This window comes from Shewanella sp. UCD-KL12 (assembly GCF_001957125.1).
In the GTDB taxonomy this organism is placed as follows: Bacteria; Pseudomonadota; Gammaproteobacteria; order Enterobacterales; family Shewanellaceae; genus Shewanella.
On sequence record NZ_MPHJ01000014.1, the window covers coordinates 1 to 57,671 of the forward strand.

Sequence of the window (57,671 nt, forward strand, 5' to 3'; positions counted from 1 at the left end):
AATTCTCTGGATGTCAAGAGTAGGTAAGGTTCTTCGCGTTGCATCGAATTAAACCACATGCTCCACCGCTTGTGCGGGCCCCCGTCAATTCATTTGAGTTTTAACCTTGCGGCCGTACTCCCCAGGCGGTCTACTTAATGCGTTAGCTTGGGAGCCCAGTAACTAAGTTACCAAACTCCGAGTAGACATCGTTTACGGCGTGGACTACCGGGGTATCTAATCCCGTTTGCTCCCCACGCTTTCGTACCTGAGCGTCAGTCTTTGTCCAGGGGGCCGCCTTCGCCACCGGTATTCCTTCAGATCTCTACGCATTTCACCGCTACACCTGAAATTCTACCCCCCTCTACAAGACTCTAGTTTGCCAGTTCAAAATGCAATTCCCAGGTTGAGCCCGGGGCTTTCACATCTTGCTTAACAAACCGCCTGCGTACGCTTTACGCCCAGTAATTCCGATTAACGCTTGCACCCCTCGTATTACCGCGGCTGCTGGCACGAAGTTAGCCGGTGCTTCTTCTGCGAGTAACGTCACAGATAGCAGTTATTAACTACTACCCTTTCCTCCTCGCTGAAAGTGCTTTACAACCCGAAGGCCTTCTTCACACACGCGGCATGGCTGCATCAGGGTTTCCCCCATTGTGCAATATTCCCCACTGCTGCCTCCCGTAGGAGTCTGGGCCGTGTCTCAGTCCCAGTGTGGCTGATCATCCTCTCAGAACAGCTAGGGATCGTCGCCTAGGTAAGCCATTACCTTACCTACTAGCTAATCCCACCTAGACTCATCTAATCGCGAAAGGCCCGAAGGTCCCCTCCTTTCCCCCGTAGGGCGTATGCGGTATTAGCAGTCGTTTCCAACTGTTATCCCCCACGACTAGGCAGATATCTAGGCATTACTCACCCGTCCGCCGCTCGACAGCAAAGGTGCAAGCACCTTTTTTGTTCTCACCCGATTAAGGATGAAGAACGGCTCAATGAATTCTGATTCGTTTAGAAGACTCGGAAGAATCTTAAAAACGTTTGTACATATTGCTATGAACATTCATCGTTACATTGAGTTAAATTTTTGATTGTCTCGTGAGAGACAATTTCGAATAACTCAACACCTGTGAATGTCCACACAGATTACTTGATAAATTGTTAAAGAGCGTTGCATCATCTTTCAGATGCAGCCATAAGACGCTAGGTCGTTGGCTTGAGGAGGCGTATTCTACACTTCCCGTTGTTGGCGTCAAGTGCTTTTTTAAAATGTTTTTAAAATCGCTTAACTCGTTGCCCTGACTGCTTTTCATCTTAGTAAGCTTATCGCTAAATAAGACTGCTTTGCCGTGTCAGTGGATGCGCATTATAGGGAACTCAGCTCTGATCGCAAGCGCTTTTTTCAAGAATAATGATCTTTTTATTCACTTGCACACTCTACGTACAGAACTAACTGGTTACCCCCAGCTTTATCCACAGATGGTTGAATATTGCTTAAGTAGCACACAGTTTAGCTTGCTATAGCGTTTATGCCATTTACTATGAAGATTATTAATCTTACGGATATAGATATAAAAAAGCCGCTCTAGTTAGAGCGGCTTTAAATTACATATCATGCACAGTTTAAGATAGCTTACCGTGGCATTGCTTGTACTTGCGACCTGAACCACAAGGACATGGGTCATTACGCCCAACTTTAGCTCCGTCACGGACTGTTGGTGTATGAGCAGCTAATGCTTCAGCTTCCTCAGCGCCAACTAAACTGTCTGCGGCTGCATGTTGGTAATCACGACGGATCTTAGCTTCCTCTTGACGACGACGCTCCTCCATCTCTTCAACATCTGACTGAGCTTGAACTTGAACCTTTGACATAACGCTAATAACGTCATGTTTTAAACTTTCTAGCATCTGCTGAAATAGCTCAAAAGACTCACGCTTGTACTCTTGCTTAGGATTCTTTTGTGCGTAGCCGCGTAAGTGGATCCCCTGACGTAAGTGATCCATCGCCGCTAAATGCTCTTTCCAAAGACCATCTAAGGTTTGTAGCATCACGGCTTTCTCGAATTGACGTAGTACTTGCGCACCAACCATCTCCTCTTTAGCTGCATATGCGTTAACCCAAGTTTCGACAATACGCTCACGAAGTGTTTCTTCGTGCAAATCATCTTCTTTGTCTAGCCACTCTTGAATAGGCATCTTAAGTGCGTACTCTTGCTCTAGTCGCTTCTCAAGCCCTGCAACATCCCATAACTCTTCAACTGACTGTGGCGGGATATACTGGTCGACTAAGCCATTAACAACATCTTCTTGGATGTTGACTATTGTGTCTTGGATACTTTCAGCATCCATCAACTCATTACGCTGAGCATAAACAACTTGACGTTGATCATTCGCAACATCATCAAACTCGAGCAGTTGCTTACGAATATCAAAGTTTCTAGCCTCAACCTTGCGCTGCGCATTTTCAATAGCACGAGAGACCCAAGGGTGCTCGATCGCTTCACCTTGTTCCATACCAAGCTTCTTCATCATTGAAGAAACACGATCTGAAGCAAAGATACGCATCAAGCTATCTTCCATAGATAGATAGAAACGTGATGAACCAGCATCACCTTGACGACCTGAACGACCACGAAGCTGATTATCGATACGACGTGACTCGTGACGCTCTGTACCTAGAATATGAAGGCCGCCCGCAGCCACAACTTCATCATGTCGAACTTGCCAATCCGCTTTTATCTTAGCTTTTTGCTCAACTGTTGGATTAGTTAAAGCATCAACTTCTATTGCCCAGTTACCGCCTAAGACGATATCCGTACCACGACCTGCCATATTGGTAGCAATAGTAACAGCGCCTTTACGACCTGCCTGTGCAACAATATCAGCCTCACGTTCGTGGAACTTCGCATTCAATACTTCATGTGGGATTTTTTGCTGTTTCATCAAACGAGCTAATAACTCAGATTGCTCAATTGACACTGTACCTACTAGTACTGGTTGACCACGCTCTCGACAGCCTTGAATATCTTCAATAATTGCTGCGTATTTTTCATCAGGTGTTAGGAATACCAAGTCTGCATGATCCTTACGAACCATAGGACGGTTAGTCGGTATAACAACAGTGTCTAGGTTATAGATATGTTGAAATTCGAATGCTTCGGTATCTGCAGTACCTGTCATACCAGCTAACTTCTCATACTGACGGAAGAAGTTCTGGAATGTAATTGATGCTAAAGTTTGGTTCTCATTTTGAATATTAACCGCTTCTTTAGCTTCAACGGCCTGATGTAAGCCTTCTGACCAACGACGACCAGGCATAGTACGGCCAGTGTGCTCATCGACAATAATAACTTCATTGTCTTGCACAATATAATCTACATCTTTTTCAAATAGAGTATGTGCACGTAAAGCTGCATTAACATGGTGCAGTAGTGAGATATTTGAAGCTGAATATAGTGAATCACCTTCAGCTAACATGCCGCGCTCAGTAAGAAGTACTTCGACCTTTTCCTGGCCACGCTCTGTCATATGAACTTGCTTGGCTTTTTCATCGATTGAGTAATCGCCATCACCAATCTCTTCTTCTGTATCCTCTTTCTCTTGGCGTACCAAGTGAGGGATAAGCGTATTGATCTTAGTGTAAAGCTCTGAGCTATCTTCTGCTGCACCTGAAATGATCAGTGGCGTTCGTGCTTCATCGATAAGAATCGAATCGACTTCATCAATCAATGCATAATGCAGTGGACGCTGTACTCGCTCTTGTGGCGAGAAAGCCATATTGTCACGTAAGTAATCGAAACCAAACTCGTTGTTAGTTCCGTAAGTAATATCAGAATTATAGGCGTCTTTCTTCTCTTGCTGACCAAGACCCGCGACATTAATACCGACTGTAAGACCTAAAAACTCAAAAAGTGGGCGGTTGTTCTCCGCATCACGAGCCGCAAGGTAGTCATTCACAGTAATGACGTGAACACCTTTACCGGTGAGTCCATTAAGATAAGCAGGCAGTGTCGCAGTAAGAGTTTTACCCTCACCCGTACGCATCTCAGCAATACGGTTACTATCTAGAACCATGCCACCTAACATTTGCACATCAAAGTGACGCATATCGAAGACACGCTTTGAAGCTTCGCGTACAACAGCGAAAGCCTCAGGCAGAACATCATCTAATGTTGCTCCACCATCAAGGCGGTCACGAAACTCTGACGTTTTTGCCTTAAGCTCATCATCAGTTAACTTTAGGTACTCATCTTCAAGTCCATTGATCTTTGTAACAACTTTACCTAAAGACTTAAGCGTACGATCGTTGCGACTACCAAATAATTTTGTCAGTATTTTACCAAACATCTGAACCACTTTTTATGTTGTTGGCCTAGTCCCTGTCGAGTCTGAGAGCCTATTTTTAAGTTAACCTGCTTTGCGGTAGACATACTTCTGCGGATCTATCTGTTGTCCACCCCGCAACACTTCATAATGCACATGGGGCCCAGTCGAACGACCAGTGCTTCCCATTTTAGCAATATTCTCGCCTTTGGCGACGACATCACCCACAGTTACTGACAGAGTTTTATTATGTCCATAGCGAGTTCTGAGACCATTACCATGATCGATCTCTATTAACTCACCATAACCAAACATTTTTCCTGACCAAGTGACTACACCAGCAGCTGTTGCAATCACATTTGAGCCCTCTTTACCGGCAAAGTCGATACCTTTATGTATCGTTCTGCGGCCATTAAAGGGATCATTACGTAAACCGTAGGGCGACGATAACCATCCTTTACGGATAGGACGCCCAGATATATAACGCTCTTCATCTATATGGAGATTAGATGAAACAGTTTCAAGTATTGAAAGTTGAACATTATTATTATCTATTCGTGAAACTAGCCTATCCATATCTAGGATAAGCTGATCAAGCTCGATGTCTGTACCTAACTCACTTAGGCCACCGACACCAACCTCGGAAGAGAAATCAAATTGATCTTCTAGTTGATTATTTTTGGCAACTTGCTGACCCATAGCTTCTAAGCGCGTCACTTTCGCCTGCATTCGAGCAACATGAGTCACTAGCGTTGCAAGCTGCGACTCTGTCGCCTCTTTAAGCTCGATAAGTTCGCTCTTATGCTCTTCACGAGCAAGGCGTTCATTATCAGCTTGAGTCTGCTGTTGTAGAAATTGTTTGGCATTATGCTGATATAAACTCGTGCCAGCTGCAATGAGCAACATGGGCAGTAGTAACCAACGCTTACCGGGCTGCCATCTTGTGGCGCCATTTCGACCTTGAATAAAAACTGTTACACTCATAGCCTAATTAAGCCATTTTATTATCATATGAAAAAGCCCCCTCAGGACCTAAGCCAACTACTGCATCAGAATGGGCAATTGCCAAACATTGCTGAAAAAGCAGAACTTCTTTTGCACTTGGATCATTACGTCAAGCAAGTGCTAACAGGCCCAGTCTCCAAGCAACTAAAAGTTGCCAATCTCCGCCAGGGTGTTCTTGTTATTGAAACGACTACTGCAGCTTGGGCAGCAAGAATAAACTTCCAAAAAGCCAAAATATTGCAGCAACTACAAGCTGAAACGCTACCTATGCTGTCCGCTATCGAAGTTAAAGTCAACCCGAGTCTCTTTCTCTATGCAACAAAGTCTAAACAGAATCACAATGAGATAAGTAAAACCGCTGCAGAGCATATCGAGGCACTAGCTGAACATACTGAGGGGTCTTTGGGACTTAAACTAAAACGGCTGGCTGCTTTAGCCAGCCGTTCGAGGCAATCATAATTCGCTACTTAAGCGAATACTGCTCCACTTGGGACTGAGAAACTCACTGGAGCTTCATCTTCCTTCTCGAAGCTAACCAACTCCCAAGCATCTTGTTGAGCCAACAAGGCACGAACTAATTGATTATTCAACGCGTGCCCAGTCTTATACGCACAGAACTCACCAACGATTGCATATCCAGCAACATATAGATCGCCAAAGGCATCTAAGATTTTATGCTTAACAAACTCATCATCATAACGCAGGCCATCGGGGTTAAGGACCTTATATTCGTCAAGCACAACTGCATTTTCCATACTTCCGCCTAGTGCTAAATTGTTAGCACGTAGATACTCAATATCACGCATAAAGCCAAACGTTCTAGCTCTACTAATATCTCGAATAAAAGCTGAAGATGAAAAATCCATCACCATATGTTGTTGACTACGGGCAATCTCTGGATGATCGAAGTCAATAGCAAAGTTTACTTTAAAACCTTTGAAAGGCTTTAACTCTACCCACTTGTCACCATCTTCTACACGTATTGTTTTAGTAATTTTTAAGTATTTCTTTGCAGCAGCCTGTTCCTGAATCCCTACTGATTGCAGTAAGAAAACAAATGGACTGGCACTGCCATCCATAATCGGAATCTCAGGGGCATCGACCTCAATAACGGCATTATCGATACCTAAACCTGCAAGCGCAGCAAAAAGATGCTCAATCGTCGAGATGCGTATGCCATCATCATTAACTAGTGCCGTACACATAGTGGTTTCACGGACAAGGTCAGCTTTAGCAGGGATAGACACTGCAGGCTCCAAGTCTGTGCGCACTAATACGATCCCTGAATTAACTGGCGCAGGCTTGATACTCAAAGTCACCTTATTACCGGAATGTAACCCTACACCGGTGGTTTTTACCATTTCTTTAACAGTTCTTTGAAAAATCATTGTCTTACCTGTTCAAATCAACAAAAAAGCACTCAACCTATGTCGATAAAAAATCGAAACACAGGCGTGGCTGGTCGGATATGCTAGCATACCTTTGCAAATTAACCAAAATTCACCTAACAAAACCTTGGTAAAGATTTAGTTAAACCACAGCAAAATACTTAAATTAATCTGCTTGTTTACGTAAAAAAGCAGGAATATCCAAATAGTCAGTTTCATTTTTTGGCGCTGGAGTTTGAGCAACTTGTACCGCTGGAGCAACATTACCAGTAACAACAGGTTGGATAAGCTCTTCGCTTTGCTGTGGCTCAACGCGCACTTCTGGTGCAACTACAGGCTCTGGACGTGGAGCAGGCTTAGATACCAATTGGATATCAGGCTTCTTCTCTGCACCAATACCGGTTGCAACAACAGTGACTCGCAGCTCATCGCTCATTTCTGGGTCGATAACAGCACCAACTACAACAGTAGCATTGTCTGAAGCGTAAGCTTTAACATGGTTACCCACTGTTTCAAACTCTTCAATGCTCATATCCATACCTGCTGTGATATTCACCAACACACCACGAGCACCAGCAAGGTCGATATCTTCCAATAATGGACTAGCTACTGCAGCCTCTGCAGCTTCTTCAGCTCGATCTTCACCACTAGCAACACCTGTGCCCATCATGGCATTACCCATTTCTGACATCACAGTTTTAACATCGGCGAAATCGACGTTTATTAGACCTGGGCGAGTAATCAACTCAGCAATACCTTGTACCGCACCAAGTAAGACGTTATTTGCAGCAGCAAATGCATCGAGTAGTGAAGTACCACGGCCTAATACTTTTAATAACTTCTCATTAGGAATAGTGATCAGCGAATCAACATGTTTTGCAAGATGCTCAATGCCTTGGTCAGCATATGACATGCGCTTCTTGCCCTCAAAAGGGAAAGGCTTAGTCACTACTGCAACAGTCAAAATACCTTCTTCTTTAGCAACTTCAGCCACGACAGGCGCAGCCCCAGTACCGGTCCCCCCCCCCATACCAGCAGCAATAAAGATCATGTCAGATCCCTTAAGGGCATTCCTGATATTTTCTCTATCTTCTTCTGCTGCCAAGCGGCCAATCTCAGGGTTTGCACCCGCACCTAGACCCTTAGTTACATCACGGCCCAATTGAATCGTTGAGCCTGCTGCTGATTTTCTTAATGCTTGTGCATCTGTATTGGTCGCAACAAATTCAACACCCTCGATATTGTGCTTTACCATATGCTCTACAGCATTACCGCCACCGCCACCGACACCGATGACCTTGATCACCGCTTCATCAGTATGACTGTCCATGATCTCAAACATGGTCTTCTCTCCGTTTTGCCTGCGTTATTTATGAAATACCAAATACTTTGATGATTAATAATTACCGTATTGGGTATTAAAACTCACCTTTAAACCAACTTTGAACCCGATTCCAAAGACTGGTTACCCCTTGTCGTTCTGGACGCTCAAACTGACGTTCAACCACCCTTCTTGCTCCATAATGTAACAAGCCAACTCCAGTTGAATATATGGGCTGATCCACATATTCAAATAAACCTTTAACCGGGAGTGGTGTTGCTACTCTCACAGGCATGCCAAATGTAGCTTCAGCTACATCTACCGCTCCTTCGATGGAAGATGTTCCACCTGTTAAGACGATGCCGGCAGCGACCTGATCTTCGAGACCTGAGTCTCTTAATTCTTTTAGCACTAATTCAAAAAGCTCTTGATACCTAGGTTCAACCACTTCGGCCAATGTATGCCTAGACATAGTTCTCGAAGGGCGCCCTCCAACAGAAGGAACCTCAATGCTATCTTCACGACTCACCATGGCGCTTCTTGCGCTAGCATATTGCACCTTTATCTGCTCAGCATGAGAAAGTGGTGTGCGGAATATCTTGGCAATATCATTAGTCACTTGGTTACCCGCTACAGGCACAACAGCACAATGTCTTAGCGCACCATTGGTATATATAGTGATGTCCGTAGTACCACCACCAATATCGACCAGACATACCCCAAGATCTTTTTCATCATTGGTTAGCACTGAATCTGCGGAGGCTATCGCTGAAAACACTAAATCATCAACCTTAAGACCACAGCGCTCTACACTCTTAGTGATGTTCTTAGCCATATCGTTAGCACAAGTAACGATATGAACCTTAGCTTCCATGCGCATACCCGACATACCTATAGGACTCTTAATTCCATCCTGAACGTCGATAGCATATTCCTGAGGTAAGACATGAAGAATTCTACGCTCTGTCGGTATCTTAACCGAGCGAGCCGTATGGATAACGTTATCAACATCATCCTGGGTCACCTCTTCGTCATTAATTGACACCATACCGTTCTCATTCTGACAGGCGATATGCTTTCCAGAGATCCCCAAGTAAACTGATGAAACTTGGCAATCGGCCATTAATTCAGCCTGATCTAATGCACGCTGAACACTACGAACGATTGAATCAAGATCGTTAACACCACCTTTATCCATACCTCTAGACTGATGAGTCCCTAAGCCAACGACACTTATCTCACCATCGGGCAGCACTTCACCTATGATCACAGCAACCTTTGAAGTTCCTATGTCCAATCCAACGATCAGATTTCTATCTTGATTCTTGGTCATTATTTACTGGCTCTCTTCTGTGCGTTTGCCCAACCTACGGCTAATCCGGTGTCGTAGCGTAAATCTACCTTTGCAACCTCTTTAGATTGCTTTTCAAGCGTGGGATACACATTAATAAATCTTTGTATCCTAGCCATTTTATCTTCTCGGCCTAACTCAAGCATGATTCCGTTTTGCAATGTCCCATGCCAAGCATGCCTTGGACTTAAACTTAAAGCTGTTAAATTAAAGCTGTTAATTTTCAGCAGTTCACTCACTTGCTTATAGGTCGTTAATACAGCTTTAGACTGACCTTCTGGGCCAGCGAGTTTTGGTAAAAGTCCAATGTCATCTTTATATGGCGCATCGAAGACTTCACCATAATTATTGAGCCAAGCATCGCCATTCCAATGAGCAACGGCCTGCTGCTCCACAAGAAAAATCTTTAACTTAGCTGGCCACTCTCGCCTTACCGAGGCTTGGTAAACCCAAGGCAGAGCCTCTAAGGCCTCTTGCACTTGATTTACATCAGCAGAAAAAAAACTTCTTTGCATCAAGTCCTGTAAAGCAATCTGTATCTCTTCATCAGAGGTATGTGTCCGCTCCCCTTTTATCGCTACCGCTTCAATGGGTAGAGCATCGGCATCATTAAGCACCAGATTGAGCTTCCAAGCTGCCATAGATAAACCTAAGACAACAAAGAGCAGGAAAAGTAAACCTGAGCAGAGGTACCAATCCACCTGCGACAGCCTTATCTTCCATCGAGTACCCATCTCAGCCCAAGACACTAAAAAAACCGTCCTATTTTACTATTTATCTGGGGAGTTCCCCCATAAATACGCCACAGAAAGTCGGTCATTATATAGACCTAAACCTGATGGTCAAAACCTCTATGTTCTTCAATGGCATACTGTTCAAAATTAAACCTTTTCTAAATCAATTCCTGACAATTCAAAACCCAATTTTGACTGTGCTAATAATTTAGATACTGCACCAATATTTCCAGCGCCTTGCGTTAAGAGCAGGTCACCTTCTTGTAGTACATCTGGTAGCAAGTTAACTAACTGCTCAACTCCAGCAGCAAAAATAGGATCTAGCTGCCCACGCTGTCTGATAGAACGGCATAATGCTCGACTATCTGCACCTGGCACTGGCGCCTCTCCCGCAGCATATACATCGAGTAAAATGAGGCAGTCAACTTGAGACAGCACCTCTACAAAATCTTCATATAGATCCCGTGTTCGGCTATAGCGATGGGGCTGATATATCATCACTAGTCGTTTATCAGGCCAGCCTAACTTCGCCGCTTTGATAGTCGCAGCAACTTCGCTAGGATGATGTCCATAATCATCAACTAACATCACTTCGCCTTTATCAGTCACAAAGCTACCTAGTTGCTGAAAGCGGCGCCCAATTCCTTGGAACTCAGCCAAGGCACGGACTATCGCTTCATCTTCAATCTCATCTTCTGTCGCGACTGCAATTGCAGCGAGCGCATTTAAAACGTTGTGCTCGCCAGGTAGGTTAACGACAACTTGAATATCTTCTACGCCTTCACGCCTAAGCGTAAACTGGCTGCTATAACCTTTCTGCTCAAAATTCAGAGCGCGAATATCGGCATCTTCACTGAAGCCGTAAGTCACAATTTTTCGGCCAACATTCGGCAGTAACTCACGGTTCACAGGATCATCAATGCACATCACTGCGACACCATAAAATGGCAAGTTGTGTAGAAAATCGATAAAAGTTGATTTTAACTTTTCAAAATCTCCACCATATGTATCCATATGGTCTGCTTCGATATTCGTAACCACACTAACCATTGGCTGCAGATGTAAGAAACTTGCATCACTCTCATCGGCTTCAGCAATTAAGTAACGGCTGTGCCCCAGTCTTGCGTTGGTTCCAGCGCTATTGAGTAAGCCACCAATGACAAAGGTAGGATCACGTTCTGCCTGACCATAAACACTAGCAATTAGGCTGGTAGTCGTTGTTTTTCCGTGAGTTCCAGCCACAGCAACGCCATGACGGTAACGCATTAACTCTGCGAGCATCTCAGCGCGTTGTACTATCGGGATCCGAAGCTCTTTGGCAGCGATTATCTCTGGGTTTTCTTGATTAATGGCAGTAGAAACAACCACGACATCTGCACCATGTATCTGTTCAGCTTTATGACCAATATGGATCTGAGCGCCTAACGATCTTAATCTTTCAGTTACTGTATTTTCAGCGATATCAGAGCCTGAAAGGCGATATCCCTCATTGACTAGAACCTCAGCAATCCCTCCCATACCAGCGCCGCCGATACCGATAAAATAGATATGCTTAACCCGCCTCATCTCGGGGATAATGCTTCTTAACTGTGAATATTTCTCTTTGTTCTTACTCATCTCAATCCTTCTGCGCTAATTCGATACAGACGTCAGCCACTTTCTCAGTCGCATCTATAACCGCTACATCTTTAGCTCTTTGCCCCATACGACAGAGCTCTGCTCTATCAGAGGCTAAAATTTGTAATTTTCCAATTAGCTTGTCGGCACTTAGAATGGTCTGCGGTAACAAAAATGCACCGCCCGCATTAACTAGTACTTGTGCATTCTTAGTTTGGTGATCATCTACCGCATGAGGGTAAGGCACTAAAAGGCTTGGCAGACCAACTGCAGCAACCTCAGATACCGTCAATGCACCTGCACGGCACAAGACCACGTCAGCCCAGTGGTAAGCCGCCTCCATGTCGTCAATAAACTCTGCAACCTTTACGCTGCCATCTTGACCCAAATGCTGATATTCGCCTTTAACAGATTGTAAGTTTCCCTTACCGACTTGATGCCATACCGTAATTGAATGTGTCTTGCTAACAACATCAGTGACTCCTGGCATAAGGTCATTAAAAACTTTTGCTCCTAAGCTGCCACCGACCACCAATACTTTCAGGGCCGTGTCATCGCACTCTTGCTTAGCTACATCGCCAAGCGCAACTAACTCTTTACGTATAGGGTTACCAACAACCTGAGCATCAACCTGATCAAACGTGCCTTCAAACGCACAAAGCACTCTGCTGGCTAAACGAGACAACAGCTTGTTTGTCATCCCTGGGATTGCATTTTGCTCATGTAACACTAGCGGTATGCCAGATAGCTTTGCAGCGACACCTCCCGGCCCACTCGCAAAACCGCCCATGCCAAGCACAACATCAGGCTTAAACTCATTGATCACTTCACGGGCTTGCATCACTGAGCGCATAATTTTAAAGGGAGCAGCTAGTTTGCGCACTATGCCATTGCCCCTTACACCTTTGATATCGATAAAATCGATATCAAAGCCATGCTGTGGAACTAGCCTCGCTTCCATTCTCTCAGCAGTTCCTAACCAACGTACCTTCCAGCCCTGCAGGCTTAGAAATTTAGCGACGGCTAACGCTGGGAAAACATGCCCGCCTGTACCGCCCGCCATAATCAAAATACGTTTTTCCACTGAGACACTTGTCATTTATTTTTGTTTCCTTGAATGGCCTGAATACAGCTCAATCGCCGCTCATGATCGATTCTAATCAAGATCATCGCCGCTGCAGTCATTACCCATAAACTACTACCACCATAACTAATAAAGGGTAATGTCAGCCCTTTAGTGGGAAGAATACCGATACTTGCCCCAACGTTGACAACGGTCTGAAAACAGATCCAAATTCCAATTGAGTAAGCCAAATAACCTTCAAAAGCTTTATCTATCTTAATGCACAAATTTCCTAGTTTTATCGCTCTTAAAGAGATAAAAAACAGTACAGATAAAACCAAAATGATACCGATAAAACCAAGCTCTTCACCAATAACAGCGAAGATGAAATCGGTATGAGCTTCAGGTAAATATTCCAATTTCTGAATACTATTACCTAGCCCTTGCCCGAACCAATCTCCTCTGCCATAAGCCATTAAAGACTGAGTTAACTGATAGCCACTGCCAAAAGGATCTTGCCAGGGGTCTAAAAATGAAGTCACACGCCGCATTCGATAGGGTTCTAATAGTACCAATGCAACAAATGCCCCCACACCAGTCAAAATCAAGGCAAAAAAATCAAACAAACGCGCACCGGCTAAAAATAGCAGGCCGACGGTGCCGACAAACAATACAACCACTGTGCCTAAATCTGGTTGCATCAAGATTAAGAACGCATAGACAGCGAATACGCCAATGGGTTTATAAAACCCTTTAGCATTATCTCTTATCTCTTCATGTCGCCGTACTAGATAACCAGCCATATAGATAGCAAATGCAAATTTAGCCACCTCGGCGACCTGTATTCTAATAGGCCCGATACTCAACCAGCGTGTCGCCCCGTTTACAGTTGTCCCAACGAGTAAAACTGCCACTAACATGATACCCACAACTAAGAGGAGGAGCGGGCTCAACTGTTGCCAACGACTCATCTCAATCTGCAGTACAACCGCGGCGATAATCACACAACCTATGATGTATGCAGCATGTCTAACTACAAAGTGAAATGGGTTCCCCGTTAAACTTTGCGCCTCAGGCATAGAGGCAGACATAACCATGACAAAACCAAAGGCTATCAGTGAGAGGATTGAAAACAATAAAGCACGGTCATACAGTTGCATACCTGGTGCTTCAGTTTCTTTAAACAAGTTAGGCCACCGCCAAGTAACGGCAGAGCCAAACAAGTTAAGTTGCCTCTCAGGGCTAGACATTGACTAATGCCTCTGCATCTTGCTCAACCCCTAAAGATTGAACACACAAGCGGAAGTCATCCCCTCTTGCCATAAAATTTTTGTACATGTCTAAGCTGGCACATGCTGGCGACAAAAGGACGATATCTCCATCAGTCGCAATCTTAGCCGCTTGATTTACAGCATCAACCATGGACTCGACGTTAATTGCCCCCTCTTTGAGTGACGCTATTTTATCGCCATCTTTACCAAGGGTAATAAGCGTACTAACCTCAGCAACCACTGAAGATAAAGGATTAAAGTCAGCCCCTTTCCCATCGCCCCCTGCGATCAAAATTATTTTTCCTTGATGCTCTCTTAACCCTTCAATCGCAGCGACTGTTGCACCAACATTGGTGGCTTTAGAATCATTGACATAGGAAACGCCACCTCTTACTGCTACCAACTCACAGCGATGAGCTAATCCAGTAAAGGTTTTAGCCACTTCAATCATCGCCTCCTTTCCTATACCAGCCTGATAAGCAAGCGCCATTGCAGCGATAAGGTTAGCGTGATTATGACTACCAACCAGTGCGACCTCCTGCAAAGCGATCACCTCAGTCAATCCATGAACGATAGCGCCATTGCTTACGCCCCACTCGTCATTAACAGGCGAAGTTAAACCAAAGCTGTTTTGGTTCATAGGATCGTTAGGCAAGGTAAGCAGATCTTCCCGATTAAACAGGGCCAACTTACTTTGGCTATATATGGCAAGCTTGGCTTGTCGATACGCCTCTAAATCGCTGTAGCGATCCATATGATCTTCGCTAATATTCAAACAAGTAGCAGCGATGCAATTAAGAGTATGTGTTGTCTCTAATTGGAAACTTGATAGCTCGAGAATAAATAGCTCAATATTCTGGTTAAGCAGTGTGAGTGCTGGAATACCAATATTGCCACCAACTGCATAGCTAATGCCTGCAGCTTTCGCCATCTCTCCCACCAGAGTTGTCACTGTCGATTTACCATTAGACCCAGTGATACCAATTACGCATGGCTCTCTATCTTTCATCGCTCGAGCAAACAACTCGACATCGCCAATGACATCAATTTCCATATCAATTGCAGCACGGATCTCAGGTGTATCGACAGCAATACCTGGGCTCACAATGATTTGGCTAGCTTGCACTAAATATCGACAATCGAACCCGCCTGTGATCAAGTTAACCTGCGGAAACTCTTCAGCTAACTGTTGGGCACCTGGCGGGTTATCACGACTATCCATAACAAGCGGCGTGATACCTTGGCCACACAAATAACGCACAACAGAGAGCCCAGTGGCTCCCAAACCTAAAATCAGGTGCGAATTGTGTCGTTGCATATTAATTACCTTAACTTCAGCGTAGCTAGACCAAGCAACACTAGAAACAGTGAGATAATCCAAAATCGCACTATCACTCTCGGCTCAGGCCAACCCTTCAATTCATAGTGATGATGTATCGGAGCCATTCGGAATATTCTCTGGCCACGTAACTTATATGAGCCGACCTGCAATATGACCGACACAGTCTCCATCACAAACACACCACCCATGATCACTAGCAAGATCTCTTGACGAACGAGTACAGCAATAGCACCGAGTGCAGCCCCTAAAGACAGGGAACCAACATCCCCCATAAACACTTGGGCTGGATACGTGTTAAACCATAAAAAGCCGAGACCGGCACCAACGATTGCAGTACAGACTATCACCAACTCTCCGGCCCCTGGCAGGTATGGCAAGTGAAGATAGTTAGCAAACTGCACATGACCCGATAGGTAGGCGATCAAAGCAAATGCCGCTGCAACCATGACAGTTGGCATAATTGCTAGCCCATCTAAGCCATCAGTTAAGTTAACAGCGTTACTCGATCCAACGATGGTAAAGTAGACCAAAACAATAAAAAACAGACCCAGTTGCGGCATTATGTCTTTGAAGAAAGGCACCACAAGTTGCGTCTCACCCGCTAAATCAGCCGATGCATATAAATAGAATGCAATCACTAAGGCAGCTAAAGACTGTAGAATATATTTCCACTTAGCAATCAATCCCTTGGTATCTTTTCTAACGACTTTTCGATAGTCATCAATAAAACCTATCAAGCCAAAACTAGCCAGCACAAATAGGACTACCCACACATAGCGACTACCAAGATCTCCCCACAAGAGCACACTGATAAAGATACCCGCTAAGATGAGCAAACCTCCCATCGTCGGTGTACCGCGCTTACTAAAGTGAGACTCTGGACCATCATTTCGAACAACTTGCCCGATCTGCAACAACTGCAGCCGCTCAATCATCTTTGGTCCACACCAAAGACTAAACACTAATGCTGTCATCAGGCCTAAAATAGCCCTGAATGTGACATAAGAAAAAACGTTAAACCCAGAGTAAAACTGAGTTAAATACTCCGCCAGATAGACCAGCATTAAACAAACTCCCCGCGCCCGTAGGCAAGTACTAAAGCTTCGACCACGCGCTCCATTTTGGCGCTACGCGATCCTTTAACTAAAACAGTGACATCGCCGTGCTGCTGTTTAATGTTCTCGATTAGGTTTTCAACTAACTGTTCTAGGCTCAAATGGCTTTGACTACCAAATGCCTGACTGGCGTTACGACTTAGTTCACCTAAGGTCAACAGGGCATCTAAGCCTCTGCTTTTCGCCAATTCACCTAGCTCAGAATGCAAAAGGGATGCATTGTCGCCTAATTCTCCCAAATCACCCAGCACTAAACAGCGATAACCCTCAATTTCTTGAAGCCAATCAATCGCTGCAGTAACTGAGGCTGGGTTTGCGTTATAACTATCATCAATAACACGCACTCGACCCAATTGAGTCGGCTGCATTCTACCTTTGACAGGCACAAGAAGTGAGAAGCCTAATTTAATTTCATCTAGCGTTAATCCTAAAGATAAGCAGATAGCCGTTGCCGCTAATGCATTATTCACCTGATGACGACCAGATAAAGGTAGCTCGACAAGCCTACTGTCATCTAAATATGACAATTTAAAGCGATAGCATCCCAAAGAATCGGCAACTAATTCAGAGCCTTGAACATCTGCCAGAGAATCAATGCCGAAACTAAGTTGCTTATAGTTAGCCGATGCATCTCTCATTACAGCAGCAAACTTATCATCAGCGTTGATCACTGCAGTCCCGTTTGAGGCTAAATGATTAAAAATCTCAGATTTTGCATTGGCAACCCCCTCTAAAGAGCCAAAGCCCTCCAGATGCGCTGAGGCAACATTATTCACCATAGCGACCTGTGGTTTAACCAAGGAGGAGGTGTAATCAATCTCTCCCTGATGGTTTGCACCTAGCTCAAAGACACCAATTTCATCATCACTCTCTAAACGCAACAATGTCAGTGGTACACCAATTTCATTATTAAAGTTACCAGCGGTATACAGCACCTTATGATGTTGAGCCAAAATGGTTGCAACCATCTCTTTTACACTTGTCTTGCCATTTGACCCCGTAAGCGCAACCGCTTTCGGATTGATCAACTCACGTAGATACGCCCCAATTTCTCCCATGGCTTTTTGTGTATCAGTCACAATCAACTGTGGAATGCTCAAGGGAAGTTGGTGGTCGACAAGCAATGCGGTAGCACCGTTATTCAATGCTGTTTCAGCAAAATTATGCCCATCAAAACGCTCACCTTTTAGAGCAACAAACAGGGTCTGAGCAGAGATAGCGCGACTGTCGCTAGATACATGACAAATTTCTTTATCTGCCCCTACTAGACGAGCATTCAGACGTTGCGATAAAACAGCTAGGCTTAATGGGATCATTTCAGCTCTCCAACCAAGGATTGAGCCAATGCTCTTTCATCATAATGTATTCTTGTTCCAGCAATCTCCTGATAGGTCTCATGCCCTTTGCCTGCCAAGAGGACGAGATCTCCGGGCTTTGCCAGTTCAACCACTTCTCTAATGGCATCTTCACGACTCACCATGCTAAGTGCATCTTCTGGCTGCTTTAAGCCGGCTATAATCTCACTAATGATTGCATTTGGGTCTTCACTTCTGGCATTGTCACTCGTTATCATTAACTTATCAGCAAACGATTCAGCTGCCTGAGCCATTAGCGGACGCTTACCTTTATCACGATCGCCGCCACAGCCAAACAGACACCATAACCTTTTTTCGCAATGCCCTCGTAAAGCTTTTAGAGCCTGTTCGAGTGCATCAGGAGTATGGGCATAATCAACAACAATCGTCACACATCTTTCGGTAGTAAATCGCTCCATTCGTCCAGCCACTGGCTTTAATTGAGGCACAAGGCCTGCTAGCTCAGCCATATCATAACCAAGCAAATAGAGAGACCCGAGAGCAGCGATTAAATTGGAAAGGTTAAACTCACCTAATAGCGGCGATTCTATTTGTTGATGCCCTTCAGGCCATACTAACCTTGTACTCATACCAAGATGATGCTGAAGGTTACCTTGGGTATAAATATCAGCCTGCTCGATGCCATCAGGCTGAATACTGAAGCTTAAAAGCTGATTCGATTCATCATCTGATAGCCACTGCTTACCTAAATCATCATCAAAATTGATCAAGCCTTTGTGCAGTGATGGAAAATTAAATAACCTTCTCTTTGCATCTCCATAAGCCTGCATCGTACCGTGATAATCTAAATGGTCGCGGCTAAGGTTTGTAAAGACAGCAACATCAAATGGTACAGCTTCAACTCGCCCTTGAACTAAGCCATGGCTGGAGACTTCCATAGCACATAGATCAGCACCTTGTTGATTAAAGTCCTGCAGCTGTGAAGCGATAGTAATCGCATCTGCTGTGGTATTACCACTATCGACTAGATTGCCCCACAAACCATTTCCTAGCGTACCCATTAGTGATGCTTGCTTCCCCACAAGTGAAACCAACTGCGCCATTAACTGAGTAATTGAGGTTTTACCATTGGTGCCCGTGACGCCAACTAGCTTAAGCCTATCAATGCTTAATGGATAAGCTTGTGCACCGATTGCAGATAACTGTCTAGTAAGCTGAAAAAACTGGATAAGGGGGGAACCACAGGAGCTAAGATTCACTTGACCATGCTCAGATGGCTCATCAGTGTGAACCAGCGCTGCAACTGCACCTTGCTGAAAAGCAACATCGATATATTTGCGGCCATCCACAAGATGCCCCGGCACGGCAACAAAAAGATCGCCAGCTGTGATAACCCTACTGTCTAGTGAGATGTTATTAAAATTATCTTGCCCTGAGTAATGAAACCAGGGCAGTAAAAGATCACTCAATCGCATTATTCTGCGCTCCTGGAATTACTAGCAAGTCGAACTTTCTCTTTCGATGATATTGGTTCAACATTAAGCATCTGTAACGCACCTGACATCACCTTAGCGAATGCAGGCCCCGCCACATCACCGCCATAATATTTGTCACCTTTGGGCTCATTGACTACCACTGCAATAGCCAGTTTGGGGTTGTGCACTGGTGCGACACCAGCAAACAAGGCAACGTAATCTTCACCATAGCCACCAGCTACGGCTTTTCGCGCAGTTCCTGTTTTACCCGCTACGGGATATCCCTCAATATGAGCCTTTCTCGCAGTACCACCAGGTTCGGTCACACCAACAAGCATCTCCATCACATTCTGTGCAACCTCAGGAGAGATAACTTGTATCCCCTCTGGTTGCTGCTTCAGCTTTAAGATAGAAGCTGGATACAGCACACCTTTACCACCTAACATGGCGTACATTCTGGCAATTTGTAGTGGCGTTACCGTCAGTGCATAGCCAAAGGATAAGGTCGCACGTTCAAACTCTGACCAACGTCTGCGATCATGGAGTAGACCTGTACTCTCACCCGCTAAATTGATACCTGAATAATTACCTAATCCCATAGCCTGATAGTAACCAAGTAACTCTTGTACTGGCATAGAGAGCGCTATCTGAGTCATACCAACATTACTGGAATGAACCAATACTTGGCCTAGAGATATATCGCCATAATTTCGTCCATCACGAACGATTTTACCGCCAATACGAATACGACCTGGAGACGTCTTAAAAATCTGATCTTTTTCAATTGTGCCAGCCTCTAGAGCTGCAGCAACAACGAAGGGTTTAATCGTCGAGCCTGGCTCATAAGCATCAGTCAATGCGCGGTTACGCATGCGATAGCTCTGCAAATTGTCTCGAGAGTTGGGGTTATAGGAGGGAGTATTAGCCATAGCTAATACTTCGCCAGTATGCACATCGATAACGACAATAGAGGCTGAGGTTGCCTGGTTTATCTCTGTAACACGCTTTATCTCTCGGTAAGCCAGCTGTTGGATGCGTTGATCGATACTGAGCACTAAATCATTGGGGCTCTCCCCTTCGTGCACCATGTCTAAGCGTTCAACGACATGACCGTCTCGAGATTTACGTACTTTCTGTTTTGCAGCCGTCCCAGTTAGCCAGTCGTTATAGGCATTTTCTATCCCTTCGATACCGATATCATCAATATTAGTGATACCCACTAATTGTGCAGAGATCTCACTGGTAGGGTAATAGCGACGTGATTCATTTTTGAGATATATGCCAGGCAGTTTAAGCTCGGTAATGTATTTAGCAACGGCAGGGGTCACTTGACGCTTTAAATAGGTAAATCGTCGCTTAGGGTTAGACTGTACTCGACTTAGAATTTTGTCCTTTGGCTCGTGTAACACATCAGCAAGTGCCTGCCACAGACGCATATCGGTAAAACCATTTTTGTCATGTACAACTTTAGGGTCTGCATATACCGCTTTAACAGGTACACTCACCGCGAGCATATCGCCATTACGATCTGTGATAAGCCCCCGCTGAACCTCTCTGCTTGTTGTGCGGAGCGTACGCATATCACTTTCATGTCGTAACTTTTCAGGCTCAATGATCTGAATGTAGGCAGCTCGCCCAACCAAAGTGGTAAACAACAGGCATACAAAACCCACTACAACGTATAAACGCCAGTGTATTAGCTGTGGTTTTTGCTTTCTTTTAGCCTGTTTATTCTTCCTCATGGCTCTCTTTTATGACCTGTCCTTGACTGCACATAAGTTTTTATTCAACTTAATCAATGTCTTTCACTAACGTACCCTGACCACGACTTCCTCTTTAGGCAGTGGCCGGCTCATCTCAAGTTCTTTACTTGCTATACGGGTAATACGGCTATGTTCAGACTGCGATTGCTCCTCTAGCAGTAGGTTTCTCCATTCGATATCTAGCCTATCCCTTTGCTGCAGCATCTGATCCCATTGGCTGATATATTTCCGACTTACATGGCTTGTATATACAATCGTTATCGCATTAACGACAACAGCAACAGCCAGTAGCAACATCCACTTGTGATGCCATAGGTCAAGCAGCACGATTCGAGCAAGATTTAATCTTGTTTGACTCAAACCTCACTCCATATACAGCTTGTACTCATGAGCGTTACTCAAGCTCACATCTGTGAGCCCCCTACTGTTAATACTCTAAACGTTCAGCAACACGTAGCACTGAACTACGTGCTCTTGGATTTCTTTCTATCTCTTCAGCTGATGGCTTAGTCGCTTTACCCATGCCTTTTAATAAGCGCGTCTTATTTATCTCAGCTTCTGTGATAGGTAGTCCGTGTGGCACACTTTCTCCTTGGCTATGACGGCGAATAAAGCGCTTTACCATCCTATCTTCCAAAGAGTGGAAACTAATAACTGATAAACGACCATGAGGTGCAATAACCTTCAACGCTCCCTCTAACGCTTGATCGATCTGCTCTAGCTCACTATTGATATAAATTCTGATCGCCTGAAATACTCGCGTTGCAGGATGTTTATTACGCTCTTTACTCTTAGCGATCCTAGCGATAAGGTCGGCTAGTTCTTTTGTTCTTAAAAAAGGCGTTTTCTCGCGATCCGCTGCAATGCAGCGCGCGATATGTCGTGAATTTTTTTCTTCACCATAGGTTTTAAATACCCACGCCATATCTTCAATCTCTGCACGAGCAATCCAATCTGCAGCGGTCTCCCCTTGAGAGTTATCCATGCGCATATCTAATGGACCATCTCTTAAGAAGCTGAACCCGCGCTCGGCATCATCTAGCTGGGGAGAAGAAACACCAAAATCGAGTAATACCCCGTCAACTTTGCCCTTAAGCCCTAGCTCCTCAACATAAGTGGCTAACTGACCGAAGCCACCATGAACAATGCTAAATCTTTTATCATCAGCAAATTGCTCAGCTGCAGCAATGGCTTGGGGATCTCTATCGATCGCAATCAAGCGGCCATTCTCACCCAAATGCTTAAGCACTTCACGAGAGTGTCCACCACGCCCAAATGTGCCATCAATATAGATGCCATCTTCTTTAATATTTAGGCCTGCTACTGTCTCTTCCAGCAGTACCGACAAATGCGCAAATTCTTGGCTCATTAGTATCTTCTATCTATTATTTTGCATCACTGATCACAGTGAGAAATCGGCAAGACGTTCATTCGTAGCAAACTGTTCGCTTTGAATCGTCTCTCGGCTTTGCTCAATCTGACGCTGCCAGGCTACTTCATCCCACAGCTCAAACTTATTTAACTGTCCCACTAACATCGCGTGCTTTTCTAAGTTTGCGTATTGACGTAATGGCGGCGGAAGTAATAACCTACCATTACCATCCAGCTCACACTCATGTGCATAGCCAAGAAGCAACCTTTTCATTGATCTTTCAGAAGCTTGGGTATCAGAAAGCTGAAGTAACTTAGCTTCTATCTTGCTCCATTCAACTAATGGATAAAGCAAGAGGCAGGAAGATTGGAAGTCAACAGTGATCACTAGCTGACCATTATATTCAGCGTGCAGTTGCTCTCGGTATCGCTTAGGAATAGCGATCCGACCTTTGGTATCAAGGTTAATAGCACTGGCACCACGAAACACGTTAGCTTGTCCTTGCTGTCAATTAATGATCCACAAATATCCACAAATTCCCACAACTCTTAATTCTAGAGACAGAACGCAAGCCTTGTCAAGAGCACCAACTATTTAAAAATCCAGTATTCAAGCGGGTTAGCAGCAGATTTACAAATAAATTAACGCGAGTAGAATTTATGGATAAAAGTGGTTCGAGATCCCTAATAAGTTGAAAAAACAGACAGAAACAAGCGCAAACCAGAGGTAGTAAACAGTAAATGTGGGGATTTTTCCCAAACCAAGCCGATAATTGTGGCAATTGCGCTTTCCAAAAGCGATACCAACAACTAAATATTAATTATTATCCATGCTTATGAATACAGTAATTATCAAGACTTAACGCTGCTTGTCGTTGTCAGTTTATTGAATTGTATATACAAGCTTTGCGCGTCAAAGTTAGCGGCTTAATTATTTATACCTATTCCATTAAATTTATGAGCAATTCAGAGCTCTCTCAGGGCTTTTAATTCAAGGCGCATCGTTGAGGAAATAGTTATTCCCTTTTGAGATAATGCAACACAGAAGTAGAAGTCCTGGGAGGCTTACGTAGAAAGGGTTTTAAACCGCTGAATGATCACTTACTTGATGGAACTGATATTAGTCTGGGTTGTAACGATTAACTGAAAAACTGCTAAGGATTTGATTTAACACTTATGATTGACTAAATATCAGGCAAAACTGGCCGATAAAGGGATATAAGGTCAATGACTCGGAGGAGATATGGTTGGTTTAGATAGTTTATACGCCATGCTTGCACGTCCAATCCAACCAAGCATAAAGCGCAAAAAGCTGATGGTTGAAGAAACTGACAGCAGTGCAGGCATTGCCGCTGACGAACATGAAACGCCACAATCAAAGTTGCCACAGACGTTAGATAGAAGACAGAACTCTGAAGACAGAAGGGACTCGTTTCGCGGCGATCGCCGTAAAACACAAGATGAAGATCTTGAGCTTATACAGGCTGAGCGAGAAGCTATACACTCACCTTTACCTAAGATTGATATAGATGTTTAGCCTGCATCTAGCTGTCTAACTCTTTTTGCCTGCATTTTCACTGGTGACCTGGGATACAGCCGATTGCCAACCGGTATATAAATTATCTCGCTCCAACTCAGACAGCATAGGTAAAAAGCCACGCTCAATACTCGCCTTATGCTTTAGCTCTTGGGTTGATTGCCAAAAACCGACGGCTAATCCAGCAAGAAACGCAGCGCCCATAGCCGTTGTTTCAGTTACTTCAGGTCGCTGTACTTCAACATTAGTAATATCGGCTTGAAATTGCATTAAGAAATCATTGGCAACGGCGCCACCATCCACCTTTAGCTGTTTAAGCATCACGCCACTATCTTTAATCATAGCGTCGAGAAGATCACGGCTCTGATAAGCGATAGCTTCAAGTGCCGCTCTAATAATATGGTTTCTATTGGCGCCTCGAGTCAGGCCTACTATGGCTCCACGAGCATTAGGATCCCAATACGGCGCACCTAAACCGACAAATGCAGGTACAAGATAAACCCCGTTCGTATCATCAACTTTAGAGGCAAAGTACTCTGTATCCTGGGCATCACGGATAAGACCTAGCTCATCTCTGAGCCACTGTATGGTGGCCCCGCCCATAAAAACTGCCCCCTCTAAGGCATAGTTAACTTCCCCTTTAGGACCTATTGCAATAGTGGTTAAAAGCCCTTGATGAGATTTTACTGCTTGTGTGCCCGTATTCATCAGCAGAAAGCAACCTGTGCCATAGGTATTTTTAGCCATCCCTTCATCAATGCATAACTGGCCAAATAGCGCTGATTGTTGATCGCCAGCAATACCAGCAATATCTATCTCGCCTCCCTCTCCTGCAATTCTGGTTTTCCCATAGATACAACTTGATGGTTTAACCTCTGGCAGTAATGAACGGGGAATATTCAAGGCTTTAAGTAATTGCTCATCCCATTGCTGTGTATGGATATTAAAAAGTAAGGTTCTGCTCGCATTGGTGGGATCTGTCACATGTACTTTGCCTTCGGTCAGTTTCCATACCAACCAAGTATCTATCGTGCCGAAAAGTAACTCTCCTTTTTCAGCTCTTTGCCTTACTCCTGCAACATTATCTAAAATCCATTTGATTTTAGTTCCAGAAAAATAGGGATCTAAAAGCAAGCCAGTTGTATCACGCACATATTCTTCTAAACCTTGAGATTTGAGCTCTTCACAAATAGCGCTACTACGACGGCATTGCCACACTATCGCATTGTAAACCGGCTTTCCGGTCACTTTATCCCATATAACCGTTGTTTCTCGCTGGTTAGTGATCCCAATGGCTGCAATTTTACCACTGGAGATCCCCGCTCTTGCGAGCACTTCGATTAATGTTGAACTTTGAGATGACCAAATCTCCATAGGATCATGTTCAACCCAACCTGCTTGTGGATATATTTGGCTAAATTCTCGTTGAGAGGTCGCAATAATATTAGCATCATGATCAAAGATGATGGCTCTTGAACTCGTAGTACCTTGATCTAAAGCGATCACATATCTCTCTGTCACTATATTGTCCTATTCAACATCGATATTTTTCAAACAAGCAAACTATTGTTGAGTCTTCTGCAATACACCTATTTCAGGTTCCACAATTTCAGTCGCTTCGCTAACGGGAGCCTCATCACAGGCATGAGCCGGTAGATACCAAAACTCAGCTAACTTGCCATTTTTAATTCGAAAGTTACCAATACTACACTGGCTCAATTGCTCGCCGTCATTATTCCAGGTCACCTTCTCAACGGTACTAACATAATTGCCAGAGTCTATTATTTTCAAAATTGTGGCATTCGCATCTGTGAGCGTGTCGAAGTAATCAGCCATCGCCGCAGCGAACTCCTGCTGAGTCGAAGTTTCAACCTCCACTTTAGTACCAGTAACATGCATCCACCTCACATTCTCAGTGGTGTACTGCATCATCTGCTCTACATTATGACTGTTATAAGCAGCAATAAAATCTTCGACTATCTGAGTGGATGTTTGATTTGCCATTGCGGTAAAGGGAAGGAAAGACAGGGTCGCCGCAAATAGATAGGACTTCATATCACACCTCTTTTAGGTCGTTATAGTGCTACAGATAGCACAAGAGTTATATTCATTAGATTATGACGAATATAATCTTATGAAGTTCATTTTACTAACAAAATATAGACAATTCCTTAAACCACTTCAATATGCCGCTTTGTAAGATGAAGCATCCAACTACATTAAGAAGGTGATTTAGAGCTGTAAGAAAAGAACCCTCCTTCTGAAGATGGTGGCTTTAAAATTACGCCCTAAAAGGGAGCTATAGCTACAGTACATCTTCAAGTCGCCGTAAATGTATGGAACATTTCCAGCACTGATTTTGCAGCTTGCACAGCACTACTCACTAAACCTCTGCACAATATTTAGCATAAAAATGCTATAGCTAAATGAGCTTATCAGCTATGTATCACATGGATGCGATAAAGCGAGTCTCCACGGTTGGCCTCAAGATGCTTTCAGGCAAAGCCTATGGATAATAACCATCTACTGAAGTCGGTGATTTAGAGCTAAATACAAAAATGCCCCACGTCAGTGGGGCATTTATTCTGCTACAGCGATATCAATAATCGCTGCATTTATTGTAAATTACAGCTTATAACTTAGCTGCATGCCTACTAGCCATACATCGCCACCCGCTTCACCATCAAAGCTTACATGCGCGAGATCCATCAAATTCATTGACTCATTAATCGGTGCATCGCCATATGCCTTAATGTAAGTCACAGCAAAATCTAACGTTAAGTTTTCAGAAGCCTGATACCCAGCACCTGCACTTAACCATAAACGGTCTGAATCAGGAATGGTCATCGTACGGTACTCATCGTCAACGGCTGTTTTGTCATAAGCAATACCACTGCGTAGTAACCAATGCTGACTCAGCTGGTACGTTGACCCTAAGGCAAAGCGCCAATTATCTTTGAAGTTCTCCTCTTTAACTAAATCAGAGTCAATATTGCCAATAGGCTTAGTTTCCCCGGGGAAATAAGCGACTAGCTCATCAAATACACTCCACTGAGTCCAGTTAATACTGGCATGCATAGCAAAGTCATCGCTTAGCTGGTGATGTGAAGCAAGTTCAGCAAAAGCTGGTAACTCCAGTGGCAGCATACCTTCAATATCGAGATCTTGACCACCTGTGTATAGCAAGCCTGATGCAGAGCCTTCAAGCTCAAGCTCAACACCACTGTGATAGGCTAGACCCAAGCGATGTGCAGGGTTTATCTGCCAGCTTGCACCTAACTTCCAGCCAAAACCAATATCATCACCTTCCATGTTCTTTAAGCTTGTTCCACCGGTTGGCAGCGCTGCAGCAACCTCTTCAGGTAGAGCCGGGTGCTGTTTTAGCCCATCCACCCAACCAGGTGTCGATGCACCAATGCTACCTTCACCATAAACAAACCTAACACCAGCACCGACGCTAAAATCATCATTAATTCGATAAGCGATATTGGGATTAAACTCGACAGTTGTCACAGAAGTTTCATTGCCAAAAATCGCCGCAGCGTGAGTTTCTGATACCTCAGTGGCTAGGCCATAGTTAGAATTTACCGCAAAACCTAAAAACCAGTGTTCATTGAGTTGATGTGAGAGGTAAAAATTAGGGACCAGTGCATCATCAGCAACATCAATTGCATCTGCATTCATCATCATTGGCTCTGGACCAAACAGTGGAGATGCAATGGCTATATCGCCTGTTACATCAACATTTGGCATGACATAAATGCCACCAGCAGAAAAGTTGGTTCCCTCTAAATAGGTCAACATCGCAGGGTTACGCGCTTGAGTAGAGGCATTATCAGCCATGGCAGCTTCACCAGAAAATGAACGACCCTGACCCGTAGCCGAATACTCGGCAAGCTGAAATCCAGCAGCTTGCGCTTGAGTCATTGTCCCTAGCAATGCCGCAGCCACTGACATAGATATGATCTTCTTATTCATCTGTTCGTTTATCCCTGTGCTTTATTATCATGATTTGGCATCACTTCATGCCTACAGGCATTAGAGTAATAGCTCAATTAATTGAGGCGGGAGTTTACTGATACAGAGTATCTTTGCAAGCAAAGGGATTAATTCAGAGTAAATCACTGCTTTTATCAAAAAATGCCTTACAGATTCAGATAAAAAGTCTATTTAAAACAAGTTGAAGAGTAAGATTATTGGTATGGTGTTCCAATTAAAACTGAAAGCAATTGCCAGAAACATAAAAATATACATTTAAATCAATAACTAACATCATTAACGTATAGTTGACACATGTTCGCTTGAATTACCAATTGCTAATAGTGGAAATAGCTAGCAATTCAAAAACACCAATAAATACATTTATGCAAACATGAGATAGACATTACTTTCAATTACTTAAACTAATTTGAATATCACTTAAAACAAAGGCCAACGACATTCTCATGTCGCTGGCCCATTAAGTTTTCAAGCGGGTACAGGTGTACGCTTAACTAAAGTTATGCTTTCCAGTTCGGTAAAGCCGACTCATAATTCGATATCGTATCAGCATGAGATAAGGTCAAGCCTATAGCATCTAAGCCATTAAGCAGGTTATGCCTAGCAGATTGAGCTATCTCGAAACTGAAAATGGCACCAGAGGGTGAGCGTACTGTAAGTGCCTCAAGATCGACAATGATCTCAGCGCCTTCTTTAGCCTCAACCTCATCCATCAACTGCTGTACTTCAACATCAGTAAGCTTGACCGGCAGCAAACCATTATTGATAGAGTTACCATAAAAAATATCAGCAAAGCTTGGAGCAATAATGGCTCTTAAACCAAAATCAGCCAGTGCCCAAGGGGCGTGTTCTCGGCTTGAACCACAGCCAAAGTTCTCCTGCGATATTAAGATTGAGGCACCTTTATATCTAGGGTAGTTTAGCGTGAACTCGGGATTAGGCTGATCACCAGCATCATCTAGATAACGCCAATCATGAAAAAGATGTACGCCAAAACCATCTCGAGTCACTTTAGAGAGAAACTGTTTTGGGATAATTTGATCGGTATCGACATTTGCACTATCGATCATCACTGCAAGCCCAGTGTGTGAAATAAATGGATTCATAATACTGCGCTCCTAGTATGACTTTCGGATATCAACGAAGTGACCTGCAATTGCAGCACCAGCTGCCATCGCTGGACTCACAAGGTGCGTTCGACTTCCACGCCCCTGACGTCCTTCAAAGTTTCGGTTACTTGTCGAGGCACAGCGATCACCCGCTTCCAAGCGATCATCGTTCATAGCTAGACACATAGAGCAACCAGGAAGACGCCACTCAAATCCAGCATCAATAAATATCTTATCTAACCCTTCAGCTTCGGCTTGCTCTTTAACAAGACCGGAACCTGGCACAACAATGGCGGTCACTCCCTGAGCGACTTTTCGGCCTTCTGCCTGCACTGCGGCGGCGCGAAGATCTTCAATACGAGAGTTGGTGCATGAGCCGATAAACACTTTATTGATGCTGACATCTGTCATACGAGTACCAGCTTCTAATGCAACATATTCAAGTGCTTTTTCAATGCTAGCTCTCACTGTTGCGTTTGACTCATCCTCAGGGCTTGGTACAAGTCCATCAATCGCTACCACTTGACCTGGATTGGTTCCCCAAGTTAGTTGAGGTGCGATTTCACTCGCCTCCAACACCACGGATGCATCAAATTGTGCACCTTCGTCAGTTTTAAGCTCACTCCAAGCTGCTACTGCTTGCTCCCAAGCTTCACCCTTAGGTGCAAACTCACGGCCCTTGATATATTCAGCTGTAGTGGCATCGGGGGCAACCATACCCGCCTTGGCTCCCATCTCAATGGCCATATTACAAACTGTCATACGTCCTTCCATTGAAAGCGCTTCAATGGCTTCACCACAAAACTCGACCACATAGCCTGTGCCGCCATCCATACCTAGCTTACCTATGATGGCTAACACGATATCTTTTGCTGAAATACCTGGCGCAACATGACCGCGTACTTCAATCTTCATTGTCTTAGCTTTCAACTGACGTAAAGTTTGAGTTGCCATGACATGCTCAACTTCAGAGGTACCAATACCAAATGCTAGCGCACCGAATGCGCCGTGAGTTGCGGTATGTGAGTCACCACACACAATAACGGTACCCGGTAATGTAATACCGAGTTCAGGCCCCATTACATGAACGATACCTTGATTCTTGTGATGGATATCATAAAGACGGATACCAAACTCTTTACAGTTTTGCGCTAACGTCTCCACCTGTGTCCGAGCCATTGGGCTCAGTGCATCAAGACTTGCGCTCTTAGTCGATGTGTTGTGATCCATAGTGGCAAAAGTTTTTTGCGGTGCACGTAACTGACGACCCGCAGCTTTTAGTCCACTAAACGCTTGCGGTGAAGTCACCTCATGCACTAGATGTCTATCTACATAGATAAGTGGCGCTTCGCCTTCATTCTCTACAACGATATGCGCATCCCATACCTTCTCATACAGTGTCTTTGCCATCAGTTACACCCCTTGTGCTACAGCTTGAGCGATGTAATCACCCATCTGACTAGTCGTCATGGCCGAATTACGCTCATTTTCTGGTAGTAACTCACCCGTTAAATAGCCATCACTTAACGCTTTGCCTACTGCATCTTCAATGGCTTTTGCAGGCGCTTCTAACTTTAAGCTATGACGAAGCAAGAGTGCAGCTGAAAGAATTTGCGCCACAGGATTTGCAATGCCTTGGCCAGCAATATCTGGTGCGCTGCCACCTGCAGGCTCATATAAACCAAAGCCTTTGCTATTCATACTGATTGAAGACAGTAGCCCCATAGAGCCCGTTAACATCGCAATCTCATCAGAGATAATGTCACCGAATAAGTTAGAGCACAGCATGACGTCAAATTCATTTGGACGACGTAAAAGTTGCATGGTCGCATTATCGATATAGATGTGCTCAAGCTCAACATCAGGGAAGTCTTTGGCAACTTCTTCAACAACTTCGCGCCAAAGAACACTACAGGCAAGTACATTGGCCTTGTCCACAGAGGTAACCTTCTTACGTCGGCCTTGTGCAGCCTCAAACGCGATAATAGCAATGCGTCTAATCTCTTTACGGCTATAACGCATAGTATCGAAAGCTTCTTCGCTTTCACCTTCGCCTTGGCGCCCTTTCGGCTTACCAAAGTAGATACCACCAGTTAGCTCACGTACACATAGTACGTCGAACCCTTTTTGTGAAATATCACTGCGCAGTGGAGACATATGCTCAAGGCCTGCATGTAGCTTAGCTGGACGCATGTTGCAGAACAGCTCAAAGTGGCCTCGAAGTGGTAATAGTGCACCGCGCTCGGGTTGATCATTTGGCGGAAGGTGCTCCCACTTTGGACCACCAACTGAGCCAAACAGTACTGCATCTGCAGCTTCACAGCCTTTTAGTGTCACCTCTGGTAGTGGGCAACCATGATTGTCGATAGCCGCTCCACCAACATCATACTCACTATATTCAATATCAAGATCGAAGCGTTTCTCAACCGCGCTCATCACTTTACGCGCTTCGGCCATCACCTCTGGCCCTATTCCATCTCCCGCTAATACTGCAACTTGATAACTCATCCGACACTCACTCCCAACTCATTAATTTTAATTTTTAAATTACAAATAAACGGTTAAACGGTTAAACGCCGCCTAGCTCTCGACGCTTCTGCTGAATCTTCTCTTTACAGTCGGCAACCATATCGGCGCGCCAAGTCAGGTTCATCACATGAATTAACGCCTCTACTGATGCTTGCACTACATCGGTGGCTAAACCTACACCATGGAAGCTCTGACCATTATAGCTTGCCTCGATATCTACTTGGCCTAAGGCATTTTGCCCTTCACCTTTAGCACTTAATTGATAACTAGTAATGTTGATATCACACTTGCTAGCTTGCGCCATTGCGATATAAGCCGCATCAACAGGCCCATTACCCGTTGCCGTTTCTGTGATCTGTTTGCCGTCCATCTCAAGGGTCACAGTAGCCTTAGCATTACCTTCACTTGAATCAGAATGCACGACTAACTGCTCTAGTTTAAAATGGTTTTCATCATCAGCTTGAGCTTCCATAAAGGTTAATGCTTCAAGATCATAATCGAACACTTGGCCTTTCTTATCTGCAAGCGTTAAGAAGGATTCATATAAGCTATCCATATCATAATCTTGCTCGCTATAGCCCATCTCTTCCATTCTGTGCTTAATCACATGACGCCCAGAGCGTGAAGTCATATTAAGATTATTTCGTGGTAGGCCGATGCTTTCTGGCGTCATAATCTCATAGGTATTTTGTGACTTAAGCATACCGTCTTGGTGAATACCCGATGAGTGAGTAAACGCGTTAGCCCCCACTATCGCCTTGTTCGCTTGAACAGGCATATTACAAAGCTGACTCACTAAGCTTGAGGTGCGGTGGATCTCTTTTGCATTAATGCCAGTCTCAAGACCTAAAGTCGATTTACGCGTCGACAAAATCATTGCGATCTCTTCAAGTGAGCAGTTACCAGCTCGCTCGCCGATACCATTGACCGTACACTCAATCTGACGCGCACCTTGCTGAACAGCAGTAATAGAGTTAGCGACAGACAAGCCTAAATCATCATGACAATGAACTGAAATAACCGCTTGGTCTATGTTAGGCACACGGTTAAATAGTGTCTCAATGATACCGCCAAACTCACTTGGAACTGTGTAGCCAACCGTATCAGGGATATTAATCGTCTTCGCACCCGCTTTTATCGCCTCTTCAACCATACGGCACAAGTTATCAATTGGCGTACGGCCAGCATCTTCACACGAGAACTCCACATCATCAGTAAAGCGGCGAGCATACTTAACAGCCCCAACAGCCATCTCTAGCACCTGATCGAAAGAGCGCTTTAGCTTGCTTTCAACATGGATCGTTGAAGTCGAAATAAACGTATGAATTCGAAACTGCTCAGCAACTGAAAGCGACTGAGCAGCAGCGTCGATATCTTTTTCCAACGCACGAGCTAAGGCACAAACTCGGCTATTTTTAACAGTGCGTGCAATGGTTTGCACTGAGTCAAAATCTCCAGGAGAGGAAACAGGGAAACCCACTTCCATGACATCAACACCCAGTCTTTCGAGTGATAAGGCTATCTGTAGCTTTTCTTTAACCGTTAAACTTGCCGCCAAAGCTTGTTCGCCGTCACGTAAGGTTGTATCAAAAATTATCACTCTGTTAGACATCTGACTTCTCCGTGAAATACTAATTTGTATTTGGCATGATTTATCATGCTCTTAAAAACAAAAAACCCCGCTTTTGTTGGCGGGGTTCTGAATGCTGTTCTCTCTATCGAGTGTGCAACACTACATCCTCCGCGCAGAAACTGCGAGAATGAGAATGAGGAGGTTGAGTAGAGCACTGTTAATTTTCATCTGTCTTAATATTCAGTATGCATAACTAATTATGCGGTAATTATAAACGTCAATTTCGTATAGAGCGGTTAATTTTTAACGTGTGGTGGCTCAAGTGTCAACCTCATTTTTTTCAATCGATACAGATTAGACCAGCGAAAACGGCTAAATAGACTAAATAACATTCCATTTCCCTTAGCATTCGCTAGCTGAGCCTATTAATTCGTCAGTAAAAAACCTCTTTTAAAACAAAAAGCTCTAAATCATGCTCTGTTGTTTTTTAATGCAACAAAGAAAGAAAATTCGGTATAATGCAAAAATAATGGATATTGAGTTAACTTACATGGAGCTAGAATAGATGTACTTTCGAATCGTCATGCTATGTCTAGCCTTCTGCTTGGCTCCCGCTAAAGCAGACGTCCAAGATAAACTCGACGCATTAAATATTCTCCTCTATCAGTCTCCGTCTCAAGCTTTACAAGAGATCAATGACCTTGAAAGCATCACCTCTCCAGAAAAACTCACCGAAGTTGAAAAGTTAAGGTTAGCCTTGCTTAGATGTGAAACGTTTTTACAACTAGGCGAAAATGAAGCAGCCATTAACATAGCTCGTATTAGCGAGGCCAAAGCAAAGGTCCTGAAACTTGAACAGGCTCGTCCCTACTTCCTCAATTGTATGGCGAGTGCCTTTATCAATTACGCTGATTTTCGACAGGCACTTCCACTATTAGATAGCTCAATAATACTCTCAAGGGAACTTGAACAATCACAATCCCTAGTCAATGGTCTAAAGCTTAGAGGCACTATTGATACTCAGATTGATAGTTATAGCAGCGCCTTCGAAGACCTCAATTTGGCCGGAGAGATCTATGCTGATACCGATACTCAACAGAGTTGGCTGCAAATCCCACTCATTAACATTAAGATCGCGTTAAGCCAGTTGCTGATAGAAAATCTCAAATATCAGCAAGCTTATGATGTCTTAGACTCGAGTTTATCGGAGTTGAACGCAACGGGAAAAGCCAAACTAGCGGCTACGATACAACTGGCCCATATTGCCCAGTTAAACAAATTATCGACAAGTAATGAACTCATCAAACAAGCAAAATCTCTACTGCCTGAATTAGAAACTGCATTCGAACTCGCTGTAGCCTATACAGAAATAGCAAAGCTGGAGTATCGACGAGGGAACAATGCCCGAGCAATTCAGCTATTAGAGATCAGCTTAAACACCTTTAACAAACAACAAATTACTATAGAGAGGCTGAGAGCGCAGCGGCAACTTGCAGAAGTATTATTCTCATCAGGTAATCAAAGCAGAGCCATGACACTCATGGAGCAAGCCATTAATAGCGCATCACAGACAGCAAAATTTAATGAACTGGTCATTTGCTATCAAATTTTAGCAAGTTATTTTGTAGATCAAGGTGATTTCGAGCAGGCGTATCATTACCAAGTACTTAAATTTTCTGCCGCAGAAAATGAGTTTAACTATATTAAAGACACTCGATTACTCCAGCTAAATACTAAGTTAAGTCGTCAACAAGTCTCTAAAGCATCCATTGATAGCCACCGCCCTACTCAAGCTAACTTCCCTTGGTTTAACAATGTATACCTAGCGTTAGCCCTCATCATAGCGGTGGTGTTATTAGTATTAGCATTGAGGCGTAAAACACCTCAACATCACACTGATGTTGAGTCGAAGGTGACTCCCGAAGAAAAGGTTGAAAAGCTGATCAATCACAGTAAAGCGGTAGGCCTTCCTTTGAGCCTAATTTTGATTGATCCTGTCCATATATTTCATGCCGATCGCGCGCTGCTTACAGCTCAATTAAAAGAGCTACTTAGAGAGCAAGATATTGTGATAAACCACCTAGGGGAAGAGCTGATTGTTTTGCTGCCTAATACGCAAGAAAATGGGGTATTAAAAATAATTGAACAGATAAAAGAGTTAATGAACCCATTGCTTCATGGCTACAAAGCCAGCATAGGTTATGCCAAACTACAGCAACATGACAGCTTATCCAGCCTGATAAAAAGAGCTGAAGTTAGGCAGCTACTATTAAAAAACCGCAAACAATCAGCAGGAGCAAACAATCAGCTGTAGAAGCCTAGCTATAACCTCTGAGACTCATGAGGTCATCACCATTTTTCATTTCTAGCCGTCCGCAAGATGGCTTGCTATCTCATCGAGAAACTCATCACCAAATCGTTCAAGCTTTCGCTCACCGACACCGTTAACAGCCAACATCTCTCCCGAGCTGGTTGGCAACATTGCAGCCATTTCAGCTAAGCTTGCATCGTTAAACACTAAGTATGGTGGCACATCTAACTCTTCGGCGAGCCTTCTTCTTAACGACTTCAATTTAGCAAATAACTTACGATCGTAATTCAGCGGCGCTCGAGAACCACCTCTACCTTTCTTCGTTGCCGCCTTAAGTATCATTCTCGGCTCAGCAAGTAACAAATCGACCTCCCCCTTAAGCACAGCCCGAGCTGAAGGGTTGAGCTTTACCGAAGAGCCTCGAGTAATATCTTGGCTGGCAAATCCAAGGTGGATGATCTGCCGAATGATACTAAGCCAATACTCATGGCTCTTATCTTTACCTATGCCCCATGTCGATAGCTTTTCATGGCCGCGATCGAGTACGGTTGCAGCCTTAGAGCCTCTCAATACCTCGATAAGGTGATTTACACCAAAACGCTGGTCTAGCCGATAAATACAAGAAAGCACCTTCTGTGCATCTTGAATACCATTATATTTCTTAGGAGGATCTAAACAGATATCACAGTTACCACAGGGCTCTTCTGCACTCTCATCAAAGTAATGCAGCAGCACCTGACGACGACAAGTTTGCGCCTCAGCAAATGCAGCCATGGTATTGAGCTTATGGAACTCTACTTGCTGCTGAGGGCCAGGTTCTGATTGCTCAATTAGGTGTCGTACCCGACCAATATCTGCAGGGTCAAATAATAATAATGCTTCTGAGTCGAGGCCATCTCGACCCGCTCGTCCAGTCTCCTGATAGTATGACTCGACACTCTTAGGAATATCATAATGCACGACATAGCGTACATTGGATTTGTTGATCCCCATGCCAAACGCCACAGTAGCAACAACTATCTCTAACTGATCTTTAAGAAATCGCTCCTGAACATCTGCCCGCTCCTCTTGCGTCTTACCCGCATGATAGCTATCGGCATTATGCCCTTGTAGTCTAAGGCGCTCAGCAACTTCATCGACACGTTTTCGACTACTGCAATATATGATGCCGCTATTGCTATTTTGAGCCGCGACAAACTGACGTAACTGATTAGCAGCATTGAGCTTTTCTGCCACTGTATAGCGTATATTAGGTCGATCGAAGCTAGTGAGCAGTGAAAATGGGGTGATGGTTAAGCGATCACAGATATCTTTTCTAGTCGCCTGATCTGCGGTAGCCGTCAGCGCCATCATAGGTACGTAAGGAAAAAACTCCCTAAGCTTACCCAAGGCTGCATATTCAGGTCTGAAATCATGACCCCACTGAGAGATACAATGCGCTTCATCGATGGCAAAGAGTGAGATATGCAGCTCATGTAACCTGTCGAGAAAGCTTGGCTGCAATAGGCGCTCTGGCGACACATACAACATTTTAAGCTCGCCGCTATGCATGCTTTGGAACACCTTGATGCGCTCCTCTCCAGGTAATGAAGAGTTCAAATAAGCAGCAGAGACCCCCATTTGAATCAAGCTATCCACCTGATCTTTCATCAAGGAGATTAGCGGCGAAACAACAATGGTCAAGCCTGGTAACTGTAGCGCGGGCAATTGATAACAGAGACTTTTACCACCGCCTGTCGGCATGATCACTAAACAATCCGTACCAGCACAGCTATTCTCAATGACTTCACGCTGGCCGTCTCTAAAAGTACGGTAGCCGAATACCGACTGCAGACTTTTTGAGAGTGGATCTAAATGGGGTTCAGAGGTCTCTTGTTCCATGGCCATCGAAAGTAACAAATTGGGCCGCCTATTCTAATGAAGCTTGCCGCGCTTGTCTCTCAAGATCAGCTTCAGTTTGATAATAATCTTTCTTTTGTCTTGCTAATCAAGGTAAATAAGCGATAGATTAATTGCTCTAATAATAAACAAGTTCATATCACTGATCGGTAAGGAAGCTTATGACAACACCAATAGAAGCGGATAACTTAATACCAGTTAAGGCAAATCCAATCCAAGCTGAAACCTTGCGAAGAGTCGCTGAAGTTTTTGATACGCAAGTACCTTTTCATAATCTGATAGGTATGGATATCAAGCATTATGACCTTGATGGTGTCGAGGTCGTGGTGACAATGAAGCCTGAGTTGATTGGCAATATTCACCAACAGATCCTCCATGGCGGTGTAACAGCAACAGTGCTCGATGTAGTGGGCGGCTTGACGGCATTTTCAGGCTTAGTCGCCAGTCGAAATGACTGGAGTGTTAGTGAGCTCGAAAAACGCCTACAAACCTTAGGGACCATAGATCTCAGAATCGATTACTTACGGCCAGGCAGAGGAGAGATATTTACAGGCACGGGCACTGTGATCAGGGCCGGTAACCGAGTATCAGTGTGCCGTATGGAGTTACATAATGAGCAGGGCGATCACATTGCTTTTGGCACTGGCACTTACATGGTGGGGTAAAGCTAGTGGAAGCATAAGTGTCAACTTTTGCTTCCTAGTGGCATCTTCATAAGACAGGCCTGCAACTATTACTCACAGCTAAACGCTTGAGACCTTAAGGTGTCAGGCCTACAATAGAGTACATTCTTATTTTGTAGTGCTATTCATGCTTGATTCCGAATACCGTAAAGGCATTGTCCTTGCCATTTGCGCTTATACTTTTTGGGGCTTTGCTCCCCTCTACTTCAAACTACTTGGTGATGTTTCAGCGACTGAAATCCTCATTCACCGTGTGATCTGGTCTTTTGTCTTCGTTACGCTACTTATGTTTTTATTTGGCGGTTTTTCAAGGCTCAGGCAGGTACTGAAGAGACCCAAACAGCTGATAATACTCACTGTCACCTCGATACTTATTGCGGCAAATTGGCTATTATTTATCTGGGCGATTAATAATGACCATATGCTCGATGCCAGCCTAGGATATTTCATCAATCCACTGGTTAATGTCATGCTGGCTATGGCCTTTCTGGGGGAAAGATTAAGAAAGCTACAATGGTTTGCTGTGGGGTTAGCAGCAACAGGCGTTATCGTTCAGCTAATCTCTTTTGGATCTATTCCGCTAGTATCTCTAGGCTTAGCCTTCTCCTTCGGCTTCTACGGCCTACTGAGAAAGAAGGTCAATGTAGATGCTAAAACTGGGTTATTAGTTGAAACTGCCATTCTCTTCCCGATCGCTTTGATCTACCTTTTCACTAATGTTGGCGGCGCACTTACAAACTTCAGCAGTAATGATTTATCGCTTAATCTGCTCTTGTTAGCTGCAGGTATAGTGACCACAATTCCACTACTTTGCTTTGCTGCGTCAGCTGTCAGGATCCCGTTAACGGTACTTGGCTTCTTCCAGTACCTAGGTCCAAGTATCATGTTTGTCTTGGCTACCACCCTGTACGGTGAGCCGTTTAATCTAGAAAAGGGGATAACATTTGCCTTTATCTGGGGAGCACTCATCGTCTTTACTGTCGATATGCTCTATAAGCGTAAAGCCAAGCAAGCAACATAAAAACCAGTCAAAAAATCATCCCAATAAAAATGCCAGCAGTTGCTGGCATTTTTTATCAATACTAAAGCTGATCTGGCTAGCGCCTCAAAGCTCTAAAGCAAGGATCTTAGATTTTCTTTGGTAGTTATACAGCTGCTTCTTTTTATCAGGTAAGGTTTCCACATCGACAATATCGAAACCATGCTCCAGGAACCAATGAATGCTACGAGTGGTCAATGCAAATAGCTTGCTATAACCCCTTACCTTAGCCTGACTAATAATATTGTTCAGTAAGAGACTGCCTCTATCGGCATCACGATATTCAGGATGAACCACTAAGCAAGCAAACTCACCGGCATTGTCCTCCTCAAACGGATAGAAAGCCGCACAACCTATGACTAAGCTGTCCCGCTCAATCAGCATAAATTGCTCAATCTCCATCTCTAGCTGCTCACGTGAACGGCGTACCAGTATGCCCTTCTCCTCTAATGGACGGATTAGGTCTAGAATCCCGCCGATATCTCCAATGGTTGCCCGGCGTAGACGCTCAGCGCTCTCTGTCACTATCTGAGTACCGATACCATCTCTTGAGAACAACTCCTGCAGCAATGCACCGTCATCGAGGTAGCTAACGAAATGGCAGCGAGAAACACCATTACGACACGCATCAATACTTGCCTTAAGGAATGCTTTAGTACCAACACAGATAGTTGACTCGCTATCTATGCCGTTTAAAATCTGCTGGGCTTCATTTGGCATCAGCTCGGCGATCACTTGGCCGGTACTATCTAAGATACCTTTTTGAGAACTAAAACCGATCATCTTGTCAGCTTTGAGCTTCACAGCGATCTGAGTCGCCACCTCTTCGGCCGTTAAATTGAAGCTTTCACCAGTCACTGAAGCTGCAACAGGCCCAAGCAGTACAATACCATTGCTATCTAGCTGACCTTGCAGTCCCTGAACATCGATACGCCTCACCTTGCCACTTAAACAGTAATCAACACCATCATCGATACCAAGAGGCTGTGCAATGACGAAGTTACCACTCACGACATTAATCTGCGCCCCCTGCATTGGTGTATTACTCAAGCTCATTGAGAGCCTAGCAGTGATATCCAACTGCAAGCCACCCACGACCTGCTTGATCACCTTAAAAGCATCCTCTTCAGTGATCCGTACGCCATTATGATATTCAGGTATTAACGACTTCTCAGCCAAAGCTTCATCAATCTGTGGCCTTGCACCATGCACCAACACCATCTTGATACCTAAGCTATGCAACAAGGCGATATCGTTGATAATTGAACGAAACTTATTCTGAGCTAAGGCCTCTCCCCCTAGCATCACAACAAAAGTCTTCCCCCTATGTGCATTAACATAGGAAGCAGAATGACGAAATCCATCGACTAGTTCAGTGGTACGCACAGATATAATCTCACCTTAATAAACACACTCTAAAGTCTACAGTTGAGTCTCGCTCAACCAACTTAATATCAACACAAGTATAGTATTGCATTTTAATTCACTATAAAAGCATTTATTTTCATAATTGAGAGTGCAATAAAAATAGAAAAGGCTAGATAAAACATGGCATATAGAAGAGTTAGTAAAAAGTTATCGATTGAATTTTTATCTTGTTAAGGCAGATAAGTAGTATAGCGTGAAATTTAGGCAAAAAAAAAGCCCCTGAAACAGGGGCTTTAGTAGAAGTTAGATTCAAGCAATTACTTGATTTTAGCTTCTTTGTACATAACGTGCTGACGGATAACTGGATCAAATTTCTTGATTTCCATCTTTTCAGGCATGTTACGCTTGTTCTTTTCAGTCGTGTAGAAATGACCAGTTTTAGCGCTAGAAACTAGCTTGATCTTCTCACGATTACCTTTAGATTTAGCCATGGTTTATTATACCTTCTCGCCACGGGCACGAAGTTCAGCAACAACAACTTCAATACCTTTCTTATCGATAATACGCATACCTTTAGTAGAGATACGTAGCTTAACGAAACGCTTTTCGCCTTCTAACCAAAAACGATGGTTTTGTAGGTTAGGTAAAAAACGACGACGCGTCGCGTTTTTCGCGTGCGAGCGGTTGTTACCAACCATTGGTCGCTTGCCAGTTACTTGGCATACTCTTGACATGTCAATCTTCTCCAAAAACAATATATATAACGCTCGAGCATTAATGCACCTCGAACACGGCCGTCGCCTGAGGCACACAACAGAGGGCGCATTTTATACAGGATCTAAAAACAAAGATCAAGGAATAGTTATTCTATCCATCCCCGCTCTGCAAATGAAACTATCTCGCGATCGCCAACAACCATATGGTCTAACAAGGAAACATCTATGGTTGCCAAAGCATTTTTTAATCGCTCAGTTATTCGCCTATCAGCATGACTTGGCTCCGCAACTCCTGATGGATGGTTGTGGCAGACAATCACAGCTGCGGCTTTTTTCTCAAGCACTAGGCATACCACATCTCGTGGATATACAGAGGCTGAATCAATTGTGCCACGGAATAATTCAACAAATTGAATCACCCTGTGCTGACTGTCCAACAACAAAATGGCGAACACTTCATAGGCACGATCTCTTAATTGTCTCATTAAATAGTCCCGAGTTAAATCAGGATCACTCAATATTTTTCCTCTTTTTAAATTTTCTGCCGAAATTCTGGTCCCTAGCTCAGCTGCAGCTTGTAGTTGAGTATATTTCACAGGTCCCATTCCCGCCGCTCTGCAAACTTCGGCCTGAGAAGCTCTAGTCAGCGCTCTCAGTCCACCAAACTCTCCAATAAGGTTACGAGCTAGCTCAACAGCACTTAAGCCCGGCAGGCCATTTCTGAGCACCACAGCTAACAGTTCAGCATCAGATAATTGAGAGACTCCTTGATCCAACAACTTTTCTCTTGGCCCTTCGCCTACTGGCCAGTCTTTAATCCCCATCACCCCTCCTTGCGTGATTATCCAGCTCTGCTGAGTATGGTCGAGTTTTGTAAAACTTGTATCCTCCACAATCTCAATGTTTGTGATATCTTAGGCGGCAATTAAATCTAGTGACTGTATAGTTTCTTATAAAGCGGCGGTTTACGAGTAACAGTATGAGCAAGAATACGAGTAACAATCAGACCAGTAAAAACATCTTACTCGCCATTGGTGGTGGGATTGCAGCCTATAAATCTGCCGATCTTATTAGGCGCCTTAAAGAACGTGGGTTTGATGTGCGCGTGGTGATGAGCCAGAGTGCAAAAGAGTTCATTACCCCATTAACACTACAGGCATTATCTGGTTATCCGGTGGCATCCGATCTACTGGATACCGCCGCAGAAGCAGCAATGGGTCATATTGAGTTGGCTAAGTGGGCAGACCTGGTTGTTGTAGCCCCAGCAACTGCTAATCTGATCGCACGAATTAATGCTGGCATGGCCGATGAGTTGATCACAACAACCTGTTTAGCAACAGAAGCCCCCGTCGTTATCTGTCCAGCGATGAACAGGCAGATGTATCGCAGCCAAGTCACTCAAGAAAACCTAAGTAACTTACTTAAGCGTGACATCATCATTTGGGGACCGGGCTCTGGCAGCCAGGCTTGTGGTGATATTGGCCCAGGCCGCATGCTCGAGCCTACCGATATTGCCGATCGTACGCTGCAATTTTTTGCCCCCAAATTACTCACAGGTCAGTCACTGCTACTGACAGCAGGACCGACTCGAGAAGCTATCGACCCAGTTCGCTATATCTCCAACCACAGCTCAGGAAAAATGGGCTTTGCCATTGCTAAAGCAGCTGCCGATATGGGCGCAAAGGTGACTCTAGTATCCGGACCCGTTAATTTAACGACCCCAGCTGGAGTTAATCGAGTCGATGTGCAATCAACTCAAGATATGCTCGATGCTGTCATGGCAAATGTTGAGGAACACAACATCTTTATTGGCTGCGCAGCTGTTGCTGATTACCGCGTTGCCGAAATTGCCGATGAGAAGATAAAAAAATCTTCAACTGACATGCAGCTTGCCTTGGTAAGAAATCCTGATATCTTAGCCACCGTTGCCAGCCACACACCACGACCATTTACCATAGGTTTTGCCGCTGAGACACAAGATGTAGAACATTACGCTAAAGATAAATTGGTGCGTAAAAAGTTAGATATGATAGCCGCTAATGACGTATCTAGCCCAGAGCTAGGCTTCAATGCCGACAGTAACGCACTAAAAGTTATCTGGGGTGACGGCCAGCAAGATCTTCCTGCAACAGATAAGCAAACCTTGGCGAAGCAACTGTTAACGCTTATTGCAAAACAGCTAGCCAATAAACAAGACGGTAAGTAATGAAAACTCCAGTTGAAGTAAAAATCCTCGATTCTCGAATCGGTTCAGAGTACCCGCTACCCGCTTATGCCACTCCAGGTAGTGCAGGTATGGATCTACGTGCAATGATCGATACCACTATGGTTATCGAGCCAGGTCAAACCGTATTAATCCCTACTGGTATTTCAATTCATGTAGCCGATCCTGGGCTGGCAGCTGTCATTCTCCCACGCTCGGGTCTGGGTCATAAACACGGCATAGTATTGGGTAACCTTGTTGGTCTTATTGACTCTGATTACCAAGGGCCACTAATGGTATCTTGCTGGAACCGTAGCGAGCAGTCCTTCACACTTGAAATTGGTGATCGATTAGCTCAACTGGTATTTGTACCTGTCGTACAAGCCGAATTTAAACTTGTGGATGAGTTTGATAACTCAACACGTGGTGAAGGTGGCTTCGGCCATTCAGGTACCAAATAAATAGTTTACATGCCGCTAAATGCAATTTAACGGCATGTATTAAGAATAAGAGTGACAATCGCTATCTTGGAGCATTTCAAAGGATGGTGACAATTTCACCTAGCTCCTGTCGTATTTGAGTGAAGGAAAACTAAATGGCTGCAAGCCCCAAAATCAACCGCCGCGAACATATTCTCCAGTGCCTAGCCACAATGCTAGAAACCAATCCAGGACAAAGAATCACCACGGCCAAACTTGCCGCAGAAGTGGGTGTCTCAGAAGCTGCCCTGTACCGCCATTTTCCAAGCAAGGCGCGCATGTTCGAAGGTTTGATTGATTTCATTGAGGAATCACTGCTATCACGCATCAACCTGATCATGGATGAAGAGAAAGACACCATGAAACGCTGCCAGCTACTACTGCAGCTTTTGCTTATTTTTTCTGAACGTAACCCTGGTATATCGCGCGTACTCAACGGTGACGCATTGCTTGGCGAAAACGAGCGTTTACGTAGTCGCGTCAGCTCTATTTTCTCAAAAATTGAGACTCACCTAAAACAGATATTACGTGAGAAAACCCTACGTGAAGGTAAAGGTTTTAACTTAGATGAAGCGATACTAGCTAACCTTCTTTTAGCAATTGCCGAAGGTCGTATCGCCCAATTTGTACGTAGTGAGTTTAAACAAAAACCCACACAACATTTTGAGCAACAGTGGGTATTTATCCAGCAACAGTTACTACAGAGCTAACTCCTCTCCCGAAAATGGCTGTTAATTTTCATACAGCCATTTTTAAATTGCTCTCCTTTCATTTTTCATTTACTCTCCTCATGAAACGAATACGTATAGTTAACACCATGTTTTAACAAGGAAGTTGTATGAACCTCATTAAATTAATGAGCATTAGCTTGTTGCTCCTTCTCAGTAGCAATGCTAATGCAAAAACCAGTGACCAAGCCTCTCTATTTAGCCGTTCAGCACAATTCAGTCAGGTAAAAATTTCGCCCAACGGCGATTACATCAGTGCTATCACTAAGTTAAATGGCAAAGCCATACTCATGCTGCTAGACGGCAAGACCAAACAGCCTATCCATGTGGTTCGCTTCCCTAAAAATGCTCAAGTGGGACATTACGAGTGGGTGAACGATAAGCGAGTTGTATTGCAAAAAGAGTACCTTAAAGGCTGGAGCGACCACCCCGTTTATTATGGTGAACTCATGGCCGTCAATGCCGATGGCTCACAAGCTGAGTACTTGTTTGGCTATCAAGGCGGCGAAATGCAAACGGGTTCGCGGGTGAAGAAAAATACTCCTATCCGTGCCACTGCCTACATCCTAGATCCACTCCCTGAAGATAAACGCCACATGCTAGTACAAGCATTACCTTGGGGATCGGGAGGAAATAATACCGCTGAAAATAGACAAGTGGTATACCGGGTAAATGTTTATAAAGGAACACGTAAAAAAATAGCTAAGGCTCCCATGCCTTACGCTAACTTTTTAACCGATCATGACGGAGATGTCCGCTTTGTTAGCGGCACAACCGATTACATTAATTCAAGCCTATTTTATCGACAGGATGGTGAGTGGGTTAATACAGATAAGCTGAACTTCAACCTCAATGAATTAAGCCCTATCGCATTTAGCAATGAAAAAGACAGCTTATATGTTGTAGGCAGCGAATCAGGTAAACCAAAAGGCGTTTATCTCATCAATGTAAAAACAGGCAGTAAAAAGCTAGTTAGCCAAGATAAAACGGTCGACCCAAGCAATATCTGGATCAATCGAATCAACAAAAAACTCTATGCCGTAGAGTATGAAAATGGTTACCCAACCTATGAATTTGTCGATAGCAAAGATACCCACGCCAAGTACATAAAACAGCTTTTAGCCGCTTTGCCTGGGCACCAAATACACCTTGTCAGTGAAACCAATAATGCTAAGCAACTGGTTATTAAAGCTTTCAATGATAGAAACCCTGGTGATTACTACATATTTAATACAGAAAGCAAAAAGCTTGAGTACTTACTTTCACAAAAAAACTGGCTTGACCCTGAGCAGATGGCAGAAATTAAGCCAGTGAGTTTCGTCAGCAGAGATGGTACTGAAGTTCATGGCTACCTCACTCTGCCTCATGGTATTGAAGCTAAGAACCTCCCACTTGTTGTTAACCCACACGGTGGGCCACATGGGCCTAGAGATTGGTGGGGGTTCGATCCACAAAATCAATTGATTGCGAGTCAAGGCGCTGCAGTACTTCAAGTCAACTTTAGGGGTTCTGGTGGTTATGGACAAAACTTTGAAAATGCTGGCCACCAAAAATGGGGCACGAATATTCAGTACGACATCATAGATGCCACACGTTACGTCATAGAGCAGGGATATGTAGATAAAGACCGCATATGCATTGCAGGCGGCAGCTTTGGTGGATACTCCGCTCTACAAAGTGCGACATTAGAGCCAGATCTATTTAAATGTGCCATAGGGTTTGCCGGTGTATATGATCTCGAACTGATGTTTAACGAAGGCGACGTACAAAAACGTCGAGCAGGAACGCGATACTTAAAACAAGTACTAGGCGAAAATCAGCAGGTACTACAATCTATGTCCCCTACGCATAACGTTGCTAAATTAAAGGCCAATATCTTACTTGTGCACGGTGGTGAGGATGAACGAGCACCTATAGAGCAATTAGAAGCCCTAGAAGATGCGCTACAGAAGATTAATTACCCTTACGAAAAGTTAGTCATGGATGATGAAGGTCACGGATTCTACAATGATGAACATCAAGCCAAGTACTATAATAAAATGCTTAGCTTTTTAAAGTCTAATTTGAGACTGTAAGTATCGCGAAACAGAGATACCCCTAATCTATTTTTCTTAAACCCATACAGTTGCTGGGTATAAATTTGCAGCAATTCAGGGTATCCTCCTTGCCCATTTCCTACTAAACAGCTAGGAGATGGGCCGTCTATGCTATATAGATAAGCCTAAAAGATATGACATCAGATTGTACACTTGATATAACCACTATGCAGATAGTGGAGGAAACTATGACATCGAAAGAAGCGCAACTCAGTGAATCAGCACAACTAGTACAAACAGCCTTGCTAGAACGTGGCCTTGAAACACCTATGTTACCGACCGAGTTCAGTGCCGAGGAGCGTAAAGCAAAGATCGAGCAGCATATGCGCTCAATTTTGAATTTGATGTCACTGGATTTAACTGATGACAGCTTGACCGATACCCCAAAACGTATTGCCAAAATGTATGTTGATGAAATTTTTTCAGGCTTAGACTACGCTAACTTCCCCAAAATTACTGTCATCGAAAATAAGATGGGTTTCGATGAGATGGTCAAGGTTAACGACATTAGCCTAACCAGTACCTGTGAGCACCACCTAGTCACTATCGATGGCTTAGCGACTGTGGCTTATCTGCCTAAAAAGAATATTATCGGCCTATCCAAGATAAACAGGATTGTACGTTTCTTTGCCCAGCGCCCTCAAGTGCAGGAACGCCTCACTCAGCAAATATTGGTAGCACTACAAACATTACTCGAAACCCAAAATGTCGCAGTGAAGATGGATGCTGTGCATTACTGCGTAAAATCTCGCGGTGTGATGGATTCAACCAGCTCAACAACGACAACAGCGTTAGGTGGGATATTTAAATCTAACCCTGCTACTCGAGCTGAATTCCTTAGTAACTAAGAGTTAAGTAATTAAATAGAGCTGATTCGAGAGACTGCAAACAAAAAAGCAAAAGCCACACTTAAGGCTTTTGCTTTTTCTAGAAGCGAACTTGTGAGCGCCCTCGAAGTGAGTCTGCGAACGCTCTAGCACTCTATGCTTATCTTCTATATCCCGTACTGATCGCGATATGCACTCACTGATTCAAGCTGAGCTTCCATACCAGGCTTTTCAGACAGGTAATTGATCAGGTCGCCAAGCTTAACGATTGAAACGATTTCACAACCAAAATCACGTTCAACTTCTTGAATAGCTGACAGCTCACCTTTACCTTTCTCTTGACGATCAAGTGCGATTAACACACCAGCTAATGATGCTTCATGCGCCTGGATTATCTCCATTGACTCACGGATAGCAGTACCTGCTGTGATCACATCATCAACCAACATAACACGGCCAGTCAACTCACTACCCACTAAACTACCACCTTCGCCATGCTGTTTTTTCTCTTTGCGGTTAAAGCAATATGGCATATCGATATCGTGATGCTCACACAGGGCAACTGCAGTCGTCGTCGCAATTGGGATACCTTTATAAGCTGGACCAAAAAGCAGATCATGCTCGATACCTGAATCAACCAGCGCCGCAGCATAAAAACGACCTAATCGAGCAAGGTCACGACCAGTATTAAATAAACCTGCATTGAAGAAGTAAGGGCTAGTACGGCCAGATTTAAGGGTAAACTCGCCAAATCTTAGTACCTGACGCTCTAGGGCAAATTCGATAAACTCACGCTGATAGGCTTTCACAATCTCTCCTCAATTGACTCTTTTAATATAACTTTTGTTGTTAATTTTACGAATTAAGTTATTCAAAAAAGGACCCATCAGGGTCCTTTTTATCTCTTCATTCAATTTTAGCTCAATGCCGCTTTCTGGATATCGACAATTTCACGAATACCGTGCTTGGCTAGCTCTAACAAGCTAAGTAGCTCTTCATGGCTAAATGGCTCACCTTCTGCCGTGCCCTGAATCTCAATCATCTTGCCAGTTTCTGTCATCACGACATTCATATCTGTCTCAGCTTCGCTGTCTTCAAGATACTCAAGATCGCAGATTGGCTCGCCTTTATAGATACCAACGCTGACTGCAGCGATAAGAAACTTAAGTGGGTTCGTCTTCAAGATACCCTTACCACGTGCCCAGTTCAGTGAATCAACTAAAGCAACACATGCACCAGTAATTGCTGCTGTACGTGTTCCGCCATCAGCCTGGATAACATCACAATCGATAACGATAGTGTTTTCGCCTAATGCCTTCATATCAACAGCAGCACGTAGTGAGCGACCGATAAGACGCTGGATCTCTTGAGTACGACCAGACTGCTTACCACGAGCCGCTTCACGGTTCATTCGGCTATGAGTAGAACGTGGCAACATGCCATATTCAGCAGTAACCCAACCTTGACCCTTACCCTTAAGAAAACGAGGAACACCCTCTTCGAAGCTCGCAGTACAAAGTACTTTTGTATCACCAAACTCGACCAAGACAGAACCTTCAGCATGAGCGGTAAATTGACGAGTGATTGTCACTGGACGAGATTGAGCTGGCGTTCTATCACTAGGGCGCATAAGAATTTCCTGTATTGATGAATCGATAGGCGATTTTGGGAGGATATTATAGGGATTTGTGACTCAGTATGCCATGTTATTTGCCCATAATAGGTAAAGCTGAGACGCTTTACTTTGACCATTAGAGGCATAGGTCTATAATCCTTGATCACTTTCACGGTTAAACAATTGGAAAAACCATGATTCAAAGCATGACAGCCTACGCACGTATCGAACATAAAGCAGATTGGGGCACAGCCTCTTGGGAGATCCGTTCAGTCAACCAGCGTTACTTAGAGACCTACCTACGCCTACCTGAGCATTTCCGTAGTCTAGAGCCAATTTTACGAGACAGACTACGAAAGCGTTTAAACCGCGGTAAGGTTGAAGTAAACCTAAGATATGATCTTGCAGACAACAAAAATAGCGAACTGCAGTTGAACCAAGATCTGGCTAAGCAACTTGTTAATGCTGCTAACTGGGTAAAAGGTGAAGCCGGTCAAGGCGAACTGAACTTAGTCGACATTCTTAAGTGGCCTGGGGTTATGTCAGGTTCAGAGCAAGATATGGACGCACTAGGTAAAGAGTTACTGGTCGCTTTTGATAACGCTATCGATCAGTTTATTGAAGCCCGTGGCCGTGAAGGTGAAGCAATTAAGATCATGCTACAAACCCGCCTCGATGCCATTGTTGAGCAAGTCGCCATAGTACGCGGACATATGCCTACCGTTATGCAGTGGCAACGTGACAAGCTGACTAACCGCCTAGCTGAGATCACAGGTGAGCTAGACCCTGCTCGCTTAGAGCAAGAGATGGTTATTCTTGCACAAAAGATGGATGTCGCCGAAGAGATGGACAGACTCGACGCCCATGTTGCCGAAACTCAGCGCATCCTTAAGAAAGGCGGTGCACAAGGCCGTCGCCTCGACTTTATGATGCAGGAGTTCAACCGTGAGTCGAACACCTTAGCCTCTAAATCTATCAGCCCCGAAGTCACTGCAGCTGCTGTAGAACTTAAAGTACTGATTGAGCAGATGCGCGAGCAGATCCAGAACGTAGAATAGCGTTTAACCCAAATGAGTAAGCCGGCTTAATGCCGGTTTTTTTATATCTTTAAAACAGTAAAGCAAGTTTACCTTTAAAACTCCCCTAAAAGAGGCTAAGAAAAAAGGACCATGGAGCTGCACCCAACGTTGCAGGGAGAGATGAGCATAGCTATTGCTACATGGTCCATACCTAATACTTAAGATATAAAAATCATAAAGGGGAACAACAAAAAGCCAATTCAGATTACGCCTCAACTTGGACACCTGTCAACACACTTGATTAGCAGTATAACAAAACTAAAAGATGGATCGAATTCACCCATATAAATGTGAGCAACTCCATATCAAATAAAATAAATTCATAGAGATCACGTTAACTCACAACAAGTAAACCTCGTCACACAAAGCAAGCCATTGACCAACCAAGTCACACATATTCCATCAAATCCCCCCCCTCTTTCAGCAAACTGGATCCATATCACACACTGGCCTAGACAAGTGTATATACAATTACCTCGAAATAAGTACAAAAACATTAAAACCGTTTCCTTAAGAAACTACGAGTGTGAGAGAAGTGATGAAAATCTTACAAAAAATCGGTCTACTAGCGGCGCTTATCGCCTCTGCAGCCCTCTCAGTGCCAAGCGCACTGGCAAATGACACCGCTACTCCTTTAGAGCAGCAACTGGTTAATAAATTCACGGAGGCTAACTACTCTAAGAAAGGTGCTGACACCTGTCTTATGTGCCACAAAAAATCTCAATCCGTTATGGCTATCTTCAATACGCCACACGGTAATACTCAACAAGGACCAATGGCTGGATTGCAATGTGAAGCCTGCCATGGACCACAAGGTAAGCACAAAGGTAAGAATGAACCCATGCTCACCTTCGGTGATGAGTTATCCGTTGAGGGCCGCAACAGCGTCTGTGAGTCTTGCCACAGTCAAGAGCACACGCCCTTCCATGACCAAGCTTGTAGCGATTGCCACAACATTCACCAGGCTGAGTTAGCAACCGAGCAGCCACAAGCCCAGTGTGCCAGCTGTCATAGCCAGCAAGACGCGGCGCAGCTTAAGCGTTCGACTCACCTAGATGCCCTCACGTGTAGTGATTGCCACAACCCACATGAAGAGCAGCCACTTTCTATTAATGACACCTGTTACAGCTGTCATGCCGAGAAGCGTGGCTCAACTCTTTGGGAGCACTCGCCTGTTACTGAGGATTGCACCACCTGTCACAACCCACATGGCTCAGTTAACGACAACCTACTTAACAGCCGTGCACCTCAGCTGTGTCAAAGCTGTCACAGCCAAGCCGGTCACTCGGGTGATGTACACAACAGCTTAAATGGCTTCACGCAAGGTCAATCTTGCATGAACTGCCACAGCAAGATACATGGCTCGAACCACCCTTCTGGTCATTTATTTGAAAAATAGGAACTGACGATGAACGCTAAACTCACTTTAGTAGCACTCGCTGTTCTCTCAGCCAATGCTACCGCAGCGAATTTCGCTGTACCTCAAGATATTGAAAAAGACTACGCCTGTAAGCGTTGTGTTGCCACTGAGCACAACAACACCGTCGGTATCATGACCGAGCAGCGTACTCACTTAGATAGCCAATACGGTGCAAGTGCCGATATTCTTGGTGAAAGCCGCGGCGCTAACTATAGTATCGATGCTAACAACGCCGGCGCAGACAATGGCTATCTAAAAGCTGCTGCCAGCCTAGGCGATTTCTCCCTAGAGCTGGCTTATGTTAACCGCTGGAATCTTGACGATAATGATATCGGCGCCGAGCGTCAGCAGTTATCTGCCGGGGCTAAGTACCAAACTCAACTTGTCACCGCTTTTGTTAAGGCAAGCAGTGAAGACAAGCAGGGTCAGCGTATCAGCTCAGTGGTTGACCCAAAGCCGACTAACTACTTAGAGACCATCGACCACACCACCCAAGTGATGAACGCAGGTGTACAGCTTCATGGTGACTTTTGGCATCTCGGTCTGGCTGCTGTTAACTCAGATTTTACCGACAATACCGGTATCGATGCCGATAACAACGCCCAGCAAGCCAGCGTTAAAGCTGGGTTGAACTACGGCAGCACACGTTTAAGCGTTAGCGCAGCCTCAGGCAAGATGATTCAAGACGGTCCTATCGAGCAAGAAAACTCATTAGTGCCTATCTCAAACTTCGATGGTGAAGTTGAAACCCTCGATTACAGTGCCCGCATCAGCTCTCGCTTTGCTGGCATCAAGGTCGCAGGTTTCTATAGCTACAGTGACCGCGACAATGTCAGTGGCTCTTACGAGTTCTTCGAAGCCATCAACACCCCAATCGACAGCAGCAAGACACGTTTAGGTGTCGATGCCAGCTACCGTTTAGGCAGTGCTAAGTTCAGCGCAGGTTTCGAGCAAAACGACCGAACCCGCTCTGACAGCGACCGTGAAGAGACTCAAGAGAGTGAAATCTTTGGCCGTATCGATTACCGATTGGGCGCACTTAACTCACACGTTAAGTTTACCAGCGGTGACCGCACGGGCTCAGAGTACCGTATCGGTGACGATATCTTCCAAAAGTATTACCTCGCCGACCGTGACCGTACCAGCACTGAGCTTGGCCTTAGCTACAGCCAAAACCAGTATGGCGCTAACCTCAAAGTGGTCTTAGCCAGCGATGCGTACAGCGATAGCGCTGCCCTGCAAGAGTCTGATGAGCTATCCGTTAACTTCGACGGCTACTACCTAATCAGCAAGCAGATGACCCTGAACGCCTATGCTGGCACGCAGACCATTGACAGCTTGGAGCTGCACAACACCACAGTAAGTGACGAGTTCACCTACTTCGGCTTTGGCCTGAACAAGTACCACATCAATGACGATATGACACTTGGCACCTCCTACACCTTCTCGTTCTCTGGCAGTGATACCTCGATCGATAGCACCGAAATGGGTGACTACTACCAGTACCAACATCTTGCTGAAATCCATATGGATTACCGCATCAACGCGCGTATCTCGACCCGTTTTGCTTACAGCTATGAACGTAACTACGACACGAACTACGCCAACCAACCGATTGAAGCCATCAACTCTATTGACGACCTCAATCAAAATTACACCGACCATAAGATCGGTGCATTTTTCACAATAAAGCTGTAAGGGCCGTAAAGGCCATAAACTGAGGTAATAATTATGGAACGTCGTACGTTTCTAAAGTTCTCTGCAGCGGCGGCTGCGGTTGCAACGGTGACTGGCTGTGAAAGCAGCAGTGCCAGCGATCCTCTGCCAACTCCAAGCGAACCAGTACTTCCTCCAGTAGGAGAAGGTGTGACATGGGGCTCATGTGCCACAAACTGCTGGCAAGCATGTCCTTTGAAGGTACACAGTAAAGATGGCGTGATCACACGCATTGAAACTGAAGGAAAAGCTACTGACGATTGGGATAGTTTCGATCACGAAATTCGCCCTTGCCCCCGTGGCCGTTCAATGCGTCAGAAGGTCTACAACCACGACCGTCTTAAGTACCCAATGAAACGTGTAGGACGTCGAGGCTCTGATGAGTTCGTCCGCATTAGCTGGGAAGAAGCGGTCTCTAGCGTCGCGGCAGCAATGCAAAAAACCTATGCTGAATACGGTAAGAACGCCATTTTCATGCCTCTGGGCGGCGGTTCTCACGATCTCAATACCGGTGTGACTCAATCCAGTGTTCGACTACTGAATATGGCTGGCGGCTGCCTGTTCTTCCATAACGATTACTCAGCTTCTCAGTATCGTGAAGGTTCTGCAGGCATGTACGGATACCTCGCCTCTAACGATGGCGATACTGTCGGATTTTGGAATACTGGATCGAGCCTACGTAGCCTAGAAGATAGCGATCTTATGGTGTGTTTTGGGTATAACCCAATGGAAGCTCGCCTAGGTGGTGCAGGTTCAGGTTATGAATATTTGAATGTTAAGAAGAAAAATAACTTCAAAACATACTATATCGACCCACGATTTACCGATACTGCCGTAACAGCAACTGACGAGTGGGTGCCTATCCGCCCAGGTACTGACGCAGCCCTGTGTGAAGCATTAGCACATGTATTGATAGCAGATGGCTACGCGGATATCCCATTCCTTGAGCAGTACACTTTTGGCTACGATAAATACCAAGATTACATCTTAGGTGTTACCGACGGAATCGCTAAGACGCCAGAGCGCGCCGAAAGTATCTGTGGTATCCCGGCAGAGAAGATCCGTGAAATAGCTCAAGCAATTGGGGCGGCATCTGCACCATTCGTGACACAGGGCTTCGGTCCACAACGTCAAGGTAATGGTGAGAACAACGCACGTGCAGTGATGATGCTGCCGTTACTCGTCGGTAAAATTAGTGGCGCGGGTACAAACCACGGCGGAACACCGGGTAACGATGGTTTATCCCATTACGCCATGATGCCAGCAGATTCGCTCAAAGATCTGATGAACATGAAGATCATGGATGTGACTATTCCTGCAGCATCACACCTAGACGCTATCGAGTTCGGCACAGAAATGAAGCCGAGTACCCATGATGTGCGTTATTCAGACAAAAGCCTAATGGATGCTGATACTCCACTAGAAACTAACGTACGTTTCCTATGGTTAGCCTCATCCAATATGTTGGCTAACCAGAACGGTGATATCAACCGAGCTGACCGCCTACTAAATGACGAAAGTCTAGTCGATTTTGTAGTTGTGATTGAACAGCATATGACGGCATCGGCGAAATACGCAGATATCATCTTGCCGGAAGTGAGCTGGCTTGAGATGTATGACGTCATCCAAAGCTACAACAAGATGGACTGTGGTTCATTGATGTATGCATATGGCATCACCCCTGCTGTCGATCCTATGTTCGAATGTAAGCCTGCCTACGACATCTGCCATATGATCGCCAACGAGCTGGGCATAGGAAGCAAGTTTACCAATGGTGGTATGACCTACTTAGATCAGGTTCGCAAGGTATTCACTGAGTTCAAGAAGAGTAACCCATGGATCCAAGGTGACACCTTCGAAGAGTTTGTTAGCTTCGGTCCTCAGCGCCAACCCGCTGGTGAGCACCCCAACGTAGGTAAGATCAGAGACTTCATCACAAACCCTAACCAAAACCCTCTAGGTACACCTAGCGGCAAGGTCGAGATCTACTCTCAATATTTCGAGAGTAAGCAGAGCCAAGCTGAAGGCACCGACGAGATCAATCCACTGCCCGTTTATTTTGCCTGTGACGAGTCATATGAAGATGATACGGCTTCTGAGTTCCCACTGCAGTGCATTAACTACCACGGTAAACATAGCGCTCATAGCATTCACGCCAGCACACCTTGGCTTAATGAAGTACTCGAGCATCACCTATGGCTAAACCCAATAGATGCAGGTGCTGCAGGCGTTCTCAATGGTCAAAAAGTCATAGTCGAAAGCCGCAGAGGCAAGCTAGAGATCACTGCTCGCGTCACACCTAGAATCGTTCCAGGTGTCGTCGCTATGCCTCAAGGACAATGGCGCCGCATGAAAGGTGATATCGATGTTGGCGGCTGTGCGAACACCTTGACAGATAGTAAGCCTAGCCCGGTTGCTAAGTCATTCCGCTCTAACACTAACCGAGTCAGAGTTTACTCGGCATAGGAGAGAAAATATGCAATTAGGATTCTATGTTGATACAGAGATCTGTTCAGGCTGTAAGGCTTGTATGGTTTCCTGTAAAGATAAGAATGACTTGAATGTAGGCCGTAACTTCCGTCGCGTATATGAATTCGCGGGTGGTAGCTGTACGGATAATGGCAATGGCGTATTTTCACAATCCGTATTTGCCTACTACACGTCAATCTCTTGCAACCATTGCGATACCCCAGCTTGTACCAAAGCTTGTCCAACTGGCGCAATGCATAAGCGTAGCGAAGACGGCTTAGTCATGGTTCATGACGATATCTGTATCGGCTGCTCATCTTGTTCACAGGCCTGTCCTTATGACGCGCCCCAGCTTGATGAGGCCCGAGGCAAGATGACTAAATGTGACGGCTGCATTGACAGACTCAACGCGGGTAAACAACCCATGTGTGTTGATAGCTGCATCCATCGAGCACTGGACTTCGGCCCTATTGATGAATTGCGCGCTAAGTACGGTAATACGGCTGAAATAGCCCCATTACCATCAGCGAGCATCACAAACCCAAACTTAATTCTTAGAGTACACCCAGACGGTCAACCTGTAGGTTCAGGCGCCGGCTCAGTAGTAAATCCAAATGAGGTATAACATGAATACTAAACTTTCTCTGGTAGCCATTTTGCTAGCAGGAACTATGCTCACCGGTTGTTCTGATGATGAGTCAGAAACGGTATACGTCTGTGAAAACGGTGAGACAGTTTCGTCTCCAGAGCAATGCCCTACCACGCCAACAGATCCAACTGACCCTACTGATCCTGTTGATCCTGTTGAGCCTCCAGTTGTAGATGGTCCATTTGTACACGCTGGCCGTACTATCGTCGACGGGGCGTTCTACAGTGCCACCAGCCCAAGTAATGAGTATGACCCACTACGTGACTGGGAAAAGACCATGCCAGCGGGTTACAAAGAGATGCGTAACGCTTCTTACCCTTGGGGTACTACTGTTTATGACTCGGAAGCTAATGGCGAAGAGTTATGGATGGGGACTATCTCTAACGGTTGGTGTGTTTGGCCATACCAAAATATCGGTATGCCTATCGAGCTCACTACTTTTGAGAGTGAGACTACAGGCTGCTCAGTTCCAGGTACGACTGGCACACCATCACAGATCTTCATCTATAACTTCCGCACAGGTGCAAAAGAAGTTATTCATGAGAGTATGCTGACATCTGGCGGGCCTCAGTTTACTGAAGCATTTAAGCCAATCAACAACACCTATGGCTTCCGCGCCGCGGGTACTGCAGGCGATCTCGTCTTTGTCGCTGGACACTGGAAAACAGTTAACGATCAAGGTCGTCTACGTCTATTCGTATTTAATGCCAAAGAGCGTTCATTTATTGGATACCGTGATATTGTCGGTGATACCACTCGTCGCTTCCGTACACTAAAACACGCTGACGGTACTACAGGTTTCTACACTATCGTAGGTGCAGAAACAGGTATGACTCAAGCTGGTGATGGTCCAACTCAGCTACTTCGTTGGGTGGGTACACAAGATGCTCCTTTCGAAGGGGGTAACATTAAAGGTACTGATCCGCTAACGACCACTGGTTGGAGTAAGGTTTCGACTCAACTTGATAATGAAGATACTCCAAATGGAGTTCAGTACGGTATGATTGGTGACTGGCGCCAGTTCACTCATACTGACGGTACTGAGCGTTTGATCATGTCTGCCTCAGCTCACCCATTCGTATATAAAGATGGCGTACGTAATGACAAGTTTAAAGAGTCAGTCATTCTGATCTCAGATCCTATCCCTAATGCTGGTTACACCGCAGACAATCAACTGACATTCCGCGAAGTATTTGGCA

General features: G+C 44.7%; 47 protein-coding genes and 1 rRNA gene (1 of these 48 running past the window's edge). 16 read left to right on the forward strand and 32 right to left on the reverse strand.

Translation table 11 applies throughout. The annotated features are described in order from the left end of the window. The 3 genes from BM736_RS19075 to BM736_RS19085 form a co-directional block, all read right to left on the reverse strand. Nucleotides 1-1,012 (reverse strand): 16S ribosomal RNA (locus tag BM736_RS19075); the annotation flags it as partial. 584 nt (nt 1,013-1,596) lie between these two features. Next, complete coding sequence (secA, locus tag BM736_RS19080; RefSeq protein WP_076415111.1) at nt 1,597-4,320, reverse strand: preprotein translocase subunit SecA; 2,724 nt, start codon at nt 4,318-4,320, stop codon at nt 1,597-1,599. A gap of 60 nt (nt 4,321-4,380) precedes the next feature. After that, a complete protein-coding gene (locus tag BM736_RS19085; protein ID WP_076415113.1) occupies nt 4,381-5,280 on the reverse strand; it encodes a peptidoglycan DD-metalloendopeptidase family protein in 900 nt (299 codons plus the stop codon). A gap of 27 nt (nt 5,281-5,307) precedes the next feature. On the opposite strand from BM736_RS19085, the gene BM736_RS19090 reads away from it, so the two are divergent. After that, nucleotides 5,308-5,760: a DUF721 domain-containing protein gene (locus BM736_RS19090; RefSeq protein WP_076415115.1), complete on the forward strand. Its 453-nt coding sequence runs from the start codon at nt 5,308-5,310 to the stop codon at nt 5,758-5,760. An 8-nt stretch (nt 5,761-5,768) separates the two neighbouring features. Here BM736_RS19090 and lpxC read toward each other — a convergent pair whose 3' ends face one another. The 15 genes from lpxC to mraZ all read right to left on the reverse strand — a co-directional run bounded on the left by lpxC (nt 5,769) and on the right by mraZ (nt 22,918). Beyond that, nucleotides 5,769-6,689 carry a UDP-3-O-acyl-N-acetylglucosamine deacetylase gene (gene lpxC, locus BM736_RS19095; protein ID WP_076415116.1) on the reverse strand — a complete coding sequence of 307 codons (921 nt, stop codon included), beginning with the start codon at nt 6,687-6,689 and terminating at the stop codon, nt 5,769-5,771. Between the two features lie 166 nt (nt 6,690-6,855). Then, nucleotides 6,856-8,031 carry a cell division protein FtsZ gene (gene ftsZ / locus BM736_RS19100; protein WP_076415118.1) on the reverse strand — a complete coding sequence of 392 codons (1,176 nt, stop codon included), beginning with the start codon at nt 8,029-8,031 and terminating at the stop codon, nt 6,856-6,858. Between the two features lie 76 nt (nt 8,032-8,107). Continuing rightward, nucleotides 8,108-9,343 carry a cell division protein FtsA gene (gene ftsA, locus BM736_RS19105; RefSeq protein WP_076415119.1) on the reverse strand — a complete coding sequence of 412 codons (1,236 nt, stop codon included), beginning with the start codon at nt 9,341-9,343 and terminating at the stop codon, nt 8,108-8,110. Beyond that, the gene (locus BM736_RS19110; protein WP_143562443.1) at nt 9,343-10,110 is read right to left on the reverse strand and encodes a cell division protein FtsQ/DivIB; all 768 of its coding nucleotides are present in this window, start codon (nt 10,108-10,110) and stop codon (nt 9,343-9,345) included. Before BM736_RS19110 ends, ftsA begins: the two co-directional genes overlap by 1 nt. 132 nt (nt 10,111-10,242) lie before the next feature. Then, nucleotides 10,243-11,712, reverse strand: coding sequence for a UDP-N-acetylmuramate--L-alanine ligase (murC, locus tag BM736_RS19115; protein WP_076415121.1), 1,470 nt, complete (start codon nt 11,710-11,712; stop codon nt 10,243-10,245). Between the two features lies 1 nt (nt 11,713). After that, nucleotides 11,714-12,811 (reverse strand): undecaprenyldiphospho-muramoylpentapeptide beta-N-acetylglucosaminyltransferase, encoded by a 1,098-nt coding sequence (gene murG / locus BM736_RS19120; protein WP_076415123.1) that lies wholly within the window; start codon nt 12,809-12,811, stop codon nt 11,714-11,716. Continuing rightward, nucleotides 12,808-14,025, reverse strand: coding sequence for a cell division protein FtsW (ftsW, locus tag BM736_RS19125; protein WP_076415124.1), 1,218 nt, complete (start codon nt 14,023-14,025; stop codon nt 12,808-12,810). Before ftsW ends, murG begins: the two co-directional genes overlap by 4 nt. After that, the gene (gene murD, locus BM736_RS19130) at nt 14,018-15,364 is read right to left on the reverse strand and encodes a UDP-N-acetylmuramoyl-L-alanine--D-glutamate ligase (RefSeq protein WP_076415126.1); all 1,347 of its coding nucleotides are present in this window, start codon (nt 15,362-15,364) and stop codon (nt 14,018-14,020) included. The genes ftsW and murD overlap by 8 nt, the downstream gene beginning before the upstream one ends. A gap of 5 nt (nt 15,365-15,369) precedes the next feature. After that, nucleotides 15,370-16,452, reverse strand: coding sequence for a phospho-N-acetylmuramoyl-pentapeptide-transferase (gene mraY / locus BM736_RS19135; protein WP_076415128.1), 1,083 nt, complete (start codon nt 16,450-16,452; stop codon nt 15,370-15,372). After that, on the reverse strand, nt 16,452-17,819 hold the full coding sequence (gene murF / locus BM736_RS19140; protein WP_076415130.1) for a UDP-N-acetylmuramoyl-tripeptide--D-alanyl-D-alanine ligase: 1,368 nt from the start codon (nt 17,817-17,819) through the stop codon (nt 16,452-16,454). The genes mraY and murF overlap by 1 nt, the downstream gene beginning before the upstream one ends. After that, nucleotides 17,816-19,294 carry a UDP-N-acetylmuramoyl-L-alanyl-D-glutamate--2,6-diaminopimelate ligase gene (murE, locus tag BM736_RS19145; RefSeq protein WP_179079084.1) on the reverse strand — a complete coding sequence of 493 codons (1,479 nt, stop codon included), beginning with the start codon at nt 19,292-19,294 and terminating at the stop codon, nt 17,816-17,818. The genes murF and murE overlap by 4 nt, the downstream gene beginning before the upstream one ends. Beyond that, nucleotides 19,294-21,036 (reverse strand): penicillin-binding protein 2, encoded by a 1,743-nt coding sequence (locus tag BM736_RS19150; RefSeq protein ID WP_076415133.1) that lies wholly within the window; start codon nt 21,034-21,036, stop codon nt 19,294-19,296. The genes murE and BM736_RS19150 overlap by 1 nt, the downstream gene beginning before the upstream one ends. Nucleotides 21,037-21,102: 66 nt before the next feature. After that, complete coding sequence (gene ftsL / locus BM736_RS19155; protein WP_076415135.1) at nt 21,103-21,417, reverse strand: cell division protein FtsL; 315 nt, start codon at nt 21,415-21,417, stop codon at nt 21,103-21,105. A 67-nt stretch (nt 21,418-21,484) separates the two neighbouring features. Continuing rightward, nucleotides 21,485-22,426 carry a 16S rRNA (cytosine(1402)-N(4))-methyltransferase RsmH gene (gene rsmH, locus BM736_RS19160; RefSeq protein ID WP_076415137.1) on the reverse strand — a complete coding sequence of 314 codons (942 nt, stop codon included), beginning with the start codon at nt 22,424-22,426 and terminating at the stop codon, nt 21,485-21,487. A 33-nt stretch (nt 22,427-22,459) separates the two neighbouring features. Next, the gene (mraZ, locus tag BM736_RS19165) at nt 22,460-22,918 is read right to left on the reverse strand and encodes a division/cell wall cluster transcriptional repressor MraZ (protein WP_076415139.1); all 459 of its coding nucleotides are present in this window, start codon (nt 22,916-22,918) and stop codon (nt 22,460-22,462) included. A 753-nt stretch (nt 22,919-23,671) separates the two neighbouring features. On the opposite strand from mraZ, the gene BM736_RS19170 reads away from it, so the two are divergent. Further along, nucleotides 23,672-23,965: a hypothetical protein gene (locus BM736_RS19170; RefSeq protein ID WP_076415141.1), complete on the forward strand. Its 294-nt coding sequence runs from the start codon at nt 23,672-23,674 to the stop codon at nt 23,963-23,965. A gap of 15 nt (nt 23,966-23,980) precedes the next feature. Here the strand turns inward: BM736_RS19170 and glpK are convergent, their stop codons facing one another. The 7 genes from glpK to leuA form a co-directional block, all read right to left on the reverse strand. Then, nucleotides 23,981-25,486, reverse strand: a complete 1,506-nt coding sequence (gene glpK, locus BM736_RS19175; RefSeq protein ID WP_076415143.1) for a glycerol kinase GlpK — start codon at nt 25,484-25,486, stop codon at nt 23,981-23,983. Between the two features lie 42 nt (nt 25,487-25,528). Beyond that, nucleotides 25,529-26,020: a nuclear transport factor 2 family protein gene (locus BM736_RS19180; protein WP_076415145.1), complete on the reverse strand. Its 492-nt coding sequence runs from the start codon at nt 26,018-26,020 to the stop codon at nt 25,529-25,531. A gap of 570 nt (nt 26,021-26,590) precedes the next feature. Next, entirely contained in the window at nt 26,591-27,943 is a 1,353-nt protein-coding gene (locus BM736_RS19185; protein ID WP_076415147.1) for an outer membrane protein transport protein, read from the reverse strand. Between the two features lie 521 nt (nt 27,944-28,464). Beyond that, nucleotides 28,465-29,070: a 3-isopropylmalate dehydratase small subunit gene (gene leuD / locus BM736_RS19190; protein WP_076415149.1), complete on the reverse strand. Its 606-nt coding sequence runs from the start codon at nt 29,068-29,070 to the stop codon at nt 28,465-28,467. A gap of 12 nt (nt 29,071-29,082) precedes the next feature. After that, on the reverse strand, nt 29,083-30,483 hold the full coding sequence (gene leuC, locus BM736_RS25050; RefSeq protein ID WP_143562444.1) for a 3-isopropylmalate dehydratase large subunit: 1,401 nt from the start codon (nt 30,481-30,483) through the stop codon (nt 29,083-29,085). A gap of 3 nt (nt 30,484-30,486) precedes the next feature. Next, a complete protein-coding gene (gene leuB / locus BM736_RS25055) occupies nt 30,487-31,581 on the reverse strand; it encodes a 3-isopropylmalate dehydrogenase (RefSeq protein WP_143562445.1) in 1,095 nt (364 codons plus the stop codon). A gap of 61 nt (nt 31,582-31,642) precedes the next feature. After that, nucleotides 31,643-33,214 (reverse strand): 2-isopropylmalate synthase, encoded by a 1,572-nt coding sequence (gene leuA / locus BM736_RS19200; RefSeq protein ID WP_076415151.1) that lies wholly within the window; start codon nt 33,212-33,214, stop codon nt 31,643-31,645. Nucleotides 33,215-33,740: 526 nt separating this feature from the next. On the opposite strand from leuA, the gene BM736_RS19205 reads away from it, so the two are divergent. Further along, nucleotides 33,741-35,489 (forward strand): diguanylate cyclase domain-containing protein, encoded by a 1,749-nt coding sequence (locus BM736_RS19205; protein ID WP_076415153.1) that lies wholly within the window; start codon nt 33,741-33,743, stop codon nt 35,487-35,489. Between the two features lie 51 nt (nt 35,490-35,540). Here the strand turns inward: BM736_RS19205 and recQ are convergent, their stop codons facing one another. Next, nucleotides 35,541-37,367, reverse strand: coding sequence for a DNA helicase RecQ (gene recQ / locus BM736_RS19210; RefSeq protein ID WP_076415291.1), 1,827 nt, complete (start codon nt 37,365-37,367; stop codon nt 35,541-35,543). Between the two features lie 179 nt (nt 37,368-37,546). On the opposite strand from recQ, the gene BM736_RS19215 reads away from it, so the two are divergent. Together BM736_RS19215 and rarD are read left to right on the forward strand one after the other, a co-directional pair. Beyond that, nucleotides 37,547-38,050 (forward strand): thioesterase family protein, encoded by a 504-nt coding sequence (locus BM736_RS19215; RefSeq protein WP_076415154.1) that lies wholly within the window; start codon nt 37,547-37,549, stop codon nt 38,048-38,050. Between the two features lie 145 nt (nt 38,051-38,195). Further along, nucleotides 38,196-39,089 carry an EamA family transporter RarD gene (rarD, locus tag BM736_RS19220; RefSeq protein WP_076415156.1) on the forward strand — a complete coding sequence of 298 codons (894 nt, stop codon included), beginning with the start codon at nt 38,196-38,198 and terminating at the stop codon, nt 39,087-39,089. 84 nt (nt 39,090-39,173) lie between these two features. Here rarD and argA read toward each other — a convergent pair whose 3' ends face one another. The 4 genes from argA to radC form a co-directional block, all read right to left on the reverse strand. Beyond that, complete coding sequence (gene argA / locus BM736_RS19225; protein ID WP_076415157.1) at nt 39,174-40,493, reverse strand: amino-acid N-acetyltransferase; 1,320 nt, start codon at nt 40,491-40,493, stop codon at nt 39,174-39,176. 299 nt (nt 40,494-40,792) lie between these two features. Further along, nucleotides 40,793-40,966, reverse strand: a complete 174-nt coding sequence (gene rpmG, locus BM736_RS19230) for a 50S ribosomal protein L33 (RefSeq protein WP_011494790.1) — start codon at nt 40,964-40,966, stop codon at nt 40,793-40,795. A 6-nt stretch (nt 40,967-40,972) separates the two neighbouring features. After that, the gene (rpmB, locus tag BM736_RS19235; RefSeq protein WP_076415159.1) at nt 40,973-41,209 is read right to left on the reverse strand and encodes a 50S ribosomal protein L28; all 237 of its coding nucleotides are present in this window, start codon (nt 41,207-41,209) and stop codon (nt 40,973-40,975) included. Nucleotides 41,210-41,337: 128 nt separating this feature from the next. Then, nucleotides 41,338-42,015 carry a DNA repair protein RadC gene (radC, locus tag BM736_RS19240; protein ID WP_076415160.1) on the reverse strand — a complete coding sequence of 226 codons (678 nt, stop codon included), beginning with the start codon at nt 42,013-42,015 and terminating at the stop codon, nt 41,338-41,340. Between the two features lie 155 nt (nt 42,016-42,170). Between radC and coaBC the strand changes: the two genes are divergently transcribed. The 5 genes from coaBC to folE all read left to right on the forward strand — a co-directional run bounded on the left by coaBC (nt 42,171) and on the right by folE (nt 47,545). After that, on the forward strand, nt 42,171-43,397 hold the full coding sequence (coaBC, locus tag BM736_RS19245) for a bifunctional phosphopantothenoylcysteine decarboxylase/phosphopantothenate--cysteine ligase CoaBC (RefSeq protein ID WP_076415162.1): 1,227 nt from the start codon (nt 42,171-42,173) through the stop codon (nt 43,395-43,397). Next, entirely contained in the window at nt 43,397-43,855 is a 459-nt protein-coding gene (dut, locus tag BM736_RS19250; protein ID WP_076415164.1) for a dUTP diphosphatase, read from the forward strand. Before coaBC ends, dut begins: the two co-directional genes overlap by 1 nt. Nucleotides 43,856-43,989: 134 nt before the next feature. Next, on the forward strand, nt 43,990-44,583 hold the full coding sequence (gene slmA, locus BM736_RS19255; protein WP_076415165.1) for a nucleoid occlusion factor SlmA: 594 nt from the start codon (nt 43,990-43,992) through the stop codon (nt 44,581-44,583). A 128-nt stretch (nt 44,584-44,711) separates the two neighbouring features. Beyond that, nucleotides 44,712-46,676: a S9 family peptidase gene (locus BM736_RS19260; RefSeq protein WP_076415167.1), complete on the forward strand. Its 1,965-nt coding sequence runs from the start codon at nt 44,712-44,714 to the stop codon at nt 46,674-46,676. A 209-nt stretch (nt 46,677-46,885) separates the two neighbouring features. Continuing rightward, nucleotides 46,886-47,545 (forward strand): GTP cyclohydrolase I FolE, encoded by a 660-nt coding sequence (gene folE / locus BM736_RS19265; protein ID WP_076415169.1) that lies wholly within the window; start codon nt 46,886-46,888, stop codon nt 47,543-47,545. A 146-nt stretch (nt 47,546-47,691) separates the two neighbouring features. Here the strand turns inward: folE and pyrE are convergent, their stop codons facing one another. Together pyrE and rph are read right to left on the reverse strand one after the other, a co-directional pair. Then, a complete protein-coding gene (pyrE, locus tag BM736_RS19270; RefSeq protein ID WP_076415171.1) occupies nt 47,692-48,333 on the reverse strand; it encodes an orotate phosphoribosyltransferase in 642 nt (213 codons plus the stop codon). A gap of 107 nt (nt 48,334-48,440) precedes the next feature. Further along, nucleotides 48,441-49,154: a ribonuclease PH gene (gene rph, locus BM736_RS19275; protein WP_076415173.1), complete on the reverse strand. Its 714-nt coding sequence runs from the start codon at nt 49,152-49,154 to the stop codon at nt 48,441-48,443. Between the two features lie 179 nt (nt 49,155-49,333). On the opposite strand from rph, the gene BM736_RS19280 reads away from it, so the two are divergent. From BM736_RS19280 to BM736_RS19305, 6 genes are all read left to right on the forward strand, one after another. Then, nucleotides 49,334-50,197, forward strand: coding sequence for a YicC/YloC family endoribonuclease (locus BM736_RS19280; protein WP_076415175.1), 864 nt, complete (start codon nt 49,334-49,336; stop codon nt 50,195-50,197). A 559-nt stretch (nt 50,198-50,756) separates the two neighbouring features. Continuing rightward, entirely contained in the window at nt 50,757-51,617 is an 861-nt protein-coding gene (locus tag BM736_RS19285) for a DmsE family decaheme c-type cytochrome (RefSeq protein WP_076415177.1), read from the forward strand. A 9-nt stretch (nt 51,618-51,626) separates the two neighbouring features. Further along, nucleotides 51,627-53,336: an MtrB/PioB family outer membrane beta-barrel protein gene (locus BM736_RS19290; RefSeq protein WP_076415178.1), complete on the forward strand. Its 1,710-nt coding sequence runs from the start codon at nt 51,627-51,629 to the stop codon at nt 53,334-53,336. A 33-nt stretch (nt 53,337-53,369) separates the two neighbouring features. Beyond that, entirely contained in the window at nt 53,370-55,820 is a 2,451-nt protein-coding gene (locus tag BM736_RS19295) for a DMSO/selenate family reductase complex A subunit (RefSeq protein ID WP_076415180.1), read from the forward strand. 10 nt (nt 55,821-55,830) lie between these two features. Next, nucleotides 55,831-56,448, forward strand: coding sequence for a DMSO/selenate family reductase complex B subunit (locus BM736_RS19300; protein ID WP_076415181.1), 618 nt, complete (start codon nt 55,831-55,833; stop codon nt 56,446-56,448). A gap of 1 nt (nt 56,449) precedes the next feature. Then, a protein-coding gene (locus BM736_RS19305) for a hypothetical protein (RefSeq protein ID WP_076415183.1) crosses the window boundary here: on the forward strand, nt 56,450-57,671 show its 5' portion. 872 nt of this gene lie beyond the right edge of the window; only the first 1,222 of its 2,094 coding nucleotides appear in the window; it begins with the start codon at nt 56,450-56,452; its stop codon lies beyond the right edge, outside the window.

Excerpts from the sequence above, each read along its gene's own strand:
- leuA (WP_076415151.1), bottom strand. The coding sequence starts at position 33,214 with ATGTCTAACAGAGTGATAATTTTTGATACAACCTTACGTGACGGCGAA.
- ftsZ (WP_076415118.1), bottom strand. The coding sequence starts at position 8,031 with ATGTTTGAGATCATGGACAGTCATACTGATGAAGCGGTGATCAAGGTC.
- lpxC (WP_076415116.1), bottom strand. The coding sequence starts at position 6,689 with ATGATTTTTCAAAGAACTGTTAAAGAAATGGTAAAAACCACCGGTGTA.
- rpmB (WP_076415159.1), bottom strand. The coding sequence starts at position 41,209 with ATGTCAAGAGTATGCCAAGTAACTGGCAAGCGACCAATGGTTGGTAAC.
- recQ (WP_076415291.1), bottom strand. The coding sequence starts at position 37,367 with ATGGAACAAGAGACCTCTGAACCCCATTTAGATCCACTCTCAAAAAGT.
- BM736_RS19285 (WP_076415177.1), top strand. The coding sequence starts at position 50,757 with ATGAAAATCTTACAAAAAATCGGTCTACTAGCGGCGCTTATCGCCTCT.
- BM736_RS19300 (WP_076415181.1), top strand. The coding sequence starts at position 55,831 with ATGCAATTAGGATTCTATGTTGATACAGAGATCTGTTCAGGCTGTAAG.
- BM736_RS19295 (WP_076415180.1), top strand. The coding sequence starts at position 53,370 with ATGGAACGTCGTACGTTTCTAAAGTTCTCTGCAGCGGCGGCTGCGGTT.
- BM736_RS19205 (WP_076415153.1), top strand. The coding sequence starts at position 33,741 with ATGTACTTTCGAATCGTCATGCTATGTCTAGCCTTCTGCTTGGCTCCC.
- rsmH (WP_076415137.1), bottom strand. The coding sequence starts at position 22,426 with ATGAGCCAAGAATTTGCGCATTTGTCGGTACTGCTGGAAGAGACAGTA.
- murE (WP_179079084.1), bottom strand. The coding sequence starts at position 19,294 with ATGCGATTGAGTGATCTTTTACTGCCCTGGTTTCATTACTCAGGGCAA.
- leuB (WP_143562445.1), bottom strand. The coding sequence starts at position 31,581 with ATGAGTTATCAAGTTGCAGTATTAGCGGGAGATGGAATAGGGCCAGAG.
- BM736_RS19170 (WP_076415141.1), top strand. The coding sequence starts at position 23,672 with ATGGTTGGTTTAGATAGTTTATACGCCATGCTTGCACGTCCAATCCAA.
- radC (WP_076415160.1), bottom strand. The coding sequence starts at position 42,015 with ATGGGGATTAAAGACTGGCCAGTAGGCGAAGGGCCAAGAGAAAAGTTG.
- rph (WP_076415173.1), bottom strand. The coding sequence starts at position 49,154 with ATGCGCCCTAGTGATAGAACGCCAGCTCAATCTCGTCCAGTGACAATC.
- ftsW (WP_076415124.1), bottom strand. The coding sequence starts at position 14,025 with ATGTCTAGCCCTGAGAGGCAACTTAACTTGTTTGGCTCTGCCGTTACT.
- BM736_RS19090 (WP_076415115.1), top strand. The coding sequence starts at position 5,308 with ATGAAAAAGCCCCCTCAGGACCTAAGCCAACTACTGCATCAGAATGGG.
- BM736_RS19215 (WP_076415154.1), top strand. The coding sequence starts at position 37,547 with ATGACAACACCAATAGAAGCGGATAACTTAATACCAGTTAAGGCAAAT.
- leuD (WP_076415149.1), bottom strand. The coding sequence starts at position 29,070 with ATGAATCCATTTATTTCACACACTGGGCTTGCAGTGATGATCGATAGT.
- rpmG (WP_011494790.1), bottom strand. The coding sequence starts at position 40,966 with ATGGCTAAATCTAAAGGTAATCGTGAGAAGATCAAGCTAGTTTCTAGC.
- BM736_RS19185 (WP_076415147.1), bottom strand. The coding sequence starts at position 27,943 with ATGAATAAGAAGATCATATCTATGTCAGTGGCTGCGGCATTGCTAGGG.
- leuC (WP_143562444.1), bottom strand. The coding sequence starts at position 30,483 with ATGGCAAAGACACTGTATGAGAAGGTATGGGATGCGCATATCGTTGTA.
- BM736_RS19180 (WP_076415145.1), bottom strand. The coding sequence starts at position 26,020 with ATGAAGTCCTATCTATTTGCGGCGACCCTGTCTTTCCTTCCCTTTACC.
- murD (WP_076415126.1), bottom strand. The coding sequence starts at position 15,364 with ATGCAACGACACAATTCGCACCTGATTTTAGGTTTGGGAGCCACTGGG.
- murC (WP_076415121.1), bottom strand. The coding sequence starts at position 11,712 with ATGAGTAAGAACAAAGAGAAATATTCACAGTTAAGAAGCATTATCCCC.
- mraY (WP_076415128.1), bottom strand. The coding sequence starts at position 16,452 with ATGCTGGTCTATCTGGCGGAGTATTTAACTCAGTTTTACTCTGGGTTT.
- rarD (WP_076415156.1), top strand. The coding sequence starts at position 38,196 with ATGCTTGATTCCGAATACCGTAAAGGCATTGTCCTTGCCATTTGCGCT.
- murF (WP_076415130.1), bottom strand. The coding sequence starts at position 17,819 with ATGATCCCATTAAGCCTAGCTGTTTTATCGCAACGTCTGAATGCTCGT.
- slmA (WP_076415165.1), top strand. The coding sequence starts at position 43,990 with ATGGCTGCAAGCCCCAAAATCAACCGCCGCGAACATATTCTCCAGTGC.
- coaBC (WP_076415162.1), top strand. The coding sequence starts at position 42,171 with ATGAGCAAGAATACGAGTAACAATCAGACCAGTAAAAACATCTTACTC.
- secA (WP_076415111.1), bottom strand. The coding sequence starts at position 4,320 with ATGTTTGGTAAAATACTGACAAAATTATTTGGTAGTCGCAACGATCGT.
- BM736_RS19260 (WP_076415167.1), top strand. The coding sequence starts at position 44,712 with ATGAACCTCATTAAATTAATGAGCATTAGCTTGTTGCTCCTTCTCAGT.
- murG (WP_076415123.1), bottom strand. The coding sequence starts at position 12,811 with ATGACAAGTGTCTCAGTGGAAAAACGTATTTTGATTATGGCGGGCGGT.
- BM736_RS19280 (WP_076415175.1), top strand. The coding sequence starts at position 49,334 with ATGATTCAAAGCATGACAGCCTACGCACGTATCGAACATAAAGCAGAT.
- BM736_RS19150 (WP_076415133.1), bottom strand. The coding sequence starts at position 21,036 with ATGAGGAAGAATAAACAGGCTAAAAGAAAGCAAAAACCACAGCTAATA.
- BM736_RS19085 (WP_076415113.1), bottom strand. The coding sequence starts at position 5,280 with ATGAGTGTAACAGTTTTTATTCAAGGTCGAAATGGCGCCACAAGATGG.
- folE (WP_076415169.1), top strand. The coding sequence starts at position 46,886 with ATGACATCGAAAGAAGCGCAACTCAGTGAATCAGCACAACTAGTACAA.
- dut (WP_076415164.1), top strand. The coding sequence starts at position 43,397 with ATGAAAACTCCAGTTGAAGTAAAAATCCTCGATTCTCGAATCGGTTCA.
- ftsA (WP_076415119.1), bottom strand. The coding sequence starts at position 9,343 with ATGACCAAGAATCAAGATAGAAATCTGATCGTTGGATTGGACATAGGA.
- BM736_RS19290 (WP_076415178.1), top strand. The coding sequence starts at position 51,627 with ATGAACGCTAAACTCACTTTAGTAGCACTCGCTGTTCTCTCAGCCAAT.